This is a genomic window from Roseateles sp. (assembly GCF_052436255.1).
In the GTDB taxonomy this organism is placed as follows: domain Bacteria; phylum Pseudomonadota; class Gammaproteobacteria; order Burkholderiales; family Burkholderiaceae_C; genus Pelomonas.
The window spans coordinates 1-48,254 of sequence record NZ_JBQVNP010000023.1; the positions used below are offsets into that span (position 1 = coordinate 1).

Below are 48,254 nucleotides of genomic sequence, written 5' to 3' on the forward strand. Positions count from 1 at the left end.
GCGCGTCCGTCGGGCTCGGCAGCGCCGCGCAGCCGCTCGCCTGCAATCGCCATAGCTTCGAGCGACACCGCCACGTGCGCCGCGGTTTCCTCCCTCGAGGCTTGTCCAACACCTGCCCTCTATTCGGTGCCATTCGCACCACTGGCATGTCGCGCGGGCAGGTGTCGAACAAACCTAAACGGGAGCTGATGGTCGCGATCGGCGTCCCTACGGCCGCAATGTGCCCATAGCGGAAGGTCGAAGTCGACGACGAAGGCGGCACCATAGCGACGACCGTCCCTCCCCGACCAAAGGCTTGGCAAACAGGGCTTGGAGCAAAGCGGTCATCGACTCCTCTGCCAGATCACCGGCTTCGACGACCGGTCATGTTCGCACTGCCGTCATTGAGTCTCGCTGGCTGTGGCGCGCGCCTGTCAACCAGCTGCCGAGGGACTGCTTCTCAAAGCTTCGAACGGGCGATCCCAACCCATTGGCGACATTCCGATGTTCTGAACTCGTCGTCCCGAAGCGGCCGTTCAGTGCCGCCTCAGCCGTATGACATTTTTGCTCTCGAAGTTGTGCCAATCAGGGACCCAAACAGCGCTGCGGTGCTGAGACCTTCTCTCACCAGTTGTCACAACAAACTGGACGGTAGGGGGTGGGCCTACGTAGATGGGGCTTCGATGATCGCGCGCATTCTTTTTGCGCCGCAGAGAACAAAACCTGCAGCGAGATTCAGGGAGTCATTGATGTCCGTCTTTCAGTCCCATGTCCGTGGGCTCGCCATAGCTTTGCTCATTGGCTTGTCGAGCACCTCCTTCGCTCAAAGTCAGGACGCCGTTGACGCTCGTGCGTCGCAAAAAGCGGACGCAGACACACGACCCGAGCGGGAGCGCGCAGAGCGCGATGCGGCGGCCAGGGAGGAAGTGGTTCAGGCTCTCGCAACTCTGGCCACGCAGTCTTTCTACGAAGAGCAGAGCAACCTTAAACGGGGCCCCCAAGGCATCGCGCCGCTGGACATGAAGCTGTTCGGCGACCACGCCGACCTGTACACGGGCGCCTTGCACTTCCAGCACGTCGACGTCAGCCTGCCCGGCAACAGTGCTTTGCCCGTGGAGTTCGGCCGCAAGCATTCGGCAGGCCGCGACCTCAACATCGGCGGCCAGCTTGGTACCTGGGACCTTGCCATCCCGCACATGAAGGGCAATTTCGCGACTGCCAATGGCTGGGTCGGCGTGGGCAACAGTTCGGCACGCTGCAGCAGCTTCGGCGCGCCGGGCGGCGCGACGAGCAGCGACGGTCGCGAGTCCTGGCCGAACTACCTGTACTGGAGTGGCAACTTCCTCAGCGCCCCTGGTGCCGACAGCGAAGAGGTCTTGACACGCACCACTGCCAACACCAAGGCGCCAACCGATGGCAACACTTATCCGCTCGTCACCAAAAGTGGATGGCAAATCCGCTGCCTGCCCAGCTTGGCCAATGGCAGCGGGGAGGGCTTTCTGGCGCTGAGTCCGGACGGCGTTCAGTACCGCTTCGATTGGCTGGCGTCGCGCTTCATGCGGCCCCTCAGCCGAAACAGCAGTTATCTCGCGCGCAACGAAGTTTGGATCATGCCGACGCAGGTGCGCGATCGCTTCGGCAACACCGTCACCTACACCTACGACGGCGCCGACCCCTGGAAACTGCTCAAGATCGAAGCCAACGATGGCCGGCGCCTGACCATCGGCTACATCAGCTCGCAGGTCAACGGGCGGGCCCGCAATCTGGTCGATTCGGTGACCGATGGCGTGCGGACATGGCGTTATGGCTACGACGGCAACGGCGCGCTCACGACAGTCACCCGGCCGGACAGTTCGCAGTGGGTCTTCGACCTCCGGCCATTGGCCACACGCAACAGCGTCCTGGGTGAGGGAGCGGATTGCTACTGGCCGGGCGACTATCCGACGGTTCCTTTCGTTGGGACTGTCCGTCACCCGTCCGGTGCGCAGGCGACCTACACGACGTACTTCACGCAGCACGGCCAATCCGGCGCCCCGACAACGTGCTGGAATCTCTCCGACAAACCAGCGGGCACCGGGTCGGTGCCCAAGTTCGCTCTCTATCCGGGGAGCTGGTTCACCCAGGCCCTGACCGCAAAGCAGGTTACGGGGCCGGGCCTGCCCACGATGAACTGGTCCTATGAATGGAGCTACGCCGGCGGCAACAAGCTAGTCACCGAACGCGCGCCCGGCGGCCGCACGACGCGCTACACCTACGGCATCGCCTTCGGAGTGAACGCAGGGCAACAACTCCAGGTCGATGAGGGCTGGGATGGCAGCGCGGCGCTGCGCACCACCGCGATGACGTATCGCTCGACCAGCGTGCCATGGCCCGAGCCCGTAGGCAACAGCCAGGTGCTCGCATTTGATCCTCTGGTCCTGCGCCACCGCCCCGTCGACAGCAAGCAGATCACGCAGCAAGGGGCGCTATTCAAGTGGCAGGCCACCAGCTTCGACACGCTAGCGCGGCCGACCGTCGTCACCAAGAGCGGATCGGGCGTGAGCCGCACCGAGACCACCACCTACTACGACCACCTCGGGCTGTGGGTTCTCGGGCAAGTGGACACGGTCACGTCGGGTGGGCTCACGCTGGTTGACAACGACTTCCACGCGACGACTGCCATGCTGGCGAGCGAGAAAAAGTTCGGCGTGTTGCAGTACAGCTATGGCTACCACGCGGATGGCAACCTGCAAAGCCGGACCGACGGCCGCAACTTCGCGACAACCTACTCCAGCTACAAGCGCGGCCTGCCGCAATCGGTCAGCTATCCCAACAGCACCAGCGAAGGCGCCGTCGTCAACGACCTCGGTCTCATCACAAGCGTGACGAATGCGGCGGGCTACACGACGGGCTATGGCTACGACGCGATAGGGCGTCTAGCGAGCATCACACCGCCAGCTGGATTCACCGGAACGACATTGGTGTTCCAGCCTGTTGGTTCCACTGAGTATGGGCTTTCCGCCGGGCATTGGCGCCAGACCGTCACCAAGGGCAACGCCAAGACCGTCAGCTACTTTGACGGCCTGTGGCGGCCGGTGATGACCCGCACATTTGATGCCGCCAACGAAGCCGCTACTCGCAAGGTCATCGTCAAGGGCTACGGCGAGGACGGCGACCTCTCCTTTGTGAGCTACCCGCAACGCGACCTGAGCAGCGTGGCCGTGACTTCACCCGGCACCCGCATGCAGCACGACGCTTTGGGCCGACTGCTGCGTACCGAGGCCGATAGCGAACTCGGCACCCTCGTTAGCACCAGCGAATACCTCAGCGGCTTGCAGGTCCGCCAGACCAATGCGCGCAACCTCGCCACCACCCAGACGATGTGGGCGCTGGACAACCCGGCGGATGCGCAGATCAGCACCATCAGTGCGCCCGAAGGTGTGACGGTCACCATTGCGCGCGACGACTTCGGCAAGCCCATGTCCATCACGCGTGGTGGCGTCACCCGGCGCTATGTCTATGACGCCGGCCAGCGCCTGTGCAAGACCATCGAGCCCGAGGTCGGCGCCACCGTGCAGGACTACGACGGAGCCGGCAACGTGGCCTGGCGTGCGCCGGGCCAAGCCTTGCTCAACGCGTCGAGCTGCGACACCGCCAGCGCGGCGGCCGGCGCCAAGATCAGCTATGGCTACGACCCGATCAACCAGCTGACCAGCACGAGCTACGGCGACGGCAGCCCGGCTATCTCCCGCACCTATTGGGGCGACGGCCGGCTCAAGACCGTGGTCAGCAACGGCGCGAGCTGGAGTTACACCTACAACGGCCTGCGCCAGCCGCTCAACGAGACGCTGAACTACGGCGGCCTGAACTACGCCGTCGACTGGGGCTACAACGCAGCCGGGAACCTCAGCTCGCTCACGTACCCCAACGGCGAAGCCAGCGTTGCCTACAACCCCAACGCCCTGGGCGAGCCCACCATGGTCGGCAGCTACGCCAGCGCCGTGGCCTTCCACCCCAACGGCGGCGTGGCGAGCTACACCTTGGGCAACGGCATTGCGCACCAGCTGGTTCAGAACTCACGCGGGCTGCCGCTGGTCAACCGTGATGTCGGCGTCATGCAGGATCAGTACGGCTACGACGGCAACGGCAATGTGACCGGCATCACCGACCAGCAGCTGAACGTCTTCACCCGCAGCATGACCTACGACGGCCTGGACCGCCTGAAGACGGCCAGCGCGCCCAATGTCTGGGGCGCGGCAAGCTACACCTACGACGCCGCTGACAACCTGCGCACCGCCAACGTCGGCACCCGCAACGTGACGCTGAACTACACTGACGGCACGAACCGGCTGAACAGCCTGACGCAAAACGGCGCCAGCGTGCCGTACAGCTACGACGCCTACGGCAACATCCGCAGCAAGGGCGCGCAGACCTTCGGTTTTGACTTGGGCAACCGGCTGACCAGTTCCAGCATCGGCGGCGGCTATGTCTACGACGGGCTTGGCCGGCGAGTGCGCGTGCTCAGCAGCGATGGCTCCACGCGCATCCACGTCTACAGCCAGGCCGGTCAGCTGATGTGGAGCACCAGCACGGGCGGGCCTCGGGCGGCCAGCCGCACGGCCTATGTGTACCTGGGCGGCAAGCAGATCGCCGAGTGGAACAGCGCGGCGGGCGTGCAGTACGTGCATACCGATGCGCTGGGCAGCCCGGTGGCGCGTTCCAATGCGTCGGCAGTCGTCACCAACCGCACACGGTTTGAGCCCTACGGCTATGTTGCACAGGGCGCCAAGCCCGGGCCCAACATCAGCCTGATCGGCTTCACGGGGCATGTGCAGGATGCGGAGACGGATCTTGTGTACATGCAGCAGCGGTATTTCGACCCGATGGCGGGGAGGTTTTTGAGTAGTGATCCGGTGGTGGCGGATGCCGACACCGGCGCTATGTTCGGCCGATACCACTACGCAAACAACAACCCATATCGATTCGTGGACCCCGATGGGCAGGCTTGTACCGGCTCTCACATCAAAAGCGAGGACTGCGCCGGAGGCGGGCTCGCAGCCGGAAAAAGCGGGTTCTCGACTCAAGCCATTCGTCAGTCCGTTGACAGTTTCGCTACGGGCGGATACGGACAATTGGCCAGCCAATCAGCGGCCCGCGGTGATTCTGTATCTGCAGTTGGCTACACCATTGCCGGTACTGTCTACGGCCTGGGTAACGTGCTCACCCTTGGGCAGGGAGCGCGAGCTGTATCCCTGGCGCGGTCAGTCTTTGCGGCAAAGGGAACGACGCCGCTGTTCCGCGCGGTTGGTCCGGTTGAACTTGCCGACGTCCAGGCGACGGGCGCGCTGAGAAACTTGGGTTCAGCAGAAGGCAAGTACTTCACGACCTCGGCGTCCGAGGCCTCGGCCTACGCGAAGCAAGCCGTCAAATCGTTCGGGGATTCGCCGTACACGATCATCCGGACGGACGTTCCGAACAGCATCTTCAAGGGTTTGTCGCCGGCGGCTGTTGATCGCGGCATTCCGGCTTGGGTGATCCCGACGGATCGTCTTCAGGGGTTGGTTCCGAGCGTGATGAATCACTCGCCATTGCCACCAGTGAGATTTTAACGATGAAACCGGATGCAATCATCAACGTGCGCTTCTTAACGACAGCGGAGGGCGGTCGCAGTACAGCGGTTGAAGGACAGTACTACGCGTGTCCTCTGTTCGTCGATAGCGAGGGCTTCGACTGCCGACTGCTGCTGGAGGGGCGGCGCCTTGAACTCGGCGCTGCCTCGGAAGTGCCGGTCAAATTCCTCTACCGCGACCTAGCGCTTCCGAAGCTCGCCGTCGGAAAGGAAGTGCTGCTGTGGGAGGGGCGAAATGTTGCTAAGGGCCAGGTGGTCAAGATCGTTGACGAGTGATCCGACAAGCCCGGCGGCTTAAGGCACGAATGCCTCGATCTGCACGCCGCTGACGGCGCCGAGGTGCTTGACGTTGGCGATGATGAGGGTGAGGTGAGGCGGTGCTCGCGCATGCCGTGCGATGGCACCACCGCGTCGATCTGTGCTGGTCTAGTTTCCGCGGACACCTCGATGGGTGGAATCCACCTGGACGAGGAACATGAGCAAGAGACAACGAAGGCACTTCGACGCGGCGTTCAAGCTGCAGGTCGTGCAAATGATTCGCGAGCAAGGCCTGGGCGTGAGCGAGGTCTGCCGCGACATGAAGCTGGGCGAGACGGCGGTGAGGCGGTGGCTGGCCCAGCTCGATGGAGAAGCTGCCGGCCGCCCTGGCATTGGCGAGCCACTCACCGCAGAGCAGCAGCGCAACCGTCAGCTTGAGGCCGAGAACAAGCAGCTGCGAGGCGATGTCGACCTCCTAGAAAAAGGCATCGGCCCTCTTCGCCCGGGAACTGCGTTGAGTCACCGACTCGTCGAGCAGCTGAGCAAGAGGGCCGTCAGCGTGGAGCGCCTTTGCTGCGTACTGGGCGTCAGCCGTTCGGGCTACTACGGGGCCCGCCAGCGCGCTCGGTCCACGCCTGCGGTCTGCCTGGCCAGCACGCATCTCAAGGCAGAGTTTGCCGCCAGCGGCCGGGTCTACGGCAGCGGCGGCTGTGCGCGGTGGTGCGGGCCAAGGGCGTGCGCCTGGGGCGCCACCGGGTGCAGCGCCTGATGCGCGAGCACCGGCTGCGCGCGCTGTGGCGGCGCAAGTTCGTCCACACCACGGACAGTGGTCATGCGCTGCCTGTTTGCGACAACCTGTTGGCCAGACGCTTCGATCCCAGCGGCCCTAACCAGGCTTGGGTGAGCGACATCACCTACATCCGCACGCGCAGCGGCTGGCTGTACCTGGCGGTGGTGCTGGACCTGTACGCGCGCAAAGTTGTCGGCTGGGCGATGGCGCCGAGCATGCACGCCGAACTGGTCTGCGCGGCGCTGCAACTGGCCATCGCACAGCGCCAACCGGCGCCAGGAATGATCGTGCATTCGGACAGGGGCAGTCAGTACGCCAGTGCGCTACATCAGGCGCTGCTGGCTCGCAACGGCCTGGTCGGCAGCATGAGCCGCAAAGGCAACTGCTGGGACAACGCGGTGATGGAGCGCTTCTTCCTGAGCCTCAAGACCGAGCGGGTCTGGCAACGCGACTACGCCAACCACGCCGAGGCTATGACCGACGTCGCCGACTACATCGTCGGCTTCTACAACAGCACCCGGCTGCACTTTCGAGCAGCAATCGGCAGTCAAACAACCTATCGCTGTGTCCGAGAACACTTGACCAGGACAGTTCCGCCGAGCGTCAGATTCTGGATGTGCAGCGGTCACTCAGCCGGCGCGCAGTCGGATGACCGGTGCCGGCGGGAGCGGTCATCAGATCGCCAAAACGGGGTGTTGGCAGCGAGCCTAGACCCGTAGTTCGATCGAGGTCGGCTTCGGGCACTTTGTTGACTCTCAGGCGCCGACTGCGAGCGACAGCACCCAGCCTATAGCGGCTTTCCGTGCCTGCCTGCCTGCGTGCGTGCTCCAGCAAAACGAAAGCAGGTTAAGCCCACCGGCCGCCTGCTCTGCGGCTCCCACGAAGCCGCCTCACCCAACCAGTTCCACCAGCACGAAGTGCTTGCGTACCGGCTCCAGGACCTCGAACTCGCCCTCGAACCCCGGCGGATGACCCCGCCCTGGCCAGGGCCGATGTCCACCGCGCCGTCGGGACCGTGCAGGCGCACGCGACCCTGCAGCACGTGGAAATATTCCTGGCGGCCCGCCGGGAACACGATGCGCCAGCGGCCCACCTCGCAGGCCCAGATGCCGGCGCTCATCGGGCCGGCCTGGTGCAGCGTCCAGGTCTGGCGCTGCGGAGCGCCGCTGATGCGGCGATCCTCGCGGGGCAGGTCGTGCACGGGTTGCAGGCCCGTGGTTGCGTCGATGAGCACGATGGGCCTGGTCATCAGTTCATCCGCATCGGGATGGTCACGGGCCCGTCGTTGACGAGGTGGACCTGCATGTCGGCGCCGAACTCGCCGCTGGCGACCTGGGCATGCTGGTTGCGCGCGAACGCCAGCGTGTGCTCGTAGAGCCGCCGGCCTGCTTCAGCCGGCGCCGCGCCGGTAAAGCTCGGCCGGTTGCCGGCACTCACATCCGCCGCCAGTGTGAACTGGCTGACGACGAGCAGCCCGCCGGCCACGTCCTGCAGGCTGCGGTTCATCTTGCCGGCGGCGTCGCTGAAGATGCGCAGCTTGAGCACCTTGGCGACGAGTTTCTCGGCCGTGGCCTCGCTGTCGGCCGGCTCGGCACACACCAGCATCAACAGGCCCGGGCCGATGGCGCCGACGACGGCGCCTGCCACTTCGACGCGTGCCTCGCGCACCCTTTGCAATATCGCGATCAAACCAGGTCCTCCTCGTCCAGCGCATGCGCCTCGACGTCCATGGGCAGCAGCTGGATGCTGGCCCGCAGCCCCGGCAAGGCGCGCATCAGCGCCACCTCCACATCGCCGCGCAGCGCTGCCGCACGGCCGAGTGTCCAGTTGGCCGGCATGTGCATGTGCAGATCGACAAAGCGGCGCTGCCCGGCCACGCGGCTGACGACATGGTCGAAGCGGATCGCATGCGGGCCGCTGAAGCTGTCGAGCACCGCCTGCACCTGAGCCAGGCTGTCGGCGTCCAGCGCCTCGTCCATCAGGCCCCGTGTGGATTGGCGCATCAGGTGCACGCCTTCGCGCAGGATGTTCATCGCCACCAGGCCGGCCAGCAGCGGGTCCAGCCACTGCCAGCCCGTGGTCATCACGCCGATCAGACCGGCCACGACGCCGGCCGATGTCCAGACGTCGGTGATCAGGTGCCGCGCATCCCCTTCCAGCGCGACCGAACGCACCTCGCGCGCCTTGCGCAACATCGCCCACGCAAGCCCGCCGTTGAGTGCCGAGCTGACCGCCGCCAACGCGATGCCCAGGCCGATGGCGTCCAGCGCCTGGGGATGGCGCCAGCGGTCGACGGCGCCCCACAGGATGCCCAGGCCGGCCGCGATGATGAGGATGCCCTCGAAGCCGCTGGAGAAGTACTCAGCTTTGTGGTGGCCATAGGGATGGCCCTCGTCCGGCGGCTGGGCGGCCAGCGTCACCATGGCCAGCGCGAACACGGCGCCGGCCAGGTTCACAAGCGACTCCAGCGCATCGGCTGCCAGGCTGACGGAGCCGGTCCACCACCAGGCGGCGGTCTTGAGCGCTATCGTCACGAGGGCGGTCGCGACGGAGAGCTTCAGGTAGGAGCGGGCTTGCATGGCGCGATTGTCGTGGCCCGTCTTCAGGGGTGAGGATTCACGCCGGGCGGCTGCTGCGCATCCGCTAACCTGCGCGCCGTTCAATCATGGAGTCATGCCGTGCAAAGTCTTTACCGTGCCTGCGGCGTCGCAGCGCTGCTGCTGCTTGCAAGTACGGCGTCCCAGGCCGCGCCGATCACCAAGCTGGGCGTTATGTCGGTGCTGGGACGCGAGGTGCAACTGGTCATCGCGGCGCCGACGGTCGGCACGCGCGTGGATCGCAATGCCAAGGACTCGCTGAAGGTCGGCAACGAGTTCGAGAACTTCATCCTTCGTACGACGGTCGAAGGCGCGGGCCGCGAGGGCCTGGGCGAGGCGCTGATGCTGGCGCGGCCGGCCAGTGGCGCGATGCCCTGGCAGCGTGACGGCCAGGCCGTGCTGGTGACCCAGGCACTGCTCGATGCGGCCCGTGCGGCCAAGCTGTCGCACCTGGTGCTGATCCAGCCGGTGCGCGCCGAGGCCCGTCTGCAGATGTTCCGCAGTGTCACTGGCACGGGCCAGCTCGAAGGCCTGGGTTTCTATGTTGATACGGCGCTCGAGGTCGAACACGTTGATACAGGCCAGCGCAGCGCCGGCTTCCTGGCACCCTACGCCTACTTCGACATGTACCTCGTTGACGTCGCCACGCTGGACCTGCAAGCCGAGCACCGTGCACGCGCCAGCACGGCCGTCGCCGACATCGTGCGCCAGGGCAACGATCCCTGGCAGGCGTTGTCGACCGAGCGCAAGGTCGAAGCGCTCAAGCAGTTGACGCGCGGGGAGATCGATGCGGCGCTGCGCCAGTGGAGCCGTGCCGCTGCCGCGTCGGCACCGGCCCGCTGAGGCGGCTGCACTTCCTAGAATGCGCCGCATCGCACCGGAGTCCAGCGCATGACCACCCCCCACACTACCGACGTCTCCCACATCGCGCCGCGCGAGAAGGCCGAGATCCTGTCCCAGGCCTTGCCCTACATCCGCAAGTTCCATGGCAAGACCATCGTCATCAAGTACGGTGGCAATGCCATGACCGACCCGGCCCTGCAGCAGGATTTTGCCGAGGACGTGGTGCTGCTCAAGCTGGTCGGCCTCAACCCCATCGTCGTGCACGGTGGCGGGCCGCAGATCGAGGGCGCCTTGAGCCGCCTGGGCAAGAAGGGCGAGTTCGTGCAGGGCATGCGCGTGACCGACGAGGAGACGATGGAGGTCGTTGAGTGGGTGCTGGCCGGCCAGGTGCAGCAAGACATCGTTGGCCTCATCAACGCCGCGGGCGGCAAGGCGGTGGGCTTGACCGGCCGCGACGGCGGCATGATCCGCGCCAAGAAACTCAAGATGCTGGACAAGGACGACCCGGCCAAGGAGCACGACGTCGGCCAGGTCGGCGACATCGTGGCCATCGACCCCAGCGTCGTGAAGGCGCTGCAGGACGACCAGTTCATCCCGGTCGTCAGCCCCATCGGCTTCGGCGAGCACAACGAGAGCTACAACATCAATGCCGACGTGGTCGCCGCCAAGCTGGCCACGGTGCTGCAGGCCGAGAAGCTGCTGATGCTGACCAACATCCGTGGCGTGCTGGACAAGAACGGTGAGCTGTTGACCGAGCTGACGCCGCGCCGCATCGACGAGCTGGTGGCCGACGGCACGATCAGCGGCGGCATGATCCCCAAGATCGCCGGCGCCATCGACGCGGCCAAGAGCGGCGTCAACGCCGTCCACATCATCGACGGGCGGGTGCCGCACTCCATGCAGCTTGAGGTGCTGACCGACCATGCTTACGGCACCATGCTCAGCTCGCGCTGATTGATCCCCTCGTCCATGGACTACCTTGGCCGGCCCCCTGGGGGACTGTGATGCTTGCCGGTTCGACCGGCAAGCACACCGCCAGCGCGGGCCGGCTTGGGAGCGGCCCGGCGCTCGGCCCGCAAAACGCAAGGGAACCGTTTAAATGAACGCCCGCGACCAGGTCTGGCTGTTCGACCTCGACGACACGCTGCACAACGCCTCGCACCGGGCGTTCAGGGAACTGAATGCGTCGATGACGGCCTACATCGTCACTCATCTCGGGCTGGCGGAGGACGAGGCGGTGGCACTGCGACACCGCTACTGGCTGCGCTATGGCGCCACGCTGACGGGGCTGCAGCGCCACCATGGCGTCAAGGCGGCGCACTTCCTGCACGAGACGCATCTGCTGCCGGGGCTGGATGCGCACCTGCACGGCCATTCCCACGACCTGGCGGCATTGCGCCGGCTGCCGGGCCGCAAGTTCCTGATGACGAATGCACCGCGCGTCTACGCCGAGCGCGTGCTCGCCAAGCTCGGCCTGCGCGACGTCTTCGAAGGCCTGATCTGTATCGAGGACATGAGCTGCTTCGGCCAGTCCCGCCCCAAGCCGGATGCACGCATGTTCCGCATGGTGCTGGCCCGCCTCGGCGTGCCGGCTAGGCGTTGCATCCTGGTCGAGGACACGCTGGTGCATCAGAAGACTGCGCGGGGCCTGGGCCTGCGAACGGTCTGGATGCAGCGCTGGCTGCGCGGCGCGGGTGCGGCGGGCCTGCACCGGCGGCCCGTCTACGTCAGCCGGCGCGTGCGGTCCCTCGCGGCGTTGTTACGCTCTCCCCATTTCTGAAGGAAGACGGCGTGGGGCATGGGGGTATCCTCGCCCGACAATATGACTTCTTCGCGTTTGGAAAGTCCACAGAGTCCATGTCCCCGTTCTCGGTCCTGATCGTCGAAGACCAAGCTCGCTTCCGTGACGCGTTCACGCATGCGCTGGGCAATGTGCCCGACATCGAGTTGCTGGGCATTGCGCCCGACCTGCCCCAGGGCCGGCGCATGTTCGATCAACTCCAGCCCGATGTGCTGCTGGTTGACCTGGACCTGCCCGGCGGCAGCGGCATCGAGCTGATCCGCCATGCGGCCCAGACGCGGCCGCAGTGCGAGGTCATGGTGATCTCGGTATTCGGTGACGAGCAGCATGTGGTGGCCAGCATCGAGGCCGGTGCCACCGGGTATCTGCTCAAGGACAGCCTGGCGCTGGACCTGCCCGGCCAGCTGCGCTCCCTGCGGGCGGGCGGCAGCCCCATCAGCCCCATCATTGCCCGCCGGCTGCTGGTGCGTCTGGCGCCCGGCGCCCAAGGTTCGACCGGCCCCTCGCCGGAAGCCATGGCCGCGACGATGGCGGATGAGGAAGTCGTCGCCCTGTCCGAGCAGGAGTCGCGCGTGCTGCACCTGGCGGCCAAGGGCTTCACCTTCGACGAGATCGCGCAGTTCATGCAGGTGTCGCCGCACACGGTCATGACCTACGTGAAGCGCGTCTACCGCAAGCTGCACGTGCGCTCCAAGGTCGAGGCGATCTACGAGGCACGTCGCCTCGGCTGGCTGCGCGACTAGCATCCGCAGCATGGACGCCGCCGCCCCGCCCGACGACAGTACCGCTCCCAGGAAACGCCCCAAGCCGGGCGAACGCCGCGCGCAAATCCTGCAGGTGCTGGCCGGCATGCTGGAGCAGCCGGGCGCCGATCGCATCACGACGGCGGCGCTGGCGGCCAGGCTGGATGTCAGCGAGGCGGCGCTGTACCGCCACTTCGCCAGCAAGGCGCAGATGTTCGAGGCGCTGATCGACTTCATCGAAGGCAGCGTCTTCGGCCTGGTCAACCAGATCGCGGACTCGCCGCTTCCCCTGCCGCTGCCCGGCAAGGCGGCGCGCATTGCCAGCGTCATCCTGCAGTTCGGCGAGAAAAACCCCGGCATGGCGCGCGTCATGGTGGGCGATGCGCTGGTCTACGAGAACGAGCGTTTGGTGGCGCGCATGAACCAGTTCTTCGACCGCATCGAGTCCTCGCTGCGCCAGGTGCTGCGCACGGCGGCCGAGGCGCAGGGCTCGATGGCGCCGACCGTGCAGGCCAACGCCCAGGCGTCGGTCTGGGTCAGCTTTATCATCGGACGGCTGCAGCGCTATGCGCGCTCGGGCTTCAAGCGCCTGCCGACGGAGCAGTTGGAAGCCTCGCTGAGAAGCATCGGCTAACTACACTGGCGGCATGTCTGCCGCTCTGGAATCCTTTCTCGCCCGCGCCGAGGGCCTGCTGACCCGGCTCGAAGCCGTGTTGCCCCATGCCGCCCCGCCGCCCGACTGGGCCGCGTCCACCGCCTTCCGGGCCCGCCGCCGTCATGGCGCCCTGGTGCTGGAGCCGGTGCGTGCCGTCAGCCGCATCCGCCTGGCGGACCTGCAGGAGGTCGAACCGCAGAAGGAGCGCCTGCTGCGCAACACGGCCCAGTTCGTCGCTGGCCGGCCGGCCAACAACGTGCTGCTGACAGGCGCCAAGGGCACCGGCAAGAGCTCGCTGATCAAGGCCGTGCTCAACGAATTCTCGGGCCGGGGCCTGCGCCTCATCGAGGTCGACAAGGCCGACCTCGTCGACCTGCCCGACCTGGTCGAGCAGGTTGCGTCGCGGCCCGAGCGCTTCGTCGTTTTTTGCGACGACCTCAGCTTTGACGAAGGGGAGGCCAGCTACAAGGCGCTCAAGAGCGTGCTCGACGGCTCGGTCTCGGCGGCCGGCGACAACGTGCTGATCTACGCCACCAGCAACCGCCGCCACCTGCTGCCCGAGAGGATGGTCGACAACCTGGCTGGCACGCATGGCGAGCATGGCGAGATCCACCCGGGCGAGGCCGTGGAGGAAAAGATATCCCTGTCCGAGCGCTTCGGGCTGTGGATCAGCTTCTACCCTTTCAGCCAGAACGAATACCTGGCCATCGTGGCGCAGTGGCTGCGGCATTTCGGCCTGGACGATGCGGCCATCGCAGGCGCTCGCCAGCAGGCCCTGATCTGGGCGCTGGAGCGCGGCTCGCGATCCGGTCGCGTGGCCTACCAGTTCGCGCGGGACATGGCGGGGCGGGCGGAATGACCGAGCGCGAGATCACCGAGGTTGCCGTGGGTGTGCTGGTCGCCCCTGACGGCCGGTTCCTGCTGACCTCGCGCCCCGAGGGCAAGGTCTATGCGGGCTACTGGGAGTTCCCGGGCGGCAAGGTCGAGGCGGGCGAGAGCGTCGAGCAGGCGCTTGCACGTGAACTGCGGGAGGAACTCGGTGTGCAGATCGGTGCGGCGCACCCGTGGCAGACGCTGGTCATGGACTATCCCCATGCCCGCGTGCGCCTGAACTTCTGCAAGGTGTTCGACTGGAGCGGCGAGTTCCAGATGCTGGAGGGTCAACAGATGGCCTGGGCCGACCTGCCGGTGCAGGTCAGGCCCGTGCTGCCCGGCACCATCCCGGTGTTGAAGTGGTTTGCCCAGGAGCGCCGGCATGCCGGCGTCACTCACCTAGACTGAAGTCATGAGCAGCAGTTGGTTGGACGACGTGAAGTGGGACGACAAGGGCCTGGTGCCCGTCATCGCCCAGGAGCAGGGCACGGGCGACGTGCTGATGTTCGCGTGGATGAACCGCGACGCCTTGGCGCTGACGGCCGAGCGCGGACAGGCCGTCTACTGGAGCCGCTCGCGTGCCAAGCTCTGGCACAAGGGAGAAGAGAGCGGCCACTTCCAGCAGGTGCACGCCATTCGGCTGGACTGCGACAACGACGTCGTGCTGCTGGCCGTCACGCAACTTGGCCATGATCCGGGCATCGCCTGCCATACCGGCCGTCACAGCTGCTTCTTTCAGAAGCTGCAGGACGGCGTCTGGACGACCACCGCACCGATATTGAAAGACCCGCACAAGATCTATGAGTGACGACATCCTCCGCCGCGTCGGCGCGGTCATCGAATCCCGAAAACCAGGCAAGGGCGCCGACCCCTCGACCAGTTATGTCGCCAGGCTCTTCGACAAGGGCCTGGATGCGATCCTGAAGAAGGTCGGCGAGGAGGCCATCGAGACCGTCATGGCGGCCAAGGACGGCGACACGCAGAAAGTGGTCTATGAAGTGGCCGACCTGTGGTTCCACAGCATGGTCGCACTGGCGCATTTCGGCCTGAAGCCCGACGACGTGCTGGCCGAGCTTTCACGCCGCGAAGGACTGTCGGGCCTGACCGAATTCGCCCAACGAGGAAACCAGCCATGAGCGCTGACCCGAACTGTCTCTTCTGCAAGATCGTCGCCGGTCAGATCCCGAGCAAGAAGGTCTACGAAGACGAGGAACTGCTCGCCTTCCACGACATCCATCCCTGGGCGCCGGTGCATGTGCTCATCATCCCCAAGCGCCATATCGCGTCCATGGCCGAGGTCACCGAGGCCGACGCACCGCTGCTCGGTCGCATGGCCGCCCTCGGCCCGCGGCTGATGAAGGAGCTGGGGGTGACAAATGGTTTCCGCCATGTCATCAACACCGGCCCCGACGGCGGCCAGGAGGTCCATCATTTGCACCTGCACGTGATGGGCGGCCCCCGCCCCTGGTTGAAAGGCTGAGCCGGGACCACACATAGTGCCTGCGCACTAGGAGCGCTTTTGACGCGCCGCCCCGAATGGGAGACGGCGCGGACAGGGGCCTCACCTAGAATTCCAGACAGTCCTCACCGGAGAAACATCATGGGTTCATTCAGCATCTGGCACTGGTTGATCGTGCTGCTGATCATCGTCCTCGTCTTTGGCACCAAGAAGCTCACCAACATCGGCAAGGATCTGGGGGGCGCCGTCAAGGGTTTCAAGGATGGCATCAAGGACGGCGGCACCACGTCGGAAACGACGCCCGCCGCGCCGCCCCAGCAAGTCACCGCCAGCAAGGTCAACGACCCGAACACGGTGGACGTCGACGCCAAGACCAAGTCCTGATGTCGAGCCTGACGAGTGCTTGACTTTGGTTTCGACAAGATCGCGCTGATCGGCGCGGTGGCCCTGATCGTCATCGGCCCCGAGAAGCTGCCGCGTGTTGCGCGCACGGTGGGGACGCTGCTCGGCAAGGCACAGCGCTATGTGTCCGACGTGAAGGCCGAAGTCAACCGCTCCATCGAGCTGGAGGAGCTTCAGAAGATGAAGACCCAGTTCCAGAGCGCGGTGCAGGACGTCGAGCAGAGCGTGCGGCAGGAAGTGGATTCGGCCACCCAGGCGTTTGACCAGTCCTGGCGCGACGTGACGAGTGATTCGTCCTATGAATCGGCCGCGCTTGCAGCGCCGCCGCCCGAGTACCGGCATCCCAGGAAGAACTGGCGCCTCAAGCGCGGTGCCACGCCGATGTGGTTCAAGCAGAAGGCGGGTGTGAAGCGGCATACCCAGTCTGGCGCGGCTCGCGTGGCCAGGTTCAGGCCTCCGGGCATTCATCGATGAGTTCTTTCCAGAAACCCGACCACGACGAACTGGCCGGTACCGAACAGCCCTTCGTGGCCCATCTGATGGAACTGCGCGACCGGTTGCTGCGCGCCGTGATCGCCATTGCCGTGTGCTTTGGCGCACTGGCGTTCTATCCGGGCCCCGGGGCGCTCTACGACCTGCTCGCTGCGCCGCTGGTCGCCCATCTGCCGGCCGGCACGACGATGATCGCAACCAACGTCATCGCGCCGTTCTTCGTGCCGATCAAGATCACCATGCTTGCCGGTTTCATGCTGGCGCTGCCGGTGGTGCTTTATCAAGTCTGGGCCTTCGTCGCGCCGGGCCTGTATTCGCATGAGAAGCGCCTCGTCGTGCCATTGGTGCTGTCCAGCACCTTGCTGTTCTTTGCCGGCGTGGCGTTTTGCTATTTCTTCGTCTTCGGCCAGGTTTTCGCCTTCATCCAGAGCTTTGCGCCCAAGAGCATCACGGCGGCGCCTGACATTGAGGCCTATCTGGGCTTCGTGATGAACATGTTCATCGCCTTTGGGGCGGCATTCGAAGTGCCCGTCATCGTCGTGGTGCTGGCCCGCATGGGCATCGTGCCGGTCGAGAAGCTGCGCGAGTGGCGCGGCTACTTCATCGTCGTGGCCTTCATCATCGCGGCCATCATCACACCGCCGGACGTCGTCTCGCAGCTGGCGCTGGCGATCCCGATGTGCCTGCTCTACGAGGTGGGGCTGTTCGCGGCGACCTATTTCGTGCGCAACGCCAAGGCACCCGATCCGGTCGACCCGACCGGCGATCAGTCGTCCTGATCGCGTTGCGGCTTGGGCCGCTGGGCCACGGCGAGCTGAAAACTCATTGGCTTGCCGCCGCGCTGCACGCCCACGTCGACCAGGGTCCTGGGCTTGAGCGCCGCCACGCTGGCGAGCAGCTCGGCAGGGGTGGCCACCGCGTGCTCGCCGATGCGCGTCAGCACGTCGCCGGGCCGAATGCCTGCCTTGGCGGCAGGCGCATCGTTGACGACGCCGCCGATCAGCACGCCCTTGGCGTCGCCCAGCTTGAGTGCCTCGGCCAACTCCGGCGTCAGCTCACGCGTCTGCACGCCGATCCAGCCGCGCGCCACGACACCGTCCTGCAGCAGCGACGCGGCCACCTGGCGCGCCACGTCGACGGGGATGGCGAAGCCGATGCCCAGCGAGCCGCCGCTGCGCGAGAAGATGGCCGTGTTGATGCCCACCAGGCGGCCGTCGGCATCTACCAGTGCACCGCCCGAATTGCCCGGGTTGATGGCCGCGTCGGTCTGGATGAAATTCTCGAAGGTATTGATGCCGAGCTGGTTGCGCCCCAGCGCCGAGACGATGCCGGAGGTGACGGTCTGGCCGACATTGAAGGGGTTGCCGATGGCCAGCACCACGTCGCCGACTGCCAGGCTGGCCGCGTCGCCCATGGCAATGACGGGCAGGTCGCGCAGGTCGATCTTCAGCACGGCGACGTCGGTCTCGGGGTCGGTGCCGACCAGCCTGGCCTGCGCCTGGCGGCCGTCGCTGAGCATGACCTCGATGTCGGAAGCGCCGTCGACGACATGGTTGTTCGTCAGCAGCACGCCATCGGCGGAAATGATGACGCCCGAGCCCAGGCCGAGCTGGGGGCTGCCGCGCTGCTGGCGCTGGCCGAAAGGGAAGCCCGGGAAGCCGAACAGCTGTTCATGCGCACGGCCCGCCCTTGAGGGCGCCTTGCTGGCGGTAATGCTGACGACGGCGGGCGATGCCACGCGCGCGGCCTGCGCAAAGCCGGCGCGCACGACCGAGGCGGCTGGGGAGGGCGGCAGGGCGATCTGGCGTGCAGTCTGGGCGATGGTGGCATCGGGCAGGCGGGGCTGCCGCTGCAGCCACTGCGGCTTGAGCGTGGCGACGACGAACAGCACCGCCAATGCCACCGTGACCGCCTGCGCGAAAATCAGCCAGAGCCGTTTCAACACCACATCCCCATCAAGCCATGACCGATCGCGCCGCACTGGAACTCAGCCTCAACCAGTTGCTGGAGCCCGCACGGTTCAAGGATTATGGGCCGAACGGTCTGCAGGTCGAGGGGCGCGCCGAGGTCGGCCATCTCGTCTGCGGGGTCACTGCCAGCCTGGCGTTGATCGACGCGGCCATCGCGGCCAAGGCCGATGCCATCCTGGTCCACCACGGCTTGTTCTGGCGTGGCCAGGACGGCCGCGTGACGGGCTGGATGAAGCAGCGCCTGGCCCGCTTGATCCAGCGCGACATCAACCTCTTCGCCTACCACCTGCCGCTCGACGCCCACCCGACGCTGGGCAACAACGCGCAGCTGGGCGCGCGCCTGGGCTGGGTGGCGGATGCGCGCTTTGGCGAGCAGGATCTGGGCTTCAGCGCCGCCGTCGAGCCGACCGCCCTGGACGCGCTGGCGGCCAGACTTCGGGTCGTGCTGGACCGTGAGGTGGTGGTGGTGCCCGGCGATGGCCGCCCACTGCGGCGCGTCGCCTGGTGCAGCGGCGGCGCGCAGGGCTACTTCGAGGCGGCCATTGCTGCGGGTGCCGACGTCTTCATCACCGGCGAGATCTCGGAGCCCCAGGCCCACTACGCCCGCGAGACCGGCGTGGCCTTCATCGCCGCTGGCCACCACGCGACCGAACGCTACGGCGTGCAGGGCGTGGGCGAGCGGGTCGCCCGGGACCTGGGGCTGAGCTGGCAGTTCATCGACGTCGACAACCCGGCCTAGCCCGCGTGTTCGAGCGCGTAGCCGACCGCTGCGCGCACGGCCGCGACCTGGGCGTCGATGCACTGCTGCGGCGTCGTGCGCGGGCTGTCGGGATAGACCTCGGTGGTCGTGCTGAACCGTGCGCCGGTGATGGCGGCGCACAGGTTGCGCTGCGCGACAGCGAAGGCGATCACACCGGGTGACTGCAGCGGGCAGCCGATGATGCGGCCGTCGGCATCGGCCGGCGCGATGTGGGTGACCCGGGCGACGGCGTCGATGACGGCGCGCTGGAACTCGGGCTGCGGATGCTCGGCGTCGTCGACGAGGTAGAAGCCGTCAGGAATGGCCCCGGGCTCGAAGGTCACGCCGTCGCGCGCGGCGAGGGCGGGGCGGAACTCCGCTTCGTCCGAATCCGTCGTCTCGTGCAGGTCGATGTGCAGCAACACCCGGCCGCGCAGCGGCGCGAGCAGGGCCACCAGCGCGGCGGCCTCACCGACCGGGCTGCCCGCGCGGAAATTGCGATTGGGGTCGAGCGCATTGAAGTTCCAGCGCTGCACGCGCTCATAGGCCCAGGGGCTGACACAGGCAGCCACCAGCAGGTTGGCACGCCCCGCCAATTCGAGGCCGTGGCGCTGCACGTACTGGAGGGCGCCGTGCACACCGCTGGTTTCGTAGCCATGCACCCCGCCGGTGACGACAACGACGGGCAGGGCGTCGTTCCAGTCGCGGCTGCGGATGGCCAGCAGCGGAAACCGCTCGGACCCGTATTCGATGACACCGTACTCGGCGACATCGAAGTCTGCGCTCAGTAGCGCGATGCCGCTCAGTACATCCTGCGCATAGCTGCGCTGCCGGACCAGGCGCTCACGCCACGCCCGCACCTCGGCGGGCCCCCAGGGCTGCCCGGGCGTGCCAATGGCATAGCTCATGGCCTGGCCTTCTCGCCGGAGATCCATGCGGCGATACGCTGCTCCAGCAGGGGCAGCGGCATGGCGCCCTGGTCGATGAGGGCGTTGTGGAAACGGCGCTGGTCGAACTTGCTGCCGAGCACGCCTTCTGCACGGGCGCGCAGCTCCCTGATCTTCAGCGCGCCCATCATGTAGCTCAGCGCCTGGCCGGGCTGTGCGTAGTAGCGGTCGACCTCCGCAGTCATGAAGACGGCGTCGTGACCGGTCTGCTCGATCATGTAGGCGATGGCCTTGTCGCGGCTCCAGCCGAGGGCGTGCAGGCCGGTGTCGACGACGAGTCGGGCGGCGCGGAACATCTGCGCCTGCAAATGGCCGAAGCGCGTGTAGGGGTCGCGGAACAGGCCGAGCTGCGGGCCCAGCGTCTCGGCATACAGCGCCCAGCCCTCGCTGAAGACCGAGTATTGCGCCTGGCGACGGAAGTTGGGCAGCTCGCCAAGCTCCACCTGGCGCGCGATCTGCAAATGGTGGCCGGGCACGGTCTCGTGGGCGACCAGGGTCTCCATCGCCCACTTCGGCCGGCGCTTGAACGCGATGGCGTTGGCGTTGAACCACCCGGGCGTCGTGCTGTCCAGCGAAGGGCCGTTGTAGTTGTCGGCCGCGCCCTCGCCGGTATAGGCGGGCATGGCGCGGATGCCATAGGGCGAGCGCGGCAGCTGCGCGAACAGCTTGGGCAGTTCGGGGTCGATGCGCTTGGCAATGGCGCGGTAGCCCTCCAGGAGTTCGTCGCCGCTCTGGTTGAAGAACTTCGGGTCGCTGTAGAGGAATTTCTTGAAGGCGGCCAGGTCGCCATCGAAGCCAGCCTCGGCTCTGACCTTCTCCATCTCGGCCCGCAGGCGGGCGACCTCACGCAAGCCGGTCGTGTGGATGTCCCCGGCTGCGAGCGGCAGGGTCACGTTGCGCTGGATCAGCGCCTCGTAGACCTTGTCGCCGCCGGGATAGCCTGACAGCGAGCCGCTGTCAGGCGCCTTGGAGGCCAGTTCGTCCTTCAGCACGGCCAGCAGCCTGCGCTGGGCCGGGTAGAAGATCTCGCGCAACGCCGCCTGGCCCTGAGCCTGGTAGCTGGCCTTCAGGCTGGCGTCCACCGTCATCCGGTGGAAGGGTTCATAGACCGGACTCTTCGTGACGTCTTCGGGCAGCTGGCCCTCGACTTGCGCGATGGCGCGCGCCAGCACCGGCCTGGAGGTCACCCAGCCGAGCGCCAGGCCCTGGCGCAGGATGGCGATCTCTTGGTCCACCCGGGCGGGATAGGCGGCCAGGCGCGCCAGCCACTGCCTGACCTGGACCTCGTTGTTGACCGGCACATTGCGCGCAAAGCCTGCAAGTGCCGACTGGGCGCCCGAGAGCGTGCCCAGCGTCAGCGTGCGCCAGCCGGCAAAGCCCTGCATCGCGACGTCTTGCTGATAGCGGTTGATGAACAGAGCCAGCGACACGCGGTCGGTGTCGCCCAACATGCGCACGTCGACGGCTTGTGCGCGCTTGAGCATGTCGCGTGCGAACGCGTCACGGGCGGCGATGCCGGCGGCGGAGCGGTCACTGAGCTTGTCGTTGAAGCGCAGGTCGCCACGCAGCGTGGCCCACTCGGGCGCCGCGCGGGCCTCGCTGTCCCAGGCTTCGTCGAACAAGGCCTGCAAGGCCAGGCGGGCCTTGGCCGTGGCGTCGGCAGCGGCGCTGGCTGGTGGGCGGGGCGCCGGCTGCGCAGCGGTGGGCGTGGTCAGGTGCAGGCCCGCGATCAGGGCGGCGGCAAGGGTGATGCGCAAAAGAGTCTCCATGGCGTGATGGGCCGGCCGGCAGTCTGCCAGTGCGCCGCGGCACGTGATGGAAGAATGCCGCATGACCCCGGACAACTCCCTAGACGGCGCGCTCGGTCGTCCGCTCCTCATCAGCATGGGCGACGCCTGTGGCATCGGGCCGGAGATCATCGCCAGGCTCTGGCAGCGCGAGGCGCCGCCAGACGCCCTGGTGGTGGGTGATGTCGCCGTCATGAGGCGCGCCGTCGGGGCCATTGGCGGTGGCCTGGCCGTCGCCGGGTTGGACGGACCTGAAGCATTGGGCCGCGTGCCGCCGCGCTGCCTGCCGGTCTGGCAGCCGTCGGCGCTGCCCCCCGGGCTGGTCGAGGCGCCGCAAGGCCGGGTCGATGCCCGCGCCGGCGCGGCGGCGGCGGTGTGTGTCGAGGCGGCCGTCGCATTGATCCAGGTCGGCCGTGCTCGCGGCCTGGTGACGGCGCCCATCCACAAGGAGGCGCTGCATGCCGCGGGCTCGGCCTATCCCGGCCATACCGAGATGCTGCAGGCTCTGGCTGGCGGCCTCCCCGTACGCATGATGCTGGCCAACGAGGAGCTGCGCACGGTGCTGGTCACCATCCATTGCTCGTTGCGCGACGCGATCGACCGCGTGACACGCGCCACGGTGCTGGAGACGCTGCACATCACCGATGCGGCACTCAGGCGCATGGGTTTTGCGGCGCCTCGCATCGCGGTGGCCGGGCTGAACCCGCATGCCGGCGAAGGCGGCTTGTTCGGCGACGAGGAGATCCGGCACATCGCGCCGGCCATCGCCGATGCGCAGGCAGCGGGAATGACCGCCAGCGGTCCGTTCGCACCGGACACCGTGTTCATGCGGGCCCGCCGCGGCGAGTTCGATGTCGTCGTCGCGATGACGCACGACCACGGGCTGATCCCGGTGAAGTACCTCGGGGTGGAACAGGGCGTCAACGTGACGCTGGGCCTGCCCTTCGTGCGTACCAGTCCCGACCACGGCACGGCTTTCGATATCGCCGGCCGCGGCATCGCCGACCCGGCCAGCCTGGCGGCGGCGCTGGCGATGGCGCGCCGCTTGGCCGCCTAGCGTCCGCCAAGCGCGGCGAGCTGTGCGCGTGCGCGCGCCGTCGCGCGCTCAAGCAGATGGGCGGGCTCGAAGGCGCGCATGCGGCCGGCCTCGCAAAGCTTCCTCAGCATGCGGGCCGTCATCGTCACCGTCTCCTGGTGGCGGTTGCCATGCGTGAAGATGAAGAAGCTGCGGCCCGCGCTGACGTGGGCCAGGCGCATCTTCTGCCAGTGCTCGCCGGTGTGCATCTGGTAGGCAAAGCCGAGTTCCATGGTGTCCAGCAGCAGCGCGCCGCTGCTCGGCTCGGCGGCGCTCTCCGCGGCCGGCAGGCCGTCGATGGAGATGTCCACGGCCTGCAGCGGCTCGGCGGCCGCCTGGGCGTCATTGCCTGACAGGTCGAGGTCGAGTTCGCCGTTCCAGTCGACACCCGACTCCTCCACCAGGCCCAGGCTCTTGGCCTCGGCCGGTGTCAGGCGCTGGCTGGCGTCGAGTTCGCCGGGCGCCGTCTCGCCGGCAATGGGCTTGGCCAGGTCGCCTTCGGCGGGAGGGGCCACGCCAAAGATTTGGTCGAGCTGCTTGATCAGCAGGTTGGTGTCGAGCGGACTGGGCGCCTGGCCTTTCAACGATTCGGCATGAGCCGGCAGCAGCGCGCCGAAGAAGTCCTTGCGCGGCGCATCCGGCCAGCGGATCAGATCGAGCCCCTCGTTGAGGGTGCGCATCAGGTTCGGCAGTTCGCGCAGGAAGTCGGCACGCGCGGCCGTGCCGCCCTTGGGCTGCACGCTCATCACCAGGCTGCGGCCGAGCTGGCGCAGGCGCAGCGCGCGCTCGGGCGCGCCTTCGCGTGAGGCCAGCACGATGGCCTGGCTCCAGACCTGGGCCAGGAAGTTGCGCAGGAAGTCCTGCATCGACACCTTGGCCAGCTGCTGCTGCAGCAACAGGGCATAGCGCTGCTGCAGGCGCAGGTCGGTCTCGCGACGTTCGACGACGGCGGCAGCGTCACCCGCCGCCTTCAAGGTGTTGCGGGTCTGCTCGGCGATGAAGGTTTCGAGTTCGTCAAGCTTGGCCGTGTAGACGTCCATGCGGTCGAAGTCGCCGCTCGCGACGTCCTGCACCAGGTCACGCACATGGGCCAGGAAGGAGCGGCCAGGGTCGTCGCTGAAGTCTTCGAAGGCGCAGGCCAGCGAAGCCATGCGGTTGACGAACTGGCGCACCGGATGGCGGCGCGACGAGAAGAAGGTTTCGTCGCCGAGCGCCACGCGCAGCACCGGCAACTGCAGCCGGGCAAGCAGGCGCGCCATCTGCGGCGGCACCTTGGGATCGGACAGGATCTGATCGAACAGACTGCCGACGACGTCGATGACCATGTGATCCAGCCGGCCTGTCGAGGCCTGGCGCAGCTCGTCACGGTGCAGGCTGATCAGATTGGTCGGCACGGGCATCTGGCCCCAGCCGCTGGGCTCGCCGCTGAGGGTGTCCAGGCCCATGCGGCTGGAATGACCGCCCTCGTAGCCACCACCGCCGTCGTAGGTGCCGGGTGCCTGCGCGAGACGGCGCAGCAGATCCATCATCTGCGGGTCGACGCGGCCGATGCCCCCTGACGCGGCACCACCGCCGCGGCCAGCAAACGCGCCGCTGCCCGTGCTGCCGAAGCCGCTGCCACGGCCGCCGCCCTTGCCGAAGCCGCCGTGGCCCGAGCCACCATAGCCGCCGCGCGTCGACATGCCGCCGTGGCCGGAATCAAAATCGCCCGGCTGGGTGCTGCCGCTGAGGCCGCCGAGGCGAGAGGCGGCGCCGTCGGGCGTTGCGCGCACCCGCAGATCCTGCGGGCGCAAGCCGCGCGATCGCAACAGCTCCGCGATGTCGGCATAGCAGCCGCGCATCTCCTGGGCCAGTGCGCGCGTCAGCTCATCGGTCAGGGTTTGACGGGTTTGCGGGTCGTCGGTGATGGTCTGGATGGCGTCGAGCAGGCCCTGGCCAATGAGTTCGGGTCGCAGCGGATTGCGCTCGCCGAGCTGGATGCCGGCCACGTAGGACTCGACCTCGCGCAGTTCCCATTCGCAGTGGTGACCGATGGCCAGGCCGATGCGGTCGGCGGCGACGAGGTTGTTGACTTGGTCGTCGTCCATCAGCGACAGCTCACCCCAGTCCCGCTTGGTCGCCGCCGCAACCTGTGGCTTGGTGTCGGATTGTTCAGCAGCGACCTGTTTGCGCAAGCTCTGCACGAAGCGCTGAGAGAAGACACCTTGTTGCTGTCGGAAAACGAATTGAGCTGCGAGCAGGGCGTCGCGGCGCTTGATCTGGCCTGCGGACAATGCTGACAAACCCAGGCCCTCCGCGCAGCGCTCGGCCGCCTGCTCGCCCGCCAGACGGATACGGGTCAGCGAAGCTTCGAGGTGCGGGTTCAGGCGTATCTCTGGCGCGTTCATCAATGGTGGCGGGTTACATCCAAAGTATCGCGCTTGGCACAAGCACGGGTTTTCAGCAGCTTGCCAACTTGGTGGCAAAAAAAAGCCCGGTAACCATTGCTTACCGGGCGGCGGAGCGGGCCGAGCTTAGCGCTTGAGCGAATCCCGGATCTCGCGCAATAGCTGGATGTCCTCCGGCGTGGCAGGTGGCGCGGCTGTGGCTGCTGCCGCCGGTTCCCGCTTGAGCCGGTTGATCTGCTTGATCATCAGAAAGATGACGAAGGCCAGGATCATGAAATTCAGCGACACGGTGATAAAGCTGCCGTAGGCGAGCACGGCGCCTTCCTTCCTGGCATCAGCCAACGTTGAGGCCGTCTGCCCGGCCAGCGGAATGAAGTAGTTGCTGAAGTCGAGACCACCGAAAATCTTGCTGATCACCGGCATGATGACGTCGCTGACCAGGGAGTCGACGATCTTGCCAAAGGCGCCGCCGATGATCACGCCGACCGCCAGGTCGATCACATTGCCTTTGACGGCAAACTCCTTGAACTCGGACATAAAACTCATGCATGACTCCTGGACTGAGAGGGTTCATCCGATGTTGGCGCCAAGTTGCTGACACTTGAAGCGGGTAAACCTGCGGTGGCCGGCTCGCGTCGTTCCGCCCTCTAACAAGCGTCCGCTAGAATCCTGGGCTGCCCCCTGATCAGAAGTCTCTTTAGAGGACCCTCATGAGTGACCAGCAAGTGGACCAAGGCAAACGCACCTGGTTGATTGCGACCGGCTGTGCCGGCGCCGTTGGTGGCGTTGCGACCGCTGTGCCTTTCGTCAGCACTTTCGCGCCAAGCGAGCGCGCCAAAGCTGCTGGCGCGCCTGTCGAGGTCGACATCTCAAGCATCAAGCCCGGCGAGAAGCTGACCGTCGAATGGCGCGGCAAGCCGGTCTGGATCGTGCGCCGTACGCCCGAGCAGCTCGAAGCCCTCAAGAAGCTCGATGGTCAGCTGGCGGACCCGAACTCTGACCGCAAGGCCTACCCGACGCCGGACTACGCGAAGAATGACCATCGGTCGATCAAGCCGGAGTTTTTCGTCGCCGTGGGCATCTGCTCGCATCTCGGCTGCTCGCCGAGCGACAAGTTCGCGACCGGCGCCCAGCCTTCGCTGCCGGATGACTGGAACGGTGGCTTCCTGTGCCCCTGCCATGGCTCCACCTTCGACATGGCCGGCCGCGTTTTCAAGAACAAGCCCGCGCCCGACAACCTCGAAGTGCCGCCCCACATGTACCTCTCCGACGCCAAGTTGCTGATCGGCGAGGACAAGAAGGCCTAACAGGAAACGGGACGAGACATGGCTGAATTCAAAGAAGCTCCCGCAGGCGCCTCGGTTGGCGTGAAGACCATGACCTGGCTGGAGAACCGGTTTCCGACCGCGTTCGACGCCTACAAGGTCCACATGTCGGAGTACTACGCGCCGAAAAACTTCAACTGGTGGTACATCTTCGGCTCGCTGGCGCTGCTGGTCCTGGTGATCCAGATCGTCACCGGCATTTTCCTGGTGATGCACTACAAGCCCGATGCGGCCCTGGCGTTCGCCTCGGTCGAATACATCATGCGCGACGTGCCCTGGGGCTGGCTGATCCGCTACATGCACAGCACGGGCGCCTCGGCCTTCTTCGTGGTCGTCTTCCTGCACATGTTCCGCGGCCTGATCTACGGCAGCTATCGCAAGCCGCGCGAGCTGGTCTGGGTGTTCGGCTGTGCGATCTTCCTGTGCCTGATGGCCGAAGCCTTCATGGGCTATCTGCTGCCTTGGGGTCAGATGTCCTACTGGGGCGCCCAGGTCATCGTGAACCTGTTCGCCGCCGTGCCCTTCGTCGGTGAAGACCTGGCGCTGATGATCCGTGGCGACTACGTCGTCGGCGACGCGACGCTGAACCGCTTCTTCAGCTTCCACGTCATCGCCGTCCCGCTGGTGCTGCTGGGCCTGGTCGTTGCCCACCTGCTGGCGCTGCACGACGTGGGTTCGAACAACCCCGACGGTGTCGAGATCAAGAAGCACAAGGACCCCAAGACCGGCATTCCGCTGGACGGCGTGCCCTTCCACCCGTTCTACACGGTGCACGATATCTACGGCGTCTGCATCTTCCTGATGGCCTTCACCGCGATCATCTTCTTCGCGCCGGAGATGGGTGGCTACTTCCTGGAGTACAACAACTTCATCCCGGCCGACCCGCTGAAGACGCCTGCGCACATCGCGCCGGTCTGGTACTTCACGCCGTACTACTCGATGCTGCGTGCGACGACCGACACCATGGTCAACGTGCTGTGCGGTGTGATCGCCATCGCCGCCGTTGTGAGTTTCCTCAAGGGCAAGTTTGGCGGCATGGCCAAGATCGCCCTGCTGGTGGCTGCGGCCGTGCTGATCTTCTTGCTCAAGGTCTTCGATGCGAAGTTCTGGGGCGTCGTCGTGATGGGCGGTGCGGTCGTCATCCTGTTCTTCCTGCCCTGGCTGGATCACAGCCCGGTCAAGTCGATCCGCTACCGTCCCGAATGGCACAAGTACCTGTATGCCGTTTTCGTGGTGTTCTTCCTGATCCTGGGCTACCTCGGCATCCAGCCACCCAGCGACATGGGCACCCTGGTCGCCCAGGTCGGCACGCTGTTCTACTTTGGCTTCTTCCTGCTGATGCCCTGGTGGAGCCGCCTCGGGACGCCCAAGCCGGTGCCCGATCGTGTGACCTTCCACGCCCACTGAGCCGCGGAGCAACAACACCAATGAAAAAGCTGATCGCCATCCTGTTGGCCACACTGGGCTTGATGGGCAACGCCCAAGCCGCTGGTGACGGGATCGAGTGGGACAAGTTCCCCAAGGAAAAGATGTCGGACATGGCTGCGTTGCAGAACGGCGCCAAGCTGTTCGTCAACTACTGCCTGAACTGCCATTCCGCCGCTTTCATGCGCTACAACCGCATGCGCGACATCGGCCTGACCGAGGCCGACATCAAGAGCAACCTGCTGTTTGCCGCCGACAAGGTCGGCGAAACCATGAAGGTCAGTCTCGACCCCAAGGACGCCAAGGACTGGTTCGGTGCCAATCCGCCCGATCTGACCGTCATCGCGCGCTCGCGCGCCAACGTCAGCAAGGGTTCCGGTGCGGACTATCTCTACACCTATATGCGGAACTTCTACCGCGACGACACCAAGGCCACGGGTTGGAACAACCTGGCCTTTCCAAGCGTCGCGATGCCGCATGTGATGTGGGAACTGCAGGGTCAGCGCGCCGCGAAGTTCGAGGACGTCACCGATCCTCACGATCCTGCCAAGAAGATCCATGCCTTCGTTGGCTACGAACAACTGACGCCCGGCACGATGACCGCACGCCAGTACGACGAAGCCGTGGCCGACCTTGTCGCCTACATGCAATGGATGGGCGAGCCCGCGCAGGGCGAGCGCTTCCGGCTCGGCGTCATCGTGCTGATCTTCCTTGGCTTCCTGACCGTGTTCGCCTGGCGTTTGAACGCCGCTTATTGGAAGAACGTGAAGTAGCAGCCAAGTCCCGGCGCTGCCCCGCAGGCGGTGCCGAACCACGCAGTGGGGCGAGCGTCAGCCACCCACTGCGTTTGCTTTTTAAGCGCGGCAGCCCGCCGCGCGTTTCGATTGACTGACCCCTCGGGAGCCCAAGCCATGATGGTCCTTTACTCCGGTACCACCGACCCCTACTCGCACCGCTGCCGCTTCGTGCTGTTCGAGAAGGGCATGGACTTCGAGATCCGTGACGTTGACCTGTTCGCCAAGCCCGAAGACATCGCGCTGATGAACCCGTACAACGAGGTGCCCATCCTCGTCGAGCGCGACCTCATCCTTTATGAGTCGCACATCATCAACGAGTACATCGACGAGCGCTTCCCGCACCCGCAGCTGATGCCCGGCGACCCGGTGGCTCGTGCCCGCGTGCGCCTCTTCCTGCTCAACTTCGAGAAGGAGCTGTTCGCCCACGTGAACATCCTCGAAGGCCGTGGCACGACGACCAAGGCGACCGACAAGCAGCTCGAGAAGGCCCGCTCGCAGATCCGCGACCGCCTGACCCAGCTCGCGCCGATCTTCCTGAAGAACAAGTACATGCTGGGCGACGACTTCTCGATGCTCGACGTGGCCATCGCCCCGTTGCTGTGGCGCCTGGACTACTACGGCATCGACATGTCCAAGAACGCGCTGCCGCTGTTGAAGTACGCCGAGCGCATCTTCAGCCGCCCGGCCTACATCGAGGCGCTGACGCCTTCGGAAAAGGTCATGCGCCGGTAAACGGCCCAGCCCCCTACGCGCAGCGCGCGCGCCCCCTCAAGGGGGTACTGCCGGCGGCCTGGTGCAGCCAGTTCCGCGGCAGTCGCTGGGTTCAGAGACGTGTTTGCCCACAGGGCGGTAGTAGATGGACAAATCGCAAGGAGTCGAAGGCGGCGCGGGCAATGGCACGTCCACCCGCCCCTACCTGATCCGCGCGCTGCACGACTGGTGCACGGACAACGGCTTCACGCCCTACATCGCGGTCCATGTCGATCGTTCGGTGCAGGTACCGATGGAGTACGTGTCCAAAAACGAGATCGTGCTCAACGTCGGCTTCGATGCGACCAGCGGGCTCGATCTCGGCAATGACTTCATCCAGTTCAAGGCCCGCTTCGGTGGCGTGGCGCGCGAAATCCTCGTGCCGGTCGATCACGTGGTCGCGATCTACGCCCGCGAGAACGGGCAGGGCATGGCGTTTCCAGCGCCCGAACCCGTCGCCGACGGCGCGCCTCTGCCCAGCCCTGCGCCGCAGGAACCGCGCCGCAGCGGCCTGCGCCTGGCCAGTGAAGTCAGCGATGACGAGGGCGACGAGCCGCCGCCCCCCGACGCGCCGGGCGGCGCGCCGCGCCCCACACTCAAACGCGTGAAGTAGCCGCGCGCTGCGTCTAGAATCTCGTCTTGTTTTTCGCCGGCTTAGCTCAGTTGGTAGAGCAACCGCCTTGTAAGCGGTAGGTCATCAGTTCGAATCCGATAGCCGGCACCACCGAATCCCACGCTCCTGACCGTGGGTTGTCAATGAAATCCCACTGCCTTGGTCAGTGGGATTTTCATTTCTGCATCAGCTTGATGCGGATGCGCCCGGGCAAGCCTGCTTGCGCCAACAGCGCCTCCAATCGCGGCAATAGGTGACGCAGCTTGGCGGCGACGGCGGCGTTGGCGGCCAGCAGGCTCCAGCCGTCTTCATCCAGCGGGCCGGGCTGCAGGCTCGCCAACAGGCTGCCGGGCAGGGCTGGTGCAATGATGCGCAACCGGCGTCGCGATGCCTCCAGGCGCTCGCCCAGTTGCGCCAAGCCCGCGTGGGCACGCAGGGCTTGCGCGACCGGCATCGGGTCGGGCACGCTGGCGCGCACACTTTTGGGCGCGAGGTAGCGGGGCAGGGGCGACATCGCCGCAGTGTAGTCAGCCGGCCGGGCCGGCGAAGGCCCGCTGCTAAACTGCGCCGTTTTGCGCGGCCGGGCAAACCCTTCTTGCATTGCCCCGTCGCGGCCCAAGATTCGCGCCTTTCACCGACCCGGGACTGCCCCGTCGGTGCCCGCTCAGCCCTACCCCTTTCGCAGCATGTTGCCCAAGCTTCTCACCTCGCTATTCGGTAGCCGCAACGAGCGCCTGCTCAAGACCTACCGCCGCACCGTGCAGCAGATCAATGCGCTGGAGCCCAAGTACGAGGCCTTGAGCGACGACGAACTGCGCGCCCAGACTGCGGCGTTCAAGCAGCGCATTGCTGCCGGTGAGACGGTCGACGACATCTTGCCCGAGGCCTTCGCCGTCTGCCGCGAGGGCAGCAAGCGGGCGCTGAAGATGCGCCACTTCGACGTGCAGTTGATCGGCGGCATGGTGCTCAACGCTTGCAAGGTGGCGGAGATGCGCACCGGCGAGGGCAAGACGCTGATGGCGACGCTGCCGGTCTATCTGAACGCGCTGACGGGCAAGGGCGTCCACGTGGTCACCGTCAATGACTACCTGGCGCGCCGCGACGCCGAGTGGATGGGCAGGCTCTACACCTTCCTGGGCCTTTCGGTCGGCATCAACCTGCCGCAGATGCCGCGTGAGGAGAAGCAGGCTGCCTACGCCGCCGACGTCACCTACGGCACGAACAACGAGTACGGCTTCGACTACCTGCGCGACAACATGGTCTACGAGACCCGGGACCGCGTGCAGCGCGGCCTCGCCTATGCCATCGTCGACGAAGTGGACTCCATCCTCATCGACGAAGCGCGCACGCCGCTGATCATCTCCGGCCAGGCCGACGACCACACCGACGTCTACCTGAAGATCAACGCCATCGTGCCGGGCCTGAAGAAGCAGATCGGCGAACTCGACCCGCGCACGGGCGAAGGCGTCATCGAGCCGGGCGACTTCACGGTGGACGAGAAGTCGCACCAGATCCACCTGACCGAGGACGGCCACGAGCACGCTGAAGCGCTGCTTGCGCAGGCCGGCCTGATCCCGGAGGGCGCCAGCCTCTACGACGCGGCCAACATCACGCTGATGCATCACCTCAATGCAGCGCTGCGGGCCCACCATGTCTATCACAAGGACCAGAGCTACGTCGTGCAGAACGGCGAGGTCATCATCGTCGACGAGTTCACCGGCCGCCTGATGAGCGGCCGCCGCTGGAGCGACGGCCTGCACCAGGCCGTCGAGGCCAAGGAAGGCGTGCAGATCCAGGCCGAGAACCAGACGCTGGCCTCCATCACCTTCCAGAACTACTTCCGCATGTACGGCAAGCTGGCCGGCATGACGGGCACGGCCGATACCGAGGCCTATGAGTTCCAGGAGATCTACGGCCTGGAAACCGTCGTCATTCCGCCGAACCGCCCGACCATCCGCAAGGACGAACTCGACCTGGTCTACAAGACCGACAAGGAAAAGTTCACCGCCGTCATCGAGGACATCCGCGCCTGCCACGAACGCGGCCAGCCGGTGCTGGTGGGCACCAAGTCGATCGAGAACTCGGAGCTGATTTCCAAGCTGCTGCAGGAAGCCAAGCTGCCGCACAACGTGCTGAACGCCAAGCAGCACGAGAAGGAGGCGCAGATCGTCGCCCAGGCCGGCCGCCCGGGCGTCATCACGATCGCGACCAACATGGCCGGCCGCGGCACCGACATCGTGCTGGGCGGCAATGTCGAGAACCAGATCAAGTTCATCGAGGCCGACGACGCGATTCCCGCCGACGAGAAGGCGCGCCGCATCCAGCAGCTCAAGGACGAGTGGCAGGGCCTGCACGACAAGGTCAAGGCCGAGGGCGGCCTGCGCATCATCGCCACCGAGCGCCACGAGAGCCGCCGCATCGACAACCAGCTGCGCGGCCGCGCCGGTCGCCAGGGCGACCCGGGCAGCTCGCGCTTCTATCTGTCGCTGGACGACCAGCTGATGCGCATCTTTGCCGGTGAGCGCGTGCGCGCGATCATGGACCGGCTCAAGATGCCCGAAGGCGAGGCCATCGAGGCCGGCATCGTCACGCGCAGCATTGAGGGCGCCCAGCGCAAGGTCGAGGCGCGCAACTTCGACATCCGCAAGCAGCTGCTCGAATACGACGACGTCTCGAACGACCAGCGCAAGGTCATCTACCAGCAGCGCAACGACATCCTCGAGGCCGAGCTGCTGCAAGCGCAGATCGCCTCGCTGCGCGAGTCGACCCTGACCGATGTCGTGCGCACCTTCGTGCCGGTCGAGAGCCTGGAGGAGCAGTGGGACCTTGCAGGCCTGGAGCAGGTGCTGCAGAGCGAATGGCAGATCGAGTTGTCGGTGACCGGTCTGGTCAAGAACAGCGATTCGATCACCGACGAGGACATCGTCGAAGCCGTCGTGAAGGCGGGCAACGAGCTCTTCCAGAGCAAGGTCGAGCGCGTCGGCATCGAGCAGTTCAACCCCTTCATGCGCATGGTGCTGTTGCAGAGCATCGACCAGCGCTGGCGCGAGCACCTGGCCGCGCTCGACTATCTGCGCCAGGGCATCCACCTGCGCGGCTACGCCCAGAAGAACCCCAAGCAGGAATACACGCGCGAGGCCTTCGAGTTGTTCTCGCAGTTGCTCGACCTCGTCAAGATGGAAGTCACCCGCACGCTGCTCAATGTGCGCATCCAGAGCCAGGAAGAGGCCGACCAGGCCGCCGCGGCGCTGGAGCGCCGTGCCGAGGCGGTGTCCAACGTGACCTACCAGCACCCCAACGAAGACGGCTCCGTCAGCCAGGAAGTCGACCCTGCGACGCTGCTGGCCGACTATGGCCATGTCGGCCGCAACGATCCCTGCCCTTGCGGCAGCGGCAAGAAGTTCAAGAACTGCCACGGCAAGCTCGCCTGAACATTCGAGCTTGAACCCCTCGCGGGCCGGCATTTGCCGGCCCGTTCTCATTCAGGGGGCTGCGCCAGTCCACCCATGTGGGGGGAAAAGCGTGCGTTTGAGCACATAGCGGGGCCTGCGCCACATGCCTGAGGGGTGCTCGGCCAGCGTGCACCCCCCTAGAGTGCAGTCAACACCCGATAGCCCGGGTAGACCCTGATAGAGAACTTGAAAGCGCGTATGAAATCGTTGTCTACAGCCCTCGCCGCCCTGAGCCTGGCCCTTGCCGCCGGCACCGTTTCGGCCGCGCCGGGTCCGCTGAGCTTCGGCAACCACAACCTGCAAGACGCCACCGGCTTCGGCACCGCCTTCAGCGACACCTACTCCTTCACGCTGACATCGTCGGGTTGGCTCCGCGGGCAGCTGTTCACCAGCGCTGCGCTCGGTGGCATTCCGGTGATCGACGTGCAATCGGTGCTGCTGCGCCGGGGCGGCAATGACATCGGCTGGTCGCAGACCATCGCCATCAACTGGGATGTTGCGGAGAACGGCGTCGAGCAATGGGCCCTGTCACCCACGCAAGTGGCCACCGGCCAGTGGGAGTTGATCGTCTCGGGCGTCAGCTATTCCGACAAGGCCGGCAATGGCTACGACGCCGACATGCAGCTGCCCGAGCCGCAGAGCCTGGCCCTGGCGGCGCTCGCCCTGGCTGGCGCCGGCCTCGCCCGCCTGCGCCGCCGCCCCGCCTGAGCGCTCGCCCCACAGATTCCGAAAGAACGACATGAAGCAATTTCTCGCTCCCAGTCTGATCGCCCTCGGCGTGCTGGCATTCGCTCCGGCGCAGGCGGCCACCCCCGTGCAGATCGTGTGGCAAGGCGTGGACACTGCCGGCACCAAGCTCAGCATGCAGGACGACACCGTGTCGACGACGACGCCGGTGACCAGCAACTACGCCACCACGGCGTTGAACTACACCTATGTCGCCAGCGGTGACAGCTTCATCGCCTACTGCATCGAGCCCGAGCAGCCCAATGGCCGTGCCGGCTTCAGCCGCGACTACTTCGCCGACAGCTTCAGCGGCGACCAGGCCCAACGCCTGCAGGCCCTGTTCTCGACCACCTATGCACAGCTGAACACCTACACCGACAAGGCCGCCTTCCAGGTCGCGCTGTGGGAAGTCCTGCGCGAGACTGCCGGCTCGTTCGATGCCACGTCGGGCAGCTTTCACATCCTTGGTGACGACGCCACCAGCGCCCAGGTGGCTGCGCTGGCCAACAGCTTCATGGCCACCGCCGCCAGCTACAACGGCCCCGCGCTGTACTCACTGACCCGCCTGACCAGCGCCAATCTGCAGGACCTGGTCACGGCCACGACCATCACCGCCGTGCCCGAGCCCGAGACCTATGCGCTGCTGCTCGCCGGGCTGGGCATCGTCGGCCTGGTGGGCCGTCGCCGCCTGCCGCGCTGATCCACGCACCAAGCGCGTCACGCGTCCTTGCAAAGGCTCCTTCGGGAGCCTTCTTCGCTTCTTAGAATCGCCGCGCTTCCCCTGACTTCAGAGCGCGCCATGCCCGTCAATCTTTCAGCCCCCGATCCCGCCAACCTGCTGCCCGTCCCGGGGGTGCGCCTCGGCTCGACGATGGCGGGGGTTCGCAAGGCCAACCGTCGCGACCTCAACGTCATCGCGCTGGACGAGGGCGCGGCCGTGGCCGGCGTTTTCACCACCAACCGGTTCTGCGCCGCGCCCGTGCAGGTCTGCCGTGAGCATCTGGCGGGCGGTTCGGGCGTGCGAGCGCTGCTGATCAACACCGGCAACGCCAACGCCGGCACCGGCGCCGACGGCCTTGCCCGTGCGCGACAGACCTGCCAGGCGCTGGCCGAGCTGATCGGTTGCGCGCCCGGGCAGGTACTGCCCTTCTCGACCGGCGTCATCATGGAGACCCTGCCGGTCGACCGCATCGCCGCCGGCCTGCCCGGCGCGCTGGCCGCGCTGCGGGAGGACGGCTGGGGCGACGCCGCCACCGGCATCATGACGACGGACACCGTCCCGAAGGCCGCGTCGCGCCGCATCACCATCGGCGGCGTGCCTGTCACGCTGACGGGCATCTCCAAGGGCGCCGGCATGATCCGGCCGAACATGGCGACCATGCTGGGCTTTGTCGCCACCGACGCCAACATCGCGCCGGCCCTGCTGCAGCCGTTGGTCAAGGAAGCGGCAGACGCCTCCTTCAACCGCATCACCATCGATGGCGACACGTCGACCAACGACTGTTTCATGCTCATCGCCTCGCGCCGCGCTGCGCATGCCGAGATCACCTCGCTGGACAGCGCCGAGGCGCAAACGCTGCGCGAGGCACTGATCGCGCTGGCGCAGGAACTGGCCCAGGCCATCGTGCGCGACGGCGAGGGCGCCACCAAGTTCATCACCATCACCGTCGAAGGCGGCCGTGACGAGGCAGAGTGCAAGCTCGCGGCCTATGCCATCGCCCACTCGCCGCTGGTCAAGACGGCGTTCTTTGCGAGCGACCCCAACCTCGGTCGCATCCTGGCGGCCGTCGGCTATGCCGGCATCGGCGACCTGGATCAGGCGCTGATCGACCTGGACCTGGACGACGTCGCCGTCGTGCGCCAGGGCGGGCGGTTGCCCGGCTACCGCGAGGAAGACGGGCAACGCGTCATGAAGCAGAGCGAGATCACCATCCGCATCGGCCTGAACCGCGGCGCGGCCAGCGCGACGGTCTGGACCTGCGACCTGAGCCACGACTACGTGGCCATCAACGCCGACTACAGAAGCTGACACCCCTCGCCCAGCCTTGCGCCGCTGAACGCGGGCAAGTCTGGTCGGTCTTGCAGACCGCGCCGCGGCAGGCACATGCCGCCCACCGGGCGCCATGTGTCCGGCCTCGGCCCATGCACGATGGCCGCCCCGGGTTGTCGCTGTCAGGGCTTCATCGCATGACCATCGGCGTCCACCGCCGGTGGCATCGACAATCCGGCGCTTCACGACACCCGGACACCGCTCGATGAAGCTTCCCCTGTCTGCCATCACCCTCGCAGCCGTCGTCGCCACAAGCGCACAGGCCCAAGGGCTCAGCTATCCCGTCACCCGCAAGGTCGACCAGGTCGACACCTATCACGGCACGGCCGTCGCCGACCCCTACCGCTGGCTGGAAGACGACAACAGCGCCGAGACCAAGGCCTGGGTCATCGCCCAGAACCAGGTCACCGACAAGTTCCTCGAAGCCATGCCGCAGCGCCTGCCCGCGCGCCGCACCTACACCGAGCTCTACAACTTCGAGCGCTTCGGCACCCCCTTCGTCGAAGGCGGCCGCTACTTCTGGAGCCGCAACGACGGCCTGCAGCAGCAAAACGTCATCTACACCGCCAAGTCGCTGAAGGACTCGCCGGTCGTGGCGCTGGACCCCAACCTGCTGTCCAAGGATGGCACCGTGGCGCTGACCGGCCTGGTGCCCTCGCGCGACGGCAAGCTGCTGGCCTACGGCACGGCCGGCGCCGGCTCCGACTGGCAGATCTGGAAGGTGCGCGACCTTGCCACCGGCAAGGATCTGGAAGACAAGATCGACTGGGTCAAGTTCAGCAGCGCCGCCTGGACGGCCGACGGCAAGGGCTTTTTCTACTCGCGCTACGACGCGCCGGCGGAGGGCGCCAAGCTCACCGGCGCCAACTACTTCCAGAAGCTCTACTACCACCGCCTCGGCACGCCGCAGAGTGCAGACGTGCTGGTCGCCGAGAACCGCGACGACAAGGAATGGGGCTTCGGCGCCGACGTGTCCGACGACGGCCAGCTGCTGCTCATCAATGTCTGGAAGAGTGCCGGCAGCAAGAACGGCCTGATGGTGCTGCCGCTGCCCAAGGGTGCCTTCGCCGGTGGCAAGCCCCAGCCCATCACGCTGGACTTCGACGCCCAATACACCCCCGTGGTCGTTGCCGGCGGCAAGCTGATCGTCAAGACCGACAAGGGCGCGCCGCGCGGCAAGCTCGTTGCCATCGACCTCAAGAACCCCGCGCCGGCCGGCTGGAAGACGCTGGTGGCCGAAGGCCCCGACGCCATGACCGCCGCCTCCGGCGTCGGTGGCCGCTTCCTGCTGAGCTATCTCAACGACGCCGCGACGCTGGTGCGCGTGCACGGCGCCGACGGCAAGCGTCTGAGCGAGGTCAAGCTGCCCGGCGTCGGCACGGCCAGCGGCTTCGGCGGCCGCTGGGGCGACCAGGAGACCTTCTTCGCCTACACCAGCCTCACCACGCCGTCCGAAATCCATCGCTACGACGTCCGGACCGGCAAGATCGAGCTCTTCAAGAAGCCCAAGACGGCCTTCAATCCCGATGAGTTCGAGACCCGCCGCGAGTTCGTCACCAGCAAGGACGGCACGCGCTTTCCCATCTTCATCGCCGCGAAGAAGGGCCTGAAGCTGGATGGCCTCAACCCGACGCTGCTCTACGGCTATGGGGGCTTCGACATCTCCATCACGCCGACCTACGGCGTGACTGCGGCCAGCTGGCTGAAGATGGGCGGCGTCTACGTCATCGCCTCCATCCGCGGCGGCGGCGAATACGGCTCGGCCTGGCACGATGCCGGCACCAAGCTCAAGAAGCAGAACGTCTTCGACGACTTCATCGCCGCCGGCGAGTGGCTGGTGAAGAACAAGGTCGCCAGCCCGCAGACCCTGGCCATCAACGGCGGCAGCAATGGCGGCCTGCTGGTCGGCGCGGTCATCAACCAGCGCCCGGACCTGTTTGCGGCGGCCGTGCCGCAGGTCGGCGTGCTGGACATGCTGCGCTACCAGAACTTCACCATCGGCTGGGCCTGGGCGACGGACTACGGCACCAGTGCCGACAGCCCCGAGATGTTCAAGGCGCTCTACGCCTACTCGCCGATGCACAACATCAAGAGCGGCGCCAAATATCCGGCCGTGATGATCACGACCGGCGACCATGACGACCGCGTCGTGCCGGCGCACAGCTTCAAGTACGCTGCCACGCTGCAGGCGGCCGACACCGGCCCGGCGCCCAAGCTGATCCGCATCGAGACCAATGCCGGCCACGGCGCGGGCAAGCCCACCTCCAAGATCATCGAGGAGCGCAGCGACATCCTGGCCTTCATCGCCCACACGATGAAGCTCGAGGTGAAGTGAGCGGAGCGATTCGCGTCCTGGGCGTCGGCGATGTCGACGCCCTCGTTGATCTCTACCAGCACCTGAACGCCGGCGATGCGCCGCCTTCCCCGGAAGCGGCGCGCGCCGTGTTTGCCCATCCGGGCCTGCGACATTTCGGCCTGTTCGATGGCGAAGTGCTGATCGCCAGCTGCAACCTCGCCGTCGTCCCCAACCTGACGCGCGGGGGCGTCAGTTACGGTGTCATCGAGAACGTCGTCACCCATGCCGACCACCGTGGCCGCGGGCATGGCCAGGCGGTCATCCGGCATGCCATCGAGGCGGCATGGGCGGCCGGCTGCTACAAGCTCGTGCTGACCACCAGCCGCAAGGACCCGGCCGTCTGGGCCTTCTACGAGCGCTGCGGCTTCGACAGCAGCGACAAGCGCGCTTTCGTCATCCGCCGTCCCGCCTAGAAGTTCACGGCTTTCGTCCTCAACCCTCGCGCCACCAGCGTCGCGTTGATCAGCTGGGCCTGCTCGCGGCTGGGGAAGGGCCAGACCGTGGCGCGCCAGCCCTCGGGCGTCTGGATGACATCGGCCTGCAGGGCGCTTGGGTTGCTGTGCACACCAATGAGGCCGGCCTGCATCTTCTTCAGCAGCGCCTCGGCGTCTGTCTTGCTGCCAGGCGGGCCGACGAGGGCGACAACGATCTTGTCAGGGGACTGGGCCATGCCGCTCAGGCGCGGGTCGACAGGCTCGGGCCTGTTCGCCAGCGGCGCCGGCTGCTCGGCGGCGCTTGCCATGGGCGCTTGCACAGCCGCGCCCGCCGGCTTCTCCGTGGGAGCCTCCGCGGGCTTGCTTGACCGCAGGGGAGGGCGCTTGATGCCATCCGTGCGCTCCACGAGTCGCGGGCGGATGTCGGGCGGCGGCGCGTCCGCAGCCGGATCGCTGGCGGCTGGGTCGGGCCCGGACGCACCCGCCTCGGCGGCGGAGGCCGTACCGGCTGCGAGTGCAGCTTCGGATGTTGATGCAGGCAGCGACGAAGCAGGCGCGGGCAGCGCTGACGCCGTCGCCGAAGCGGCCGATGCGGCCGATGCGGGCAGGGGCGGCGCCGGCAGCGGCTCCGCCGCACGCTGCGGCCACTGCGCCCAGGCGCCGGCCGCAACCAACAAGGCGAGCACCACCACGGCGGCGCCGACACGGCGCGCATCCCACAGCCGGCGCCCGGCGATCTCCGATGGGATGCCGCGACCGGCCAGCACGCGTGTGCGGCTGCTGCCGACGTCGATGCCGGCCGTCATCAGATAGAGCTCGAAGGGCCAGCCGCTGTGAGCGCTGGCCATGCTCTCGTCGATGACGATGACGCGCCAGGGCCGGGTGTCGGGTGTGGCTGGCGGCTCGGCAAAGCCATGGGCCAGCGCAAAGCGCTCGACGCTCGCGGGGCTCAGGCCAGGCAGGAATTTCTCGTTGAAAGCCCGCCACTGCGTGCGCGGCCGACGCCCCAGCAGCCGAGCCACACCGAGCAGGCGCTGCCGCCACGCGGCCAGGCGCGACTGGCGCGGCGCGGCGGCCAGTTCGTCGAAGGTGACGGCGTCGGTCAGTACCGGCTCGACCAGACCGCCGGCCTCGGCCGAGGCGCGCACGAAGGGCAGGGCCACCACGCCGATGGTGTGCACATCGCCCGCGGCAATGCGCCGCGCCAGCGGGTGGCGGTTGTGCCAGGCAACGATTTGTTCGGATAGACGGTCCATGCGCGTGGCGATGATGCCCGTTTGCAGCCGGCGGGTACCCGCGACAAGCCGCGGGAAAAGCGGCCAGTTCCGCGCCGGCTCTCAGCCCTCGCGCCGGGCGGCATCGGCCAGGGTGGCGGCGTTCATGGCAGGGCCGGTGGCGTGCCCAGCAGTTTCAGCAGCCAGGCGTTCAGGTCCTGAATCTCTTCCATGCAGACCGAGTGCGGCATCGCGTAGTCATGCCATTCGACGTCGTGGCCGAGCGCGACCAACGCGTCGCGGCTGGCGGTGCCGCGCACCAGTGGGACGATGCCGTCCTGCCGGCCGTGGGCCATGAAAATGGGCAGGTCGGCGTTCGCCGTTGCGCGCTCGGCCGCCGTCGTCGCGGTCAGCGGCACATAGCCAGACAGGCCGACCGCACCGCCCAGGCGCTGCGGGTAGCGCAGCGCCGTCATCAGCGCCATGGCGCAGCCTTGCGAAAAACCCATCACCACGATGCGTTCCGCCGCCACACCGCGCTCGCGCTCGCGGTCGATGAGGGCGGCGAGCTGCTGCTGCGACTCGCGCAGCCCCGCCTCGTCCTCGCGCCTGACCAGGTCGGCGCCGAGGATGTCGTACCAGGCCCGCATCACATGGCCGTTGTTGATCGTCACCGACCGCTCTGGCGCGTGCGGGAAGACATAGCGCACCGCGCCAAGGGCCTTCAGGTCAAGCTCGCCGCAGATCGGCACGAAGTCATAGCCATCGGCGCCCAGCCCGTGCAGCACGATCAGCGTGGTGCCGGGGTTGGGGCCGGTTTCGATCACATGGGTTTCAAGCATGGCGGTTCCAGTTTTCGTGAATCAGCTCGAAGCGCTTGTCGCCATGGGCGTCCAGGCCTTCGTGGGTGGATGTCCAGCCGGCGCGGCGGTAGAAGGCCTCGGCGCGCGAGCCGGGCTGGGTGCCCAGGTGCAGGCGGGTCAGGCCCTGCGCAAACAGCCAGTCCACCATCACGTCGTGCAGCACGCGACCATGGCCCTGACCGTGCAGTGCGGGGTCGACAAACATCGCCCAGATGTTGCCGTCACGGGCGTCGCCGATGGCGAAGCCGGCAATCTTTGGGTTGGGGGCCGGTTCGAGCTCGATGACCCAGCCGCGGCCGTAGTCCTGCAGATAGGCGTGCAGCTCGTCATCGCCGATGCGGCCGGGCGTCAGGGTGTTTTCGGTGACGGCGTAGCGCACGCGCCAGAGTTCGGCGGTGTCGTCGCAGGTGGCTTGTCGGAGTCGTGACATGGCGTCATTGTCGCGACAGCCGATGGCACGCCCGCCCGTGATGATGGCGGCCATGGGAAGCCTCTACCTCGTCCGCCACGGCCAGGCCAGTTTCGGCGCGGCCGACTATGACCAGCTCAGCGCCCGCGGCCACGTGCAATGCCGCCACCTCGGCGCCTACTGGCGCGAGCGCGGCCAACGCTTCGACGCCGTCTTCACAGGCACCCTGCGGCGCCATGCGCAGTCGCTGGTCGGCATCAATGAGGGCTATGGGCAGGACCTGCCGGCCGTGGCGCTGCCGGGCCTGAACGAATACGACAGCGAGGCCGTCGTGCGCGCCATCCACCCCGGCCCGCTCGCCGCGCCGACCGATCCCGAGTCCGTCAAGCAGCACTTCCGCCTGCTGCGCACCGGCTTGCTGGCCTGGATGAGCGGCGAGACGGCGCCGGTCGGCATGCCGGCGCACGCCGACTTCGCCGCCGGCGTGGCCGATGCGCTGGCACGCGTGCTGGCGTTGGGTGTGGGCAAGCAAGTGCTGATCGTCTCCAGCGGCGGCCCCATCGCCACGGCCGTGGCCCAGGTGTTGCAGGCCCCACCGGCGACCTTTGTCGAGTTGAACCTGCGCATCCGCAACTCGGCCGTCACCGAGTTCGCTTTCAATCCCAAGCGCCATCATCTCGTCACCTTCAACACCTTGCCCCACCTGGATACGGCGCAAACGCGCGACCACATCACGCACGCCTGAGGGCAGGCTCAGCTGGCCCCCACTGCAGCGGGCCGGTGGGTGTCCAGAACCTTCGTCCAGCATCGCGCACCAGGCCGTCGAGTCGCGCAGCAGCGCTGCCGGTTGCTGCCGCACGCGGCGATCCTTGCACCGGCGAAACTCGCGCGCCGTGTTCGGTCCGGCAAGGGCGCGGTACCGACGTTGAGCCGGTGTTGTGCGCCGCCAGCGCCGACGCGCTGGCGAACCAGGTTCAGCCGCGAATGCGGCGCCGCGCAGCCGCGGCCCCTGCCAGCGCGAGGCCAGCCAGGGCCAGCGAGGCGGGCTCGGGCAGCCGGCCGTTGTCGACCGCTGCGGGCGCTAGCGTCTGGGCCAACAGGCTGCCGGCGGTCGCGTAGCCCGCAGGCTTGTTGCGGGTCGCGTCCTGCCATTCGGTGAAGCTGGCCTTCAGCAGGGGCGCCGTGGCGTTGCTGATGTCGACGCCGTTGCCCAGCAGATCGATCGTGAAGAGCAGGTCGTTCGTCAGTGGCAGGTCGGGCGTGGCGTCCAGGCAGATGGCGTTGGAATTGGCGGTGCTGTTGCAACCAGCGCCGGTCAGCTCGCCCTGCGTGTACGTCCACAAAATGCTACTGCCGGGCGCCGGCGTCACGTTGACATTCACACCGGTCACGGCGCCCATATTGCCCAGGTTCTTGAAGCCCAGATATCCCAGATGGGTGGCCGTGGCCCAGTTGCCGGTGGCGTCCAATGCGTTCTGGATGCGCAGCGTGAAGGTGTCGGCGTCGACGCCCTCATAGGTGAAGCTCACGCCTTGCTCGGTGTGGACGTAGCCGGCGTGCGAGCTGGCGACCGTGGCGCCCAGCAGCGTGGCAGCGATCAGACGAAAGAACTTGGACATGGAAGGGCCCCCTGTTGAGTGTTTGTCCCTCGAAATTGGGACTATTAACTAGGGGGTACTCTAGACGGCCGATGACGCGGCAGCATCCCCGCGCTGCGGGGGTGAGGGTGGGCGTCGCCAGCTTTCTGAAGGGTTGCACCGCCCCGGCGCGCAGCTTCGAGCCAGCACGGACAATCGCCGCCCATGTTCACTGGCCTGATCACCCCCCCGCCCGCCGCCACGGCATCCGCGCACGAACGCTTCCTGCATCTTGTGCGTCTGGCCTTGGCCGGTGCGCAGTTCGGCAAGTTGCTCATGTCGGGCCCGGCTGGGGACGAAACGGACGTCGAGCGGCTGACGGTGCGCCTGGTCGAGCTGCGCGGCGAGCCGTGCCTGAGCTTCCTGTGGCGTCACCGCACCAAGGACGTCACCAAGAACCACGCGCCCGAGACCGGCCTGGCCGAGATCGCCGCGCTGCTGGGCACCCGCTTTCGCAACGCCCACCTCCACACGGCGACCGAGGAAGTGCAGTTCGCCGTCAGCCGCAAGGGCCGCGAGACTTTGCGGGTCACGCGCCTGGATTCAAACGGCGCTGCCGAAACGCCGCCGCCCGCCACGCATGATCAGGCCAAGCAACGCCCGCTGGACATGGCCCACTCCGTCTGGTCGGCCCTGGGTCTGACCCACCTCGTCAAGGGCGAGCCGGCGCTGGTGCCGGCGATGGCGCGCAAATGGAAGCAAATCAACCGCTTCGTCGAGATCCTGTCTTCGGCCGTCGATGAGGCCGGCCTGCAGGGCCCCGTGCGCGTGGCGGACTTCGGTTCCGGCAAGGGCTACCTGACCTTCGCGGTGCATGACTGGCTGCAATCCGAGGGCTTGCAGCCGCGCGTCACGGGCATCGAGCTGCGCGCTGACATGGTCAAGCTCTGCACGGCCATCGTCGACAGCGAGGGCCTCACCGGCCTGCGCTTCGACCAGGGCGACGTGCGCACCCAAGCCGCGCAGCCGCTGGACGTCATGATCGCCCTGCACGCCTGCGACATCGCCACCGACCATGCGCTGCACGTCGGCCTGCAATCGGGCGCCAGGGTCATCATGAGTTCGCCCTGCTGCCACAAGGAACTGCGCCCGCAGATGACCCTGCCGGCCGTGCTGCGGCCGATGCTCCAGCACGGCATCCACCTCGGCCAGGAGGCCGAGATGGTGACCGACTCGCTGCGCGCGCTGCTGCTGGAGAGCCAGGGCTACCGCACGCAGGTGTTCGAGTTCATCGCGCTGGAGCACACCAGCAAGAACAAGATGATTCTGGCCGTCAAGGCGCAAGGCCCGGCCGCCGCGGCCCTGGCCGCGCGCCGGCCCGAACTGCTGGCGCAGATCGCGGAGATCAAGCGGTTTTACGGGCTGCGGGAGCAGCGGCTGGAACAGTTGCTGGTGGCGGGCTGAAGCCGGTCTATCCTGTCGCTCGATCCGACTGGCGCCGGCAGGCAGCCCTCGCGACTGCGCTTCATCGCGAGGCGGCACGGTCGAGCAGCTTCTGTATGTCGCCACCAGGAATGCGCATCCCTGTAACCCAGCTGCTTCACACTTGCCCAGCACTGTGCTTTTTGCCGTCGCCCTCTCTGTCGTGGCGCTTGTCGGCGCCTTTCTGGTGTGCCTCGGCATCGCCGCGCTGCTGGCACCCGCACTTGCCAGAAGCTTCTTGTCCGGCTTTGCCACCACACCGACCAAGCACTACATGGAAATGGCCTTACGCCTGCTCGCAGGAACGGCGTTGCTGGTCACGGCTTCGCGCATGCCTTTCCCTCTGCCGTTCCGCGTCTTCGGCTGGGTTCTTGTTCTGACTACGCTTGTACTGTCAGTCATCCCCTGGAGATGGCACAGCCGGTTTGCTCAACGGTCAGTTCCACAGGCTTTGAGGTTCTTGCCATTCGTTGCCATCGCCTCCATCGCCGCTGGAGTCGCGCTCCTTGTTTCAGCCCTGCGTGCAGGTGCTGCCTGATCCGTCGCTCACCATGGGACTCTTGACCTTCAGCATCAACCTCACCCTCGACGGCTGCGTTGACCATCAGGAAGGCATCGCCGACGACGAGACCCACGCCTTCTTCACCCGCCTCATGGACGAGGCCGGGGCGATGCTGTGGGGCCGCGTCACCTACGAGATGATGGAAAGCTACTGGCCAGTGGTCGCCCGGGGCGACACCCAGGCCCCGCCGGCCTTGCGCGAATGGGCGACCAAGCTGCAGGCCAAGCCGAAATACGTGGTGTCCTCGACGCGAAGGGACTTCCCGTGGACCGGCAGCCATCACATCGCCGGCGACCTGCGCACGGGCGTGCAGCAGCTCAAGGAGGCGACCCCGGCAGGCGTGCTCCTTGGCAGCGGCAAGCTCGCGGCCGAACTGGACCGGCTGGATCTGATCGACGAGTACAAGCTGCTCGTCCATCCAAGGATTGCCGGCCATGGCCCAACCTTGTACGAAAGTGGCCTGCGCAGCACCCGACGGCTCGCGTTGATCGCGGCCGAGCCGCTGCGCAACGGTGCGGTCGCCATGCACTACCGGCGCGCGGTGGCTTGAAGCTCGGCGCGGTATCTTGTCACTACCTCGTGCAGGGCCCGTCGCATGACGCCCTTCTTCGCCTACCGAACCGGTGAATTCGCCAACCTGCGCGACGGGCAGTGAGGGCCGCGGCCGGGTGGCCGGGTGGCCGGCTGCCAGCTGCCGTGAGGCAAGCCCGCTGCGGCGGGCCACAAGTCTTGATCGCCGCCACCTATCATTTCCCGCCATGGCCATCGCCCACACCAAGACCCGCGCGCCGCGCCCGCGCGCTGGCCTGCTGCTGGCTCGCCCGGCCCTGCTGGCCACAGTGCAGCAGGCACTCGACACCCATCGCGTGCTGCTGCTGTGCGCGCCTGCCGGGTACGGCAAGACGGCGCTGCTGACGCAGGCCCTGGCCGATGTGGCCGAAGGCACGGCCGTTGCCTGGGTGGCGCTGGACGAAGGCGACGACCTGGGCCGCCTGCTGGACTGCCTGTTCGCGGCCTTCGAGCCCTTCGACCCGCCCTGGCGCACGGCGCCCGAGGGCCTGCGCGACGCGGCGCTGCGCGGCGGCGCCGAGATCGTCACCGCCGCCGACGCGATGTTGAATGCGCTGGAGGCCTGTGAGGTCGAGCATGGCCTCATCGTGCTGGACGACGTGCACCACCTCGTCGACGCCGCCTCGCTGCAGTTCCTGGACCGCTGGCTGGCGCGCATGGGCGAGCGCTGGCGCCTGGTGCTGTCGGCGCGCCACGAGCCAGCGTTGCGCCTGGCCCGGCTGCGCGCCACCGGCGAGCTGGCCGACCTGGGGCCGACCGAGCTGGCGCTGGAACGCGGCGAGGTGGCCCAGCTGGCGCGCGCCGCGGGCCTGGACGACAGCGCCGCCGCCGGGCTCCACGAACGCTGCCAGGGTTGGCCGGCCGGCCTGCGCCTCGCATTGGCGGCCGGCCAGCGCCTGCCGGCCGCCATCGACCGCGCCACCTTCGACTACCTCGCTGTCGAAGTGCTCGACCGGCTCGAGCCGGGGCTGCGCGGCTTCCTGCTGCGCACCAGCGTGCTGCACGAACTGGACGTGGCGCGCTGCCAGGCGCTCGGCGAGGACGCACACGCGGCGCAGTGGCTGGCCGAGATGGAGCGCCTGTCCCTGTTCGTCACGGTAGTGGACCTGGCGCCCCACACGGTGCGGCTGCACCAGCTGTTCCGCGACATGCTGCAGCAGCGCCTGCGCCAGACACAGCCTGAACTGCATCGCCAGCTGCTGGAGCGCGCCGCCATGCTGGAGACCGATGCGTTGCGCCGCCAGGGCCTGCTGCTGGCCGCGGGGCGCCCCGAGCGCGCGGCCGAGCTGCTGCTGGCCGATGGCGCGCTGCTGATGAACCAGCTCGGCGCCCAAGGCCTGCTGGACCTGACACGTCGCTTTGACTCGGCGTTTGCCGAGTCCAGCCCCGAGCTGCACCGCGTCAAGGCCTTGTCGCTGTGGGTGTTGTGGGAAGCCCAGCAGGCCGAATGGCACCTCGGTCGTGCCGAAGCGCTGTTCGCCTCGCGCGGCGACGAGGCCGGCCTGCGCGCCTCGCGCGCGCACCGCAGCATCCTGCTGATCGCGCAGGGTCGCCTCAGCGCGGCCGAGGCCCTGTTGCGCGACCTTGACCCGTTCGCGCTCAGCGGCGAGTTGCGCCGCCTGACGCTGCTGGGCCGCACCTGGCATGCGCTGGAGAGCTGCCGCTTCGACGCCGTCGCGCCACTGTTCGACGCCCTCGTCACCGAGCTGCTGCAGCAAGCGTCGCTGGAGGCCTGGTACACCGGTTCCCCGGCACCGCGCCAGATCAGCTGCGCCGGCGTGGCACCGGTCGTGGAGCGTTGGTATCGCGGCGCGATGCAGGTGCTGGGCGACCGGCCGCTGCCCTTCGGTGTCAACGCCCACATGGCCCAGGCCTGGAACCTGTTCTGGCAGGGCCGGCTGGCCGAGTCGCAACAGCTGCTGGCGCGCGCCGAGGCCGATGCGGCCTGGTTCGGCCGCCTCATCATCGCGCGCAACCACGGCCAGGCCCTGCACGCGATGCTGGACCTGATCGGCGGCCGCCACGCGTCGGCCCTGCACCTGATGCGGCTGCGCCTGGCCGAGCATGTGCCGGGCTACGGCGCCTGGGGCGAGTGGCACGCCACCTTCTTCATGAGCCGCATGGCCGCCGCCTGCGGTGATCGCGCCGCGCTGGCCGATGGGCTGGCGCGGCTGGTGGACCTGGGCGCGGGCCTGCCGGACCTGGCCATGCCCCACCGGCCGCGGCCGCTGCTGGGCCTGCAGG

47 protein-coding genes, 1 tRNA gene and 1 pseudogene are annotated in these 48,254 nt (G+C 67.0%); 36 read left to right on the forward strand and 13 right to left on the reverse strand.

Features of this window, described 5'->3' with window-relative positions; translation table 11 throughout:
- From ACT6S0_RS07830 to ACT6S0_RS07845, 4 genes and pseudogenes are all read left to right on the forward strand, one after another.
- Window positions 1-230 (forward strand): hypothetical protein (locus ACT6S0_RS07830; protein ID WP_444763337.1); only part of this gene is annotated, 230 nt, incomplete at its 5' end.
- Window positions 231-662: 432 nt separating this feature from the next.
- Complete coding sequence (locus ACT6S0_RS07835; RefSeq protein WP_444763338.1) at window positions 663-5,567, forward strand: RHS repeat domain-containing protein; 4,905 nt, start codon at window positions 663-665, stop codon at window positions 5,565-5,567.
- Between the two features lie 2 nt (window positions 5,568-5,569).
- Complete coding sequence (locus ACT6S0_RS07840) at window positions 5,570-5,863, forward strand: hypothetical protein (RefSeq protein WP_444763339.1); 294 nt, start codon at window positions 5,570-5,572, stop codon at window positions 5,861-5,863.
- A 199-nt stretch (window positions 5,864-6,062) separates the two neighbouring features.
- Window positions 6,063-7,195: pseudogene (locus ACT6S0_RS07845) on the forward strand (IS3 family transposase); the annotation flags it as partial.
- A 227-nt stretch (window positions 7,196-7,422) separates the two neighbouring features.
- On the opposite strand, the gene ACT6S0_RS07850 reads toward ACT6S0_RS07845, so the two are convergent.
- Genes ACT6S0_RS07850 through ACT6S0_RS07860 form a run of 3 tightly spaced genes read right to left on the reverse strand, consistent with a single transcriptional unit; the run spans window position 7,423 to window position 9,214 of the window.
- Window positions 7,423-7,884: a cupin domain-containing protein gene (locus ACT6S0_RS07850; protein WP_444763340.1), complete on the reverse strand. Its 462-nt coding sequence runs from the start codon at window positions 7,882-7,884 to the stop codon at window positions 7,423-7,425.
- Window positions 7,884-8,324, reverse strand: coding sequence for a D-aminoacyl-tRNA deacylase (dtd, locus tag ACT6S0_RS07855; RefSeq protein WP_444763341.1), 441 nt, complete (start codon window positions 8,322-8,324; stop codon window positions 7,884-7,886). Before dtd ends, ACT6S0_RS07850 begins: the two co-directional genes overlap by 1 nt.
- The gene (locus ACT6S0_RS07860) at window positions 8,321-9,214 is read right to left on the reverse strand and encodes a cation diffusion facilitator family transporter (protein ID WP_444763342.1); all 894 of its coding nucleotides are present in this window, start codon (window positions 9,212-9,214) and stop codon (window positions 8,321-8,323) included. The genes dtd and ACT6S0_RS07860 overlap by 4 nt, the downstream gene beginning before the upstream one ends.
- Window positions 9,215-9,313: 99 nt before the next feature.
- Here ACT6S0_RS07860 and ACT6S0_RS07865 point away from each other — a divergent pair, with 99 nt between their 5' ends.
- The 13 genes from ACT6S0_RS07865 (at window position 9,314) to tatC (ending at window position 17,279) form a co-directional block, all read left to right on the forward strand.
- Window positions 9,314-10,075, forward strand: a complete 762-nt coding sequence (locus tag ACT6S0_RS07865; protein ID WP_444763343.1) for a hypothetical protein — start codon at window positions 9,314-9,316, stop codon at window positions 10,073-10,075.
- Window positions 10,076-10,123: 48 nt separating this feature from the next.
- Complete coding sequence (gene argB, locus ACT6S0_RS07870; protein WP_444763344.1) at window positions 10,124-11,029, forward strand: acetylglutamate kinase; 906 nt, start codon at window positions 10,124-10,126, stop codon at window positions 11,027-11,029.
- 145 nt (window positions 11,030-11,174) lie between these two features.
- Window positions 11,175-11,855: a pyrimidine 5'-nucleotidase gene (locus ACT6S0_RS07875; RefSeq protein ID WP_444763345.1), complete on the forward strand. Its 681-nt coding sequence runs from the start codon at window positions 11,175-11,177 to the stop codon at window positions 11,853-11,855.
- A 77-nt stretch (window positions 11,856-11,932) separates the two neighbouring features.
- Entirely contained in the window at window positions 11,933-12,619 is a 687-nt protein-coding gene (locus tag ACT6S0_RS07880; RefSeq protein ID WP_056272115.1) for a response regulator, read from the forward strand.
- 10 nt (window positions 12,620-12,629) lie between these two features.
- On the forward strand, window positions 12,630-13,253 hold the full coding sequence (gene slmA / locus ACT6S0_RS07885; protein ID WP_444763346.1) for a nucleoid occlusion factor SlmA: 624 nt from the start codon (window positions 12,630-12,632) through the stop codon (window positions 13,251-13,253).
- 13 nt (window positions 13,254-13,266) lie between these two features.
- Window positions 13,267-14,133 (forward strand): ATP-binding protein, encoded by an 867-nt coding sequence (locus ACT6S0_RS07890; protein WP_444763347.1) that lies wholly within the window; start codon window positions 13,267-13,269, stop codon window positions 14,131-14,133.
- The gene (locus ACT6S0_RS07895) at window positions 14,130-14,555 is read left to right on the forward strand and encodes an NUDIX domain-containing protein (protein ID WP_444763348.1); all 426 of its coding nucleotides are present in this window, start codon (window positions 14,130-14,132) and stop codon (window positions 14,553-14,555) included. Before ACT6S0_RS07890 ends, ACT6S0_RS07895 begins: the two co-directional genes overlap by 4 nt.
- Before the next feature lie 4 nt (window positions 14,556-14,559).
- Window positions 14,560-14,955 (forward strand): phosphoribosyl-AMP cyclohydrolase, encoded by a 396-nt coding sequence (gene hisI, locus ACT6S0_RS07900; RefSeq protein WP_444763349.1) that lies wholly within the window; start codon window positions 14,560-14,562, stop codon window positions 14,953-14,955.
- The gene (locus ACT6S0_RS07905) at window positions 14,948-15,283 is read left to right on the forward strand and encodes a phosphoribosyl-ATP diphosphatase (protein ID WP_444763350.1); all 336 of its coding nucleotides are present in this window, start codon (window positions 14,948-14,950) and stop codon (window positions 15,281-15,283) included. Before hisI ends, ACT6S0_RS07905 begins: the two co-directional genes overlap by 8 nt.
- Window positions 15,280-15,627: a histidine triad nucleotide-binding protein gene (locus ACT6S0_RS07910; RefSeq protein ID WP_444763351.1), complete on the forward strand. Its 348-nt coding sequence runs from the start codon at window positions 15,280-15,282 to the stop codon at window positions 15,625-15,627. The genes ACT6S0_RS07905 and ACT6S0_RS07910 overlap by 4 nt, the downstream gene beginning before the upstream one ends.
- Window positions 15,628-15,747: 120 nt before the next feature.
- Window positions 15,748-15,990, forward strand: coding sequence for a Sec-independent protein translocase subunit TatA (tatA, locus tag ACT6S0_RS07915; RefSeq protein WP_444763352.1), 243 nt, complete (start codon window positions 15,748-15,750; stop codon window positions 15,988-15,990).
- 15 nt (window positions 15,991-16,005) lie between these two features.
- Window positions 16,006-16,482, forward strand: coding sequence for a Sec-independent protein translocase protein TatB (gene tatB / locus ACT6S0_RS07920; RefSeq protein WP_444763353.1), 477 nt, complete (start codon window positions 16,006-16,008; stop codon window positions 16,480-16,482).
- A complete protein-coding gene (tatC, locus tag ACT6S0_RS07925) occupies window positions 16,479-17,279 on the forward strand; it encodes a twin-arginine translocase subunit TatC (RefSeq protein WP_444763354.1) in 801 nt (266 codons plus the stop codon). Before tatB ends, tatC begins: the two co-directional genes overlap by 4 nt.
- On the opposite strand, the gene ACT6S0_RS07930 is transcribed toward tatC, so the two are convergent.
- Window positions 17,267-18,442 (reverse strand): trypsin-like peptidase domain-containing protein, encoded by a 1,176-nt coding sequence (locus ACT6S0_RS07930; protein ID WP_444763355.1) that lies wholly within the window; start codon window positions 18,440-18,442, stop codon window positions 17,267-17,269. The genes tatC and ACT6S0_RS07930 overlap by 13 nt on opposite strands.
- Window positions 18,443-18,462: 20 nt before the next feature.
- Between ACT6S0_RS07930 and ACT6S0_RS07935 the strand changes: the two genes are divergently transcribed.
- Window positions 18,463-19,209, forward strand: a complete 747-nt coding sequence (locus ACT6S0_RS07935) for a Nif3-like dinuclear metal center hexameric protein (protein WP_444763356.1) — start codon at window positions 18,463-18,465, stop codon at window positions 19,207-19,209.
- Here ACT6S0_RS07935 and ACT6S0_RS07940 read toward each other — a convergent pair.
- Window positions 19,206-20,117, reverse strand: a complete 912-nt coding sequence (locus ACT6S0_RS07940; RefSeq protein ID WP_444763357.1) for a peptidase — start codon at window positions 20,115-20,117, stop codon at window positions 19,206-19,208. The genes ACT6S0_RS07935 and ACT6S0_RS07940 overlap by 4 nt on opposite strands.
- Entirely contained in the window at window positions 20,114-21,925 is a 1,812-nt protein-coding gene (locus ACT6S0_RS07945; RefSeq protein ID WP_444763358.1) for a DUF885 domain-containing protein, read from the reverse strand. The genes ACT6S0_RS07940 and ACT6S0_RS07945 overlap by 4 nt, the downstream gene beginning before the upstream one ends.
- A 61-nt stretch (window positions 21,926-21,986) precedes the next feature.
- On the opposite strand from ACT6S0_RS07945, the gene pdxA reads away from it, so the two are divergent.
- The gene (pdxA, locus tag ACT6S0_RS07950) at window positions 21,987-23,000 is read left to right on the forward strand and encodes a 4-hydroxythreonine-4-phosphate dehydrogenase PdxA (protein ID WP_444763359.1); all 1,014 of its coding nucleotides are present in this window, start codon (window positions 21,987-21,989) and stop codon (window positions 22,998-23,000) included.
- Here the strand turns inward: pdxA and ACT6S0_RS07955 are convergent.
- Together ACT6S0_RS07955 and mscL are read right to left on the reverse strand one after the other, a co-directional pair.
- Window positions 22,997-25,405: a DUF1631 family protein gene (locus ACT6S0_RS07955; protein WP_444763360.1), complete on the reverse strand. Its 2,409-nt coding sequence runs from the start codon at window positions 25,403-25,405 to the stop codon at window positions 22,997-22,999. The genes pdxA and ACT6S0_RS07955 overlap by 4 nt on opposite strands.
- A gap of 126 nt (window positions 25,406-25,531) precedes the next feature.
- Window positions 25,532-25,951: a large conductance mechanosensitive channel protein MscL gene (mscL, locus tag ACT6S0_RS07960; RefSeq protein WP_444763361.1), complete on the reverse strand. Its 420-nt coding sequence runs from the start codon at window positions 25,949-25,951 to the stop codon at window positions 25,532-25,534.
- Window positions 25,952-26,115: 164 nt separating this feature from the next.
- Between mscL and petA the strand changes: the two genes are divergently transcribed.
- The 6 genes from petA to ACT6S0_RS07990 all read left to right on the forward strand — a co-directional run bounded on the left by petA (window position 26,116) and on the right by ACT6S0_RS07990 (window position 30,426).
- Window positions 26,116-26,712, forward strand: coding sequence for a ubiquinol-cytochrome c reductase iron-sulfur subunit (petA, locus tag ACT6S0_RS07965; RefSeq protein WP_444763362.1), 597 nt, complete (start codon window positions 26,116-26,118; stop codon window positions 26,710-26,712).
- 18 nt (window positions 26,713-26,730) lie between these two features.
- On the forward strand, window positions 26,731-28,137 hold the full coding sequence (locus tag ACT6S0_RS07970; protein ID WP_444763363.1) for a cytochrome b: 1,407 nt from the start codon (window positions 26,731-26,733) through the stop codon (window positions 28,135-28,137).
- Window positions 28,138-28,157: 20 nt separating this feature from the next.
- Window positions 28,158-28,928, forward strand: coding sequence for a cytochrome c1 (locus ACT6S0_RS07975; protein ID WP_444763364.1), 771 nt, complete (start codon window positions 28,158-28,160; stop codon window positions 28,926-28,928).
- A gap of 138 nt (window positions 28,929-29,066) precedes the next feature.
- A complete protein-coding gene (locus ACT6S0_RS07980; RefSeq protein ID WP_056192820.1) occupies window positions 29,067-29,684 on the forward strand; it encodes a glutathione S-transferase N-terminal domain-containing protein in 618 nt (205 codons plus the stop codon).
- Window positions 29,685-29,808: 124 nt separating this feature from the next.
- On the forward strand, window positions 29,809-30,315 hold the full coding sequence (locus ACT6S0_RS07985) for a ClpXP protease specificity-enhancing factor (protein WP_444763365.1): 507 nt from the start codon (window positions 29,809-29,811) through the stop codon (window positions 30,313-30,315).
- A 35-nt stretch (window positions 30,316-30,350) separates the two neighbouring features.
- A tRNA-Thr gene (locus ACT6S0_RS07990) sits at window positions 30,351-30,426 on the forward strand.
- Between the two features lie 64 nt (window positions 30,427-30,490).
- Here the strand turns inward: ACT6S0_RS07990 and ACT6S0_RS07995 are convergent.
- Window positions 30,491-30,829: a hypothetical protein gene (locus ACT6S0_RS07995; protein ID WP_444763366.1), complete on the reverse strand. Its 339-nt coding sequence runs from the start codon at window positions 30,827-30,829 to the stop codon at window positions 30,491-30,493.
- Between the two features lie 172 nt (window positions 30,830-31,001).
- On the opposite strand from ACT6S0_RS07995, the gene secA reads away from it, so the two are divergent.
- The 6 genes from secA (at window position 31,002) to ACT6S0_RS08025 (ending at window position 39,312) form a co-directional block, all read left to right on the forward strand.
- Window positions 31,002-33,746 (forward strand): preprotein translocase subunit SecA, encoded by a 2,745-nt coding sequence (secA, locus tag ACT6S0_RS08000; protein WP_444763367.1) that lies wholly within the window; start codon window positions 31,002-31,004, stop codon window positions 33,744-33,746.
- Window positions 33,747-33,965: 219 nt separating this feature from the next.
- A complete protein-coding gene (locus ACT6S0_RS08005; protein WP_444763368.1) occupies window positions 33,966-34,475 on the forward strand; it encodes a hypothetical protein in 510 nt (169 codons plus the stop codon).
- Window positions 34,476-34,506: 31 nt separating this feature from the next.
- Window positions 34,507-35,193, forward strand: coding sequence for a PEP-CTERM sorting domain-containing protein (locus tag ACT6S0_RS08010; protein ID WP_444763369.1), 687 nt, complete (start codon window positions 34,507-34,509; stop codon window positions 35,191-35,193).
- Window positions 35,194-35,292: 99 nt separating this feature from the next.
- The gene (gene argJ, locus ACT6S0_RS08015) at window positions 35,293-36,522 is read left to right on the forward strand and encodes a bifunctional glutamate N-acetyltransferase/amino-acid acetyltransferase ArgJ (protein WP_444763370.1); all 1,230 of its coding nucleotides are present in this window, start codon (window positions 35,293-35,295) and stop codon (window positions 36,520-36,522) included.
- A 226-nt stretch (window positions 36,523-36,748) separates the two neighbouring features.
- Window positions 36,749-38,878, forward strand: a complete 2,130-nt coding sequence (locus tag ACT6S0_RS08020) for a prolyl oligopeptidase family serine peptidase (RefSeq protein WP_444763371.1) — start codon at window positions 36,749-36,751, stop codon at window positions 38,876-38,878.
- Window positions 38,875-39,312 (forward strand): GNAT family N-acetyltransferase, encoded by a 438-nt coding sequence (locus tag ACT6S0_RS08025; protein WP_444763372.1) that lies wholly within the window; start codon window positions 38,875-38,877, stop codon window positions 39,310-39,312. The genes ACT6S0_RS08020 and ACT6S0_RS08025 overlap by 4 nt, the downstream gene beginning before the upstream one ends.
- Here the strand turns inward: ACT6S0_RS08025 and ACT6S0_RS08030 are convergent.
- The 3 genes from ACT6S0_RS08030 to ACT6S0_RS08040 all read right to left on the reverse strand — a co-directional run bounded on the left by ACT6S0_RS08030 (window position 39,309) and on the right by ACT6S0_RS08040 (window position 41,840).
- The gene (locus ACT6S0_RS08030; RefSeq protein ID WP_444763373.1) at window positions 39,309-40,589 is read right to left on the reverse strand and encodes a hypothetical protein; all 1,281 of its coding nucleotides are present in this window, start codon (window positions 40,587-40,589) and stop codon (window positions 39,309-39,311) included. The genes ACT6S0_RS08025 and ACT6S0_RS08030 overlap by 4 nt on opposite strands.
- 122 nt (window positions 40,590-40,711) lie before the next feature.
- Window positions 40,712-41,389: an alpha/beta hydrolase gene (locus ACT6S0_RS08035; protein WP_444763374.1), complete on the reverse strand. Its 678-nt coding sequence runs from the start codon at window positions 41,387-41,389 to the stop codon at window positions 40,712-40,714.
- Window positions 41,382-41,840: a GNAT family N-acetyltransferase gene (locus tag ACT6S0_RS08040; RefSeq protein ID WP_444763375.1), complete on the reverse strand. Its 459-nt coding sequence runs from the start codon at window positions 41,838-41,840 to the stop codon at window positions 41,382-41,384. The genes ACT6S0_RS08035 and ACT6S0_RS08040 overlap by 8 nt, the downstream gene beginning before the upstream one ends.
- A 52-nt stretch (window positions 41,841-41,892) precedes the next feature.
- On the opposite strand from ACT6S0_RS08040, the gene ACT6S0_RS08045 reads away from it, so the two are divergent.
- Window positions 41,893-42,564: a histidine phosphatase family protein gene (locus ACT6S0_RS08045; protein ID WP_444763376.1), complete on the forward strand. Its 672-nt coding sequence runs from the start codon at window positions 41,893-41,895 to the stop codon at window positions 42,562-42,564.
- A 229-nt stretch (window positions 42,565-42,793) separates the two neighbouring features.
- On the opposite strand, the gene ACT6S0_RS08050 is transcribed toward ACT6S0_RS08045, so the two are convergent.
- Window positions 42,794-43,438 carry a PEP-CTERM sorting domain-containing protein gene (locus ACT6S0_RS08050; RefSeq protein ID WP_444763377.1) on the reverse strand — a complete coding sequence of 215 codons (645 nt, stop codon included), beginning with the start codon at window positions 43,436-43,438 and terminating at the stop codon, window positions 42,794-42,796.
- A gap of 183 nt (window positions 43,439-43,621) precedes the next feature.
- Between ACT6S0_RS08050 and ACT6S0_RS08055 the strand changes: the two genes are divergently transcribed.
- The 4 genes from ACT6S0_RS08055 to ACT6S0_RS08070 form a co-directional block, all read left to right on the forward strand.
- Entirely contained in the window at window positions 43,622-44,860 is a 1,239-nt protein-coding gene (locus ACT6S0_RS08055) for a class I SAM-dependent methyltransferase (RefSeq protein ID WP_444763378.1), read from the forward strand.
- 142 nt (window positions 44,861-45,002) lie between these two features.
- Window positions 45,003-45,416: a hypothetical protein gene (locus ACT6S0_RS08060; protein WP_444763379.1), complete on the forward strand. Its 414-nt coding sequence runs from the start codon at window positions 45,003-45,005 to the stop codon at window positions 45,414-45,416.
- Between the two features lie 13 nt (window positions 45,417-45,429).
- Window positions 45,430-45,990: a dihydrofolate reductase family protein gene (locus tag ACT6S0_RS08065; protein ID WP_444763381.1), complete on the forward strand. Its 561-nt coding sequence runs from the start codon at window positions 45,430-45,432 to the stop codon at window positions 45,988-45,990.
- A 208-nt stretch (window positions 45,991-46,198) separates the two neighbouring features.
- On the forward strand, window positions 46,199-48,254 hold a 2,056-nt coding region (locus ACT6S0_RS08070), incomplete at its 3' end, for an AAA family ATPase (protein ID WP_444763380.1).

What these genes read in the sequence shown, in the direction of transcription:
- ACT6S0_RS07835 (WP_444763338.1), top strand. Translation starts at nt 663, where the DNA reads ATGATCGCGCGCATTCTTTTTGCGCCGCAGAGAACAAAACCTGCAGCG.
- ACT6S0_RS07840 (WP_444763339.1), top strand. Translation starts at nt 5,570, where the DNA reads ATGAAACCGGATGCAATCATCAACGTGCGCTTCTTAACGACAGCGGAG.
- ACT6S0_RS07850 (WP_444763340.1), bottom strand. Translation starts at nt 7,884, where the DNA reads ATGACCAGGCCCATCGTGCTCATCGACGCAACCACGGGCCTGCAACCC.
- ACT6S0_RS07860 (WP_444763342.1), bottom strand. Translation starts at nt 9,214, where the DNA reads ATGCAAGCCCGCTCCTACCTGAAGCTCTCCGTCGCGACCGCCCTCGTG.
- argB (WP_444763344.1), top strand. Translation starts at nt 10,124, where the DNA reads ATGACCACCCCCCACACTACCGACGTCTCCCACATCGCGCCGCGCGAG.
- ACT6S0_RS07875 (WP_444763345.1), top strand. Translation starts at nt 11,175, where the DNA reads ATGAACGCCCGCGACCAGGTCTGGCTGTTCGACCTCGACGACACGCTG.
- ACT6S0_RS07880 (WP_056272115.1), top strand. Translation starts at nt 11,933, where the DNA reads ATGTCCCCGTTCTCGGTCCTGATCGTCGAAGACCAAGCTCGCTTCCGT.
- slmA (WP_444763346.1), top strand. Translation starts at nt 12,630, where the DNA reads ATGGACGCCGCCGCCCCGCCCGACGACAGTACCGCTCCCAGGAAACGC.
- ACT6S0_RS07890 (WP_444763347.1), top strand. Translation starts at nt 13,267, where the DNA reads ATGTCTGCCGCTCTGGAATCCTTTCTCGCCCGCGCCGAGGGCCTGCTG.
- ACT6S0_RS07895 (WP_444763348.1), top strand. Translation starts at nt 14,130, where the DNA reads ATGACCGAGCGCGAGATCACCGAGGTTGCCGTGGGTGTGCTGGTCGCC.
- hisI (WP_444763349.1), top strand. Translation starts at nt 14,560, where the DNA reads ATGAGCAGCAGTTGGTTGGACGACGTGAAGTGGGACGACAAGGGCCTG.
- ACT6S0_RS07905 (WP_444763350.1), top strand. Translation starts at nt 14,948, where the DNA reads ATGAGTGACGACATCCTCCGCCGCGTCGGCGCGGTCATCGAATCCCGA.
- ACT6S0_RS07910 (WP_444763351.1), top strand. Translation starts at nt 15,280, where the DNA reads ATGAGCGCTGACCCGAACTGTCTCTTCTGCAAGATCGTCGCCGGTCAG.
- tatA (WP_444763352.1), top strand. Translation starts at nt 15,748, where the DNA reads ATGGGTTCATTCAGCATCTGGCACTGGTTGATCGTGCTGCTGATCATC.
- tatC (WP_444763354.1), top strand. Translation starts at nt 16,479, where the DNA reads ATGAGTTCTTTCCAGAAACCCGACCACGACGAACTGGCCGGTACCGAA.
- ACT6S0_RS07935 (WP_444763356.1), top strand. Translation starts at nt 18,463, where the DNA reads ATGACCGATCGCGCCGCACTGGAACTCAGCCTCAACCAGTTGCTGGAG.
- ACT6S0_RS07940 (WP_444763357.1), bottom strand. Translation starts at nt 20,117, where the DNA reads ATGAGCTATGCCATTGGCACGCCCGGGCAGCCCTGGGGGCCCGCCGAG.
- ACT6S0_RS07945 (WP_444763358.1), bottom strand. Translation starts at nt 21,925, where the DNA reads ATGGAGACTCTTTTGCGCATCACCCTTGCCGCCGCCCTGATCGCGGGC.
- pdxA (WP_444763359.1), top strand. Translation starts at nt 21,987, where the DNA reads ATGACCCCGGACAACTCCCTAGACGGCGCGCTCGGTCGTCCGCTCCTC.
- ACT6S0_RS07955 (WP_444763360.1), bottom strand. Translation starts at nt 25,405, where the DNA reads ATGAACGCGCCAGAGATACGCCTGAACCCGCACCTCGAAGCTTCGCTG.
- mscL (WP_444763361.1), bottom strand. Translation starts at nt 25,951, where the DNA reads ATGAGTTTTATGTCCGAGTTCAAGGAGTTTGCCGTCAAAGGCAATGTG.
- petA (WP_444763362.1), top strand. Translation starts at nt 26,116, where the DNA reads ATGAGTGACCAGCAAGTGGACCAAGGCAAACGCACCTGGTTGATTGCG.
- ACT6S0_RS07970 (WP_444763363.1), top strand. Translation starts at nt 26,731, where the DNA reads ATGGCTGAATTCAAAGAAGCTCCCGCAGGCGCCTCGGTTGGCGTGAAG.
- ACT6S0_RS07975 (WP_444763364.1), top strand. Translation starts at nt 28,158, where the DNA reads ATGAAAAAGCTGATCGCCATCCTGTTGGCCACACTGGGCTTGATGGGC.
- ACT6S0_RS07980 (WP_056192820.1), top strand. Translation starts at nt 29,067, where the DNA reads ATGATGGTCCTTTACTCCGGTACCACCGACCCCTACTCGCACCGCTGC.
- ACT6S0_RS07985 (WP_444763365.1), top strand. Translation starts at nt 29,809, where the DNA reads ATGGACAAATCGCAAGGAGTCGAAGGCGGCGCGGGCAATGGCACGTCC.
- ACT6S0_RS07995 (WP_444763366.1), bottom strand. Translation starts at nt 30,829, where the DNA reads ATGTCGCCCCTGCCCCGCTACCTCGCGCCCAAAAGTGTGCGCGCCAGC.
- secA (WP_444763367.1), top strand. Translation starts at nt 31,002, where the DNA reads ATGTTGCCCAAGCTTCTCACCTCGCTATTCGGTAGCCGCAACGAGCGC.
- ACT6S0_RS08005 (WP_444763368.1), top strand. Translation starts at nt 33,966, where the DNA reads ATGAAATCGTTGTCTACAGCCCTCGCCGCCCTGAGCCTGGCCCTTGCC.
- ACT6S0_RS08010 (WP_444763369.1), top strand. Translation starts at nt 34,507, where the DNA reads ATGAAGCAATTTCTCGCTCCCAGTCTGATCGCCCTCGGCGTGCTGGCA.
- argJ (WP_444763370.1), top strand. Translation starts at nt 35,293, where the DNA reads ATGCCCGTCAATCTTTCAGCCCCCGATCCCGCCAACCTGCTGCCCGTC.
- ACT6S0_RS08020 (WP_444763371.1), top strand. Translation starts at nt 36,749, where the DNA reads ATGAAGCTTCCCCTGTCTGCCATCACCCTCGCAGCCGTCGTCGCCACA.
- ACT6S0_RS08030 (WP_444763373.1), bottom strand. Translation starts at nt 40,589, where the DNA reads ATGGACCGTCTATCCGAACAAATCGTTGCCTGGCACAACCGCCACCCG.
- ACT6S0_RS08035 (WP_444763374.1), bottom strand. Translation starts at nt 41,389, where the DNA reads ATGCTTGAAACCCATGTGATCGAAACCGGCCCCAACCCCGGCACCACG.
- ACT6S0_RS08040 (WP_444763375.1), bottom strand. Translation starts at nt 41,840, where the DNA reads ATGTCACGACTCCGACAAGCCACCTGCGACGACACCGCCGAACTCTGG.
- ACT6S0_RS08045 (WP_444763376.1), top strand. Translation starts at nt 41,893, where the DNA reads ATGGGAAGCCTCTACCTCGTCCGCCACGGCCAGGCCAGTTTCGGCGCG.
- ACT6S0_RS08050 (WP_444763377.1), bottom strand. Translation starts at nt 43,438, where the DNA reads ATGTCCAAGTTCTTTCGTCTGATCGCTGCCACGCTGCTGGGCGCCACG.
- ACT6S0_RS08055 (WP_444763378.1), top strand. Translation starts at nt 43,622, where the DNA reads ATGTTCACTGGCCTGATCACCCCCCCGCCCGCCGCCACGGCATCCGCG.
- ACT6S0_RS08065 (WP_444763381.1), top strand. Translation starts at nt 45,430, where the DNA reads ATGGGACTCTTGACCTTCAGCATCAACCTCACCCTCGACGGCTGCGTT.